This is a genomic window from Kitasatospora sp. NEAU-CNBT7 (genome assembly GCF_057220535.1).
The window spans coordinates 57,672-115,342 of record NZ_JBXQQB010000024.1; the positions used below are offsets into that span (position 1 = coordinate 57,672).

Consider the following 57,671-nt stretch of genomic DNA (forward strand, 5'->3'; position numbering starts at 1 on the left):
CGGCCCCTGCGGCGGACTCGAACTGCGCTGCCGGCACACCGACTCCGGCGTCCAGCACCTGGTACGGACCGACGCCGTGGTGCTCGCCACCGGCTACCGGACCGTCCGCCCGGCACTGCTCGACCCGATCGCCGCCCTGATCGACTGGGACGACCAGGGCCGCTACCGGGTCGACGCCGACCACCGGGTGGCCACCCGCCCGGCCCTCACCGGCGCCCTGTACGTCCAGAACGCCGAGCTGCACACTCATGGGGTCGGCGCCCCGGACCTCGGTCTGGGCGCCCACCGCGCCGCCGTCATCCTCAACGCCGTCGCCGGAAGGCCGGTCCACCAGCTGCCCACCCGCACCGCCTGGACCAGCTTCGCCCCGCCCAGCGCCGCCCTGCTCCCTCGACCCCAGGAGGAGAACCGTGCCGCAGCCATCCGCTGACCAGCCACTGAGGCTGCCCCCGCACCTCACCCAGGAGCACTGGCAGCGGGCCGGGCGGCGGCTGCTCGCCAAACTGCTCGGCGAGTTCGCGTACGAGGAGCTGATCACCCCGGTGCCGGACGGACCCGGGGACGGCGACCGGTACGTCCTCGAACTCCCCGGCGCCGCCTACCGGTTCCGGGCCCGCCGCGGCGCGTACGGCAGCTGGCGGGTCGACCCGGACTCGGTGCACTGCCCGCCGGAGGGGGACGCCGACCCGCTGCGCTTCGTCCAGCGGGCCCGGCACCTGCTCGGGCTGACCGGCGACACCGCCGGCCACCTGGTCCGCGAACTCACCGCCACCCTGATCGCCGACACCCGCCTGCTCGGCACCGAACTCACCGCCGCCGAACTCGCCGGCCTCGGCCACGTCGAACTGGAGGGCCGGCAGAGCGGCCACCCCTGGATCGTGCCCAACAAGGGCCGGATCGGCTTCTCCGCGCAGGACGCCGCCCGCTGGGCGCCCGAGGCCCGCACCCCCGCCGAACTGCCCTGGATCGCCGTGCACCGCAGCCTCGCCGAGTTCCGCGGCGCCGCCGACCTCTACGAGCGCGAGCTCGACGCCCCGGACCGGCTGCGCGCCCCGCTCGGCGACCGGGCCGACGAGTACCTGCTGCTGCCGGTCCACCCCTGGCAGTGGGACGAGGTGGTGGTGCCGCTGTTCGCGCCCTGGATCGCCGACGGCCGGATCGTCCCGCTGGGCGGCGACGGCGACCTGCGGCTGCCGCAGCAGTCCATCCGCAGCTTCTTCAACCTCACCCGGCCCGAGCGCTGCACCGTCAAGCTGCCGCTGTCCGTCCTCAACACCCTGGTCTGGCGCGGCCTGCCGACCGAGCGCACGCTGGCCGCGCCCGCCGTCACGGCCTGGGTGCACGGCATCCGGGACCGCGACCCGTTCCTGCGCGAGGAGTGCCGGGTGGTCCTGCTCGGCGAGATCGCCTCCGTCACCGTCGACCACCCGCTCTACCGCGAGCTCCCCGAGGCGCCCTACCAGTACAAGGAGCTGCTCGGGGCGATCTGGCGGGAGTCCCTGGACGGCCAGCTGGACCCCGGCGAGCGCGGCCGCACCCTGGCCGCGCTGCTGCAGACCGGCTCCGACGGCCGCGCCCTCGCCGCCGAACTGGTCGCCCGCTCCGGCCTCACCGCCACCGACTGGCTGCAGCGGCTCTTCAGGGTGATGCTGCCGCCGCTGCTGCACTTCCTGTACCGCTACGGCACGGTGTTCTCCCCGCACGGCGAGAACGCGATCCTGCTCTTCGACGAGCACGACGTCCCGGTCCGGCTCGCGGTCAAGGACTTCGTCGACGACATCAACCTCACCGACCAGGACCTGCCCGAGCTGGAGCGGCTGCCGCCCGAGGTGGCCGGCGTGCTGCTGCGCCAGCGCCCCGACCAGCTGTGCCAGTTCCTGCACGCCGGACTGTTCATCGGGGTGTACCGCTACCTCGCGGCGCTGTTCGAGCAGCAGCTGGGGGTGCCCGAGCCGCAGTTCTGGGCGCTGCTGCGCGAGGAGGTGCTGGCCCACCAACGGCGCTTCCCGGAGCTCGCCGAGCGGTTCGCGCTCTTCGACCTGCTCACCCCGCGGATCGACCGGCTCTGCCTCAACCGCAACCGGCTGCTGCTCGACGGCTACCGCGACCGGCCCGAGCGCCCGCACGCCGCCGTCCACGGCCAGGTCGACAACGCCCTCCACCCCGCGGCCCCGCTCGGGCTGCCCGGCCAACGGGCCCGGATTGTCACTCCCGCCCCGTAGGCTGGGCCCGTCATGACGAACGACTCCGCATCCCTCACCGGGCCGGGCGACGACGCACCGGCCGACGAAGCCCCGGACGACCTGCCGGGCGCCGTCCCCGCCTCCCGGCTCCCGGAGCTGCTGCACGCCGCCGTCACCGCCGTCGGCGGCGTCGAGCGGCCCGGCCAGGTCAGGATGGCCGAGGCGGTCTCCGCCGCGGTCGACACCGGCGAGCACCTGCTCGTCCAGGCCGGCACCGGCACCGGGAAGTCCCTCGCCTACCTGGTGCCCGCGCTCGCCCACGGCGACCGCGTCGTGGTCGCCACCGCCACCCTGGCGCTGCAACGCCAGCTGGTGGAGCGGGACTTGCCCCGGACGGTGGACGCGCTCCACCCGGTGCTGCGCCGCCGCCCGCTGTTCGCGATGCTCAAGGGCCGCTCCAACTACCTCTGCCTGCACCGGGCCAACGAGGGCACCCCCGCGGACGAGGGCGAGGGCCTGTTCGACCCGGTCGAGGCGCTCGGCGGGCCGTCCGGCAAGCTCGGCCAGGACGTGCTGCGGCTGCGCGAGTGGGCCGGCGAGACCGACACCGGCGACCGGGACGACCTCACCCCGGGCGTCTCCGACAAGGCCTGGGCCCAGCTCTCGGTCACCTCCAAGGAGTGCCTGGGCGCCACCCGCTGCCCGTACGGCGGCGAGTGCTTCGCCGAGGCCGCCCGCGAGCGCGCCAAGCTCGCCGACGTGGTGGTCACCAACCACGCCATGCTGGCGATCGACGCCATCGAGGGCGCCCCGGTGCTGCCCGAGCACGGCCTGCTGATCATCGACGAGGCGCACGAGCTGGTGAACCGGGTGACCGGCGCCGCCACCGCCGAGCTGTCGGTGCACGCCGTCAACCGGGCCGTGCGGCGGGCGGCCAAGCTCGCCAACGAGAAGGCCGTGGACGCCCTCCAGGCCTCCGCCGAGAACTACCACGGCCTGATGGAGACCGTCCAGCCCGGCCGGGTCGAGGAACTCCCCGAGTACCTCGCCTACGCGGTCGCCGGGATCCGGGACGCCTGCCGCCAGGTGATCACCTCGCTCGGCGAGACCAGGGACCGCTCGCTCAGCGACGAGGACGCCGTCCGCAAGCAGGCGATGGCCTCCGCCGAGACCCTGCACGAGACCGCCGACCGGCTGCTCCAGGACTCCGAGTACGACGTGGTGTGGATCGAGCGGGCCGACCGCTACGGCATCGGCGCGGCCTCGCTGCGGGTCGCCCCGCTGAGCGTGTCCGGGCTGCTGCGGGAGAACCTCTACAAGGACCGCTCGGTCGTCCTGACCTCCGCCACCCTCAAGCTCGGCGGCGACTTCAACGGTGTGGCCGGCTCGCTCGGCCTGCCCGCCGAGAGCCGCCTGCCGGACCAGCGCTCGGCCGCCGAACCCGAGCCCGAGCAGGGCGAGGACGCCCCGCCGTACTGGCGCGGCATCGACGTCGGCTCCCCGTTCAGCTACCCCAAGCAGGGCATCCTGTACGTCGCCAAGCACCTGCCCGCGCCCGGGCGGGAGCCCGACCGGCCGGAGATGCTGGACGAGCTCACCGAGCTGATCGGCGCGGCCGGCGGCCGCACCCTCGGCCTGTTCTCCTCGATGCGGGCCGCCCAGGCCGCCGCCGAGGCGCTGCGCGGGCGGCTCGACAACCGGATCCTGCTGCAGGGCGAGGACACCCTCGGCGAGCTGATCCGCGAGTTCGCCTCGGACGCCACCACGTGCCTGTTCGGCACGCTCTCGCTGTGGCAGGGCGTGGACGTGCCGGGCTCCGCCTGCCAGCTGGTGGTGATGGACCGGATCCCGTTCCCGCGGCCCGACGACCCGCTGATGAGCGCCCGGCAGAAGGACGTCGAACAGCGCGGCGGCAACGGCTTCATGGCGGTGGCGGCCAACCACGCCGCGCTGCTGATGGCGCAGGGCGCCGGCCGGCTGGTCCGCGCGGCCGACGACAAGGGCATCGTCGCGGTCCTCGACCCTCGGCTCGCCACCGCCCGCTACGGCGGCTACTTCCGCTCCTCCATGCCGGACTTCTGGTACACCACCGACCGCAACCAGGTCCGCCGCTCGCTCGCCGCGATCGACGCCGCCGCCCCGCCGGTCCGCCCGGTCACCAAGCGGGCCACGGCCACCGGCGCCTGACCGGCGGCGCCCCGGGCATGCCGCGGGGGCCCCGGCCGCGGTGGGTGCGGCCCGGAGCCCCCGGGGGTGGTGCGCGGGTCCGTCAGAGGCGGCGCAGGACCGCCACGACCTTGCCCAGGATGGTCGCGTTGTCGCCCGGGATCGGCTCGTACGCGGGGTTGTGCGGCATCAGCCAGATCTTGCCGTCCTCGCGCTTGAGGCGCTTGACGGTGGCCTCGCCGTCGATCATCGCGGCGACGATGTCGCCGTTCTCGGCGACCGGCTGGCGGCGGACGGTGACCCAGTCGCCGTCGCAGATGGCGGCCTCGATCATCGAGTCGCCGCGGACGGTGAGCGCGAACAGCTCGCCCTCGCCGACCAGCTGACGGGGGAGCGGGAAGACGTCCTCGACCGTCTGCTCGGCGAGGATCGGGCCGCCGGCCGCGATCCGGCCGACCAGCGGCACGTACGAGGTGGAGGGCCGGCCGGCGGTCTCCGCGGTGTTCGGCCGGGCGACCTCGACACCGCGGACCTCGTAGGCGCGCGGGCGGTGCGGGTCGCGGCGCAGGAAGCCCTTGCGCTCCAGCGCCATCAGCTGGTGCGCGACCGAGGAGGTGCTGGACAGGCCGACGGCCTGGCCGATCTCGCGCATGCTCGGCGGGTACCCCCGGCGCTGGACGGAGTCCCGGATCACCTCGATGACCCGGCGCTGGCGCTCGGTCAGTCCGGCCTCGTCGGTGCGGATGCCCGGGGGGCGGCCGGGCATCGCGCGGGGCGGGGCGGTCGGGACGAGCACGGCGTCCTGCGCCGAGGCGTGCTCGATCGGCTGGCTCTGGCTCATGCTGTGGTCCATGCTCTGGTCCGCGGTGCGCGCAGAGCGCTCCTGCACCGGAATGGCGGTCCTTGCTTCTACCGTGTTCATGGCGGCCCTCATTCGACAGGCGTACTCCCTTGTGCAGCTCAACTGGTGCACCTATCGAAAGGTTGCGCCAAACACACGTTCGAGTGAATTATCAAGGAGTTAGCTGACTCGATCAAGGCTTTGGGTGTACATCGATTAAATGTTCGACCCGAACAGTGTATTCCGCTCCGCGCGCGGATCTCGACCCGTTCCGGCGCGTCGCCCCTCGACTCCCAGATCTAGTGGCTAGTCTCCTCGCTCGTACCCACAGGTTGTGGTCCGGTAGAGTGTCGGAGTCCGATGTCTTGCCGCCAGGGAGGAAGTCCTCAGGTGCACTGCCCCTTCTGCCGGCACCCGGACAGTCGCGTGGTGGACAGCCGCGCCAGCGATGACGGAAGTTCGATCCGCCGTCGCCGTCAGTGCCCGGACTGCAGCCGCCGTTTCACCACCGTGGAGACGGCCACTCTGATGGTCATCAAGCGCAGTGGTGTCACCGAGCCGTTCTCCCGGGAGAAGGTGATCTCGGGCGTCCGCAAGGCCTGCCAGGGCCGGCCGGTCACCGAGGACGCACTGGCGCAGCTCGGCCAGCGGGTCGAGGAGTGCGTGCGGGCCAGCGGCAGCGCCGAGCTCTCCACCCACGACGTGGGTCTGGCCATACTCGGGCCGCTGAAGCAGCTCGACGTGGTCGCCTACCTGCGGTTCGCGAGCGTCTACAAGGCCTTCGACGGTCTGGAGGACTTCGAGGCCGCCATCGCGGAGCTGCGCGTCGAGCAGCCCCGCGACGCGGAGGACTGCGCACCCGTGCCGGTCACCGCCGCCGCCCCCTAGCGGGACGGCCGTACCCTTGCGGCCCTCCGGGGCCCCCGCGCGCCCGAAGAACGCGCACAAACCGTAGTAAAAGGTGCAGGGCGGCCGGCCGGCCGGCTGCCCCGTACACCAGGAGAAGCGAACCAGTGGTGCCCGGAAGGTTCGGGGCGCCCAGGGCGTTTGCCCAGGAGGAGGACCAGAAGTGACAGACACGACGAGCGGTTCCGCGCGCGGGTCGAAGTCCGGCAAGGCGACGAGGGCGGCCGGCAAGGCCCCCGAGGGCGGCCTGCGGATCGGGCGCATCCACACCACCCCTGGCGTGCACCCCTACGACGAGGTCAGCTGGGAGCGGCGCGACGTCGTCATGACCAACTGGCGGGACGGCTCGGTCAACTTCGAGCAGCGCGGCGTCGAGTTCCCCGACTTCTGGTCGGTCAACGCGGTCAACATCGTCACCTCCAAGTACTTCCGCGGCGCCGTCGGCAGCCCGCAGCGCGAGTGGAGCCTGAAGCAGATCATCGACCGGGTGGTGCTGACCTACCGCGCCGCCGGCGAGAAGAACGGCTACTTCGCCTCCCCGCAGGACGCCGAGATCTTCGAGCACGAGCTGACCCACGCCCTCCTCCACCAGGTGTTCAGCTTCAACTCGCCGGTCTGGTTCAACGTCGGCACCAAGCAGCCCCAGCAGGTCTCGGCCTGCTTCATCCTGGCCGTCGACGACTCCATGGAGTCGATCCTCGACTGGTACAAGGAAGAGGGCATGATCTTCAAGGGCGGCTCGGGCGCCGGCCTGAACCTCTCCCGGATCCGCTCCTCCAAGGAACTGCTCTCCTCCGGCGGCAACGCCTCCGGCCCGGTCTCCTTCATGCGCGGCGCCGACGCCTCGGCCGGCACCATCAAGTCCGGCGGCGCGACCCGCCGGGCGGCCAAGATGGTCGTCCTGGACGTGGACCACCCGGACGTCGAGGCCTTCATCGAGACCAAGGTGAAGGAGGAGGAGAAGATCCGCGCGCTGCGCGACGCGGGCTTCGACATGGACCTCGGCGGGGACGACATCACCTCCGTCCAGTACCAGAACGCCAACAACTCGGTCCGGGTGTCGGACGAGTTCATGACCGCGGTCGAGAACGGCACCGAGTTCGGCCTGCGGGCCCGGATGACCGGCGAGGTCATCGAGACCGTCGACGCCAAGAAGCTGTTCCGCAAGATGGCCGAGGCCGCCTGGGCCTGCGCCGACCCGGGCATCCAGTACGACTCGACCATCAACCACTGGCACACCTGCCCGGAGTCGGGCCGGATCAACGCGTCCAACCCCTGCTCCGAGTACATGCACCTGGACAACTCCAGCTGCAACCTCGCCTCGCTCAACCTGATGAAGTTCCTGAACGACGACGACACGTTCGACGCCGGGCGCTTCGCCAAGGTGGTCGAGCTGGTCATCACCGCGATGGACATCTCCATCTGCTTCGCCGACTTCCCGACCGAGAAGATCGGCGAGACCACCCGCGCCTACCGCCAGCTGGGCATCGGCTACGCCAACCTCGGCGCCCTGCTGATGGCCACCGGCCACGCCTACGACTCCGAGGGCGGCCGCGCCCTGGCCGGCGCGATCACCTCCCTGATGACCGGCACCGCCTACCGCCGCGGCGCCGAGCTGGCCGGCGTGGTCGGCCCGTACGAGGGCTACGCCCGCAACGCGGCCCCGCACCAGCGGGTGATGAAGCAGCACGCGGACGCCAACGCGGCGGCCGTCGCGGTCGACGACCTGGACGCCCCGGTCTGGGCCGCCGCCACCGAGACCTGGGCCGAGGTGCTCCGCCTCGGCGCGCGCAACGGCTTCCGCAACGCGCAGGCCTCGGTGCTCGCCCCGACCGGCACGATCGGCCTGATGATGGACTGCGACACCACCGGTGTCGAGCCCGACCTCGCCCTGGTCAAGTTCAAGAAGCTGGTCGGCGGCGGCTCGATGCAGATCGTCAACGGCACGGTGCCGCGGGCGCTGAAGCGCCTGGGCTACCAGGACGAGCAGATCGAGGCGGTGGTCGCCCACATCTCCGAGCACGGCAACGTGGTCGACGCCCCCGGCCTGAAGCCCGCGCACTACGAGGTCTTCGACTGCGCGATGGGTGAGCGGGTCATCTCCGCCATGGGCCACGTGCGGATGATGGCGGCGATCCAGCCGTGGATCTCCGGCGCGATCTCCAAGACGGTCAACATGCCCGAGGTGGCCACCGTCGAGGAGATCGAGGAGATCTACTTCGAGGCGTGGAAGCTCGGCGTCAAGGCGCTGGCCATCTACCGCGACAACTGCAAGGTCGGCCAGCCGCTCTCGGCGAAGACCAAGACCCCGGCGGCCGCGGTGGCCGAGGCCGCCCCGGCGGCCGAGAAGACCGTCGAGAAGGTCATCGAGTACCGCCCGGTCCGCCGCCGCCTGCCGAAGGGCCGGCCCGGCATCACCACCTCCTTCACGGTCGGTGGCGCCGAGGGCTACATGACCGCCAACTCCTACCCGGACGACGGCCTCGGCGAGGTCTTCCTGAAGATGTCCAAGCAGGGCTCGACCCTCGCGGGCATGATGGACGCCTTCTCCATCGCCGTCTCGGTGGGCCTGCAGTACGGCGTCCCGCTGGAGACCTACATCTCGAAGTTCACCAACATGCGCTTCGAGCCGGCCGGTCTGACCGACGACCCGGACGTGCGGATGGCCCAGTCGATCGTCGACTACATCTTCCGCCGCCTGGCGCTGGACTTCCTGCCGTTCGAGACCCGTTCCGCGCTCGGCATCCACTCCGTCGAGGAGCGCCAGCGCCACCTGGACACCGGCTCCTACGAGCCCGTCGAGGAGGACCTGGACGTCGAGGGCCTGGCCCAGTCGGCGCCGCTGGCCGCCGCGCCCGAGCCGGCCGCCGCGCAGCCGAAGGCGGTCACCCCGGCGACCGCGAAGGCGCACAACTCCATCGAACTGGCGGAGATCCAGCTGGGCCTGAGCGCCGATGCGCCGCTGTGCTTCTCCTGCGGGACGAAGATGCGGCGGGCCGGCAGCTGCTACCTCTGCGAGGGCTGCGGCTCGACCAGCGGCTGCAGCTGACACCGGCTGCCGCCGACATCGGCTGCCGCTGACAGGTCGGACCGTCCGGGCCGGACCGCCCGGTCCGCCCGGACGGGCTCCCGCGGGTGAGTGACCCGCAGCGTACGGGAGGGATCGGCTTCGGCCGGTCCCTCCCGTTCTGCTGTCCGGTGTCGCCGGCCCTGCCCGGCCGGCCCGTTCCGGCGGTCGCCGTGGTGGGGTGGGTGCATGATCGTGGAGACGCTCTGGGAGCGGGTACTTCATCAGTCGGGGGCGCACTCGGCGGTGGCGACGGGCGAGGGCCTGGTGGTGGTGCACGAGCGCCGGACCCGGCTGGCCGGTCTGGACGCAGGTGACGGATCCCTGCGCTGGGACGTCCCCGGGGGACCTGGCCGCGCGCGGTGGTGGTCGCGGACGGGCGGTGCCTGGTGCTGCCGCAGGCGCCGGACACCCTGGACTGCCGCGACCTGGCCGACGGAACGCTGGTGTGGAGCGCCGGGCCGCCCCGGCACACCGGTCACCTGGTGGTGGCGGACGGTGTGGTGGTGGTCGGCGGGTGGCGCGGCAGCACCCCGCTCGCCGCGTTCGACCTGGCGGACGGGCGGCCGCTGTGGCGCGGGGCGGAGCCCGTACGGACGGGGCACCCGCTGGCCTGGGGCGGCGGGGTGCTCTGCGGCTCGGGCCTCGAGGCGTGGCTGATCGACCCGCGCTCCGGCGCGGAGCTCGTCCGGTGGCGCCTGCCCGGCGCGGTGGACGGCGCGGCGGCCCACGGCGGGGCCGTGGTGGACGCGGAGTTGCAGCCGGTGTTCACGGTGCTCGACCCGGACCGCTGCGTGGTGCGGTGCGGTCCGCGGTCACTGGTACTGCTGCGGCGTTCGGCGGCGACGGCCGAGGCCTGGTTCTCGCACGACGCGGACCTGACGGCCCGGGCACCCGAGCTGCGCGGCCCGGTGCTGTGGCTCCGGGCGCGGCGGGCCGGGTGGGTGGCGGTGGATCCGGCCGACGGGCGGCGGCTGTGGACGGTGGACGGCGGCAGTCCCTCGGCGTGGGGTGTCGCCGAGGTCGGCGGAGGTTTCGTGGTGGCCGACGAGGGCGGGTCGCTGCTGAGGCTGGACGCCGGCGGCCGGCTGGTCGGGCGGCAGCCGGTGGACCGGAGGATCGCCGCGCTGCACGGCCTGGGCGGGGGCCGGGTGGCCGTCTCGGGAAAGGGGACGCTGAAGGGGCTGGCGCTCCGGTGAGCCACGGATACGGCCGGAATGTCAACGAGGGTTGACACGTCCGGGTTGTCAACCTACGTTGACATCATGAGCGAAACGAAGCAACTCGCGGAGGCCGCGGGCGGCAGCGACCCGGCCGTCGGGCTGCGGGCGGTGCGGGCCCTGCGGGAGCTGGCGGACCGGCTGGAAGAGCTCCAGGTGGGCAACGCCCGCGGCCGGGGCTGGTCCTGGCACGAGATCGCGGTCTGCCTGGGGGTCACCCGGCAGGCCGTGCACAAGAAGTACGCGCGCAAGCTGTCGGGAATCGGAGAGGACTGACCATGTTCGAGCGATTTTCGGAGGGCGCCCGCCAGGTCGTGACCCTGGCCCGGCTGGAGGCCGAGCGGATGGGACACCCGTACGTCGGGACCGAGCACCTGCTGCTCGGCGTGCTCGGCCGCCGGCCGGACCCGGCGGCGGCGGTCCTGGTCGACGCCGGGCTGGACCAGGAGACCGCCCGGCGGGCGGTGCTGCGGATGCTCGGCGGTTCCGGCGGCGAGGTCGACGGGCAGGCGCTGGCGGCGATCGGCATCGACCTCGCGGCGGTCCGGGAGGCGGTCGAGGCGAACTTCGGGGCGGGGGCGCTCGATCCGGCGCCCGGATCGTCCGCGAACCGGCGCCGGGGTGCGATCCGGTTCACGGACCGCGCGAAGAAGGCCCTCGCGCTGGCCCTGCAGGCGGCCGTCGGCCGGGGGAGCCGCCGGCTGGAGGCCGGTGACCTGCTGCTCGGCCTGTTGCGTGAAGGCGGTGGGCCGGCCGTGCGGGTGGTGCGTGACGCGGGTCTCGATCCGGCGGAGGTCGAGCGGGCGGTGGAGGTCGCTCTGGGGTGAATGGCTACTGTTCATGTGCAGTTGTACGGATGCGGAGGGTTCGGTTCGCACAACGGAACGTCAACTGGTCGGTTGAGTCCGTGTGCTGAATCGATATGATCTGATGACCGCGTGTACTGATCAACCGCCCGGGGCGTGCCCCTGCAGCGCACCCCGGGCGGTCGCGCGATGTCGATCGCCTGCCGCTGCCGCCTGCACCGAGGACCGGATAGATGAGAGATCGCACGCGCCCCGCCCGCGCGGCGTACCAAGGCCGGGACCTCGGCACCGCAGTCCGGGCGGGTCTCGCGATCCTGCTCGGCTCGGCCGCCGCGGCCGTCGCGATCGTCACCGCCCCGGCCGGGCACCGGGCGGCGGTCGCCGGCACCGCGGGCGGCGCCGTCCTCGCCTGGTGCGTACTGGTGGCGATCGCCGCCAGGCTCGCCGACCGCGCCCGCCGGGCCGAGGCCGAGCTCACCCTGGCCCGCCGGGAGCTGGCCGCGACCCAGGCCGAGGGCGCCCAGCTGCACACCGACGTCACCGCCGCCCACAACGTGGCGGCCGCCCTGCGCGCCGCGCTCGCCGAGGCCCAGGCCGGGACCGAGCACGACCGCGTCGAGCTGCACACCCTGCGCACCGCGCTCGCCGAGGCCGACGCCGAGGCCGGGACGCTGCGCGCCGCGGTCCGCACCGCCGAGCAGGAACGGGCCGATCTGCAGCACCTGGCCGACGAGACCCTGCCCGAGGTGATCGGCCGGCTGCGAGCCGGCGCCGCCGTCAACACCGTGCTGGCCGGCCGCCCGGCCACCGCGCACGACACCCTGCTGCGCACGGTCGCCGAGGAGATCGGCCGGGGCGAGCGCCAGCGCGCCGCCGCGCTCGCCGTCTGCGCCACCGCCGCCGGCCGGGTCCAGGCGCTCGCCACCTCGATGCACGCCGAGCTGCGCGAGATGCAGCACCGGCACGGCGACGACGTGCTCGGCGACCTGCTCGGGCTGGACCACTCGACCGCCCAGGTGGGCCGGATGGCCGACAGCATCGCGGTGCTCACCGGCGCCCGCTCGGGCCGCCGGTGGACCAAGCCGATCGCCGTGGAGTCGATCCTGCGCGGCGCGCTCGGCCGGATCGGCGCCTACCAGCGGGTCCGGCTGCACTCGGCCTCCACGGCCGCGGTGGCCGGGTTCGCGGCCGAGGGCGTGATGCACACGCTGGCCGAACTGCTCGACAACGCCGCCAACTTCTCGGCGCCCCCGGCCGAGGTGCACGTGTACGTCGAGGAGGTCCACTCGGGCCTGGTGATCACCGTCGAGGACGGCGGCCTCGGCCTCGGCGGCACCTGGCTGCGCCGGGCCGAACAGGCAGTCTCCGCCGAACCGCTGGACCTCACCGCGCTGTCCGCCGGGACCAGGCTGGGCCTGGCGGTGGTGGGCTCGCTGGCGCGCAAGCACGGCCTGTCGATCTCCTTCCGCCCGTCCGCCCGCGGCGGCACCGGCGTCGTGGTGCTGATCCCCGAACAGCTGGTCACCCACCCGAACCCGGCACTGGCCCAGGCGCTGGCGGCCGGCACCTCCCCGGACCGGCGCGCGGCCGACCGGCGCACCGCCCCGGAGCCGCACCGCCCGGAGCCCCGCCGCGCCGAACCCCTGCGTACCGAACCTCTGCGCGCCGAACCCGTGGGCGCCGAACCCGTGCGCGCCGGGACGCCGCTCCCCGACGGCGCCGAGGCCGGTACCCCGGCCGACGGCGCTCCGGGCGACGGCGGTCCGGCCGGACCCGGCGGCCTGCCCCAGCGCCGCCGCGGTTCGACCCTGACCGGCGCCACCACCGCCTCCCGCACCATCGCGCCGGCTCCGTCGGCGCAGCCCGTACGCCCCGGCGGCGCGGCCCTGTCCGCGGCCCGCTTCGGCGCCTTCCGGAAGGCCCTGCAGCAGGGGCCGGAAACCACCGACGCTCTCCCGAAGGACGATTCCTGATGAGCAGCACCGACCGTGATCTCGACTGGCTGTTGGAGAACCTGGTGAGCGGCACTCCGGGGGCGCGGCACGCCCTGGTGCTGTCGGCGGACGGCCTGAAGCTCTGTCACACCCTCGGACTGGGCACCGACCAGGCGGACCAGCTCGCCGCCATCGCCTCCGGGATGCAGAGCCTCGCGCACGGTGCCTCGATCGAGTTCGGCGACGGGTCGGGCGGGGTGCGGCAGTCGATGACCGAGTTCCACGGCGGCATCCTGTGCATCGTGGCGGCCGGCGAGGGCGCGCACCTCGCGGTGGTCACCGACGACGACGCCGACGTGGGCGTGGTCGGGCACAACATGCACGGGCTGATCGAGCAGATCGGGGCGTACCTGAGCGCCCCGCCGCGCGAGATCGAGGCCGGGGTGTGAACGCCCCCCGGAACCTGCCGGGCCGGGACGAGGACCCCGACCGGCTCTACACCGTGACCAAAGGGCGCAGCCGCCCGCCGGAGCACGCCTTCGACCTGGTCACGCTCATCGTCACGGAGCGGGAGGCGGCGCCGGGCATGCAGTCCGAGCACGCCAGGATCCTGCGGCTGTGCGCGACCCCGACCGCCGTGGTCGAGGTCGCGGCCGAGCTCGACCTGCCGGTCAGCGTGGTGAAGATCCTGCTCGGCGACCTGCTGGAGGCCGGCACCATCACGGCCCGCCACCCCAGGTTCGCGCCGAACAAGGCCCGCCTGCCCGATCTCGACATGCTGAAGCAGGTGCTCCATGGTCTCCAACAGCTCTGACACCGCGGTGCTCGCCGACCGGGTGCCGCTGCGCAGCACCGCGGAGAACGCGCTCAAGATCGTGGTGGTCGGGGGTTTCGGGGTCGGCAAGACCACCTTGGTGGGTGCGGTGAGCGAGATCCGCCCGCTGAACACCGAGGAGACCATGACCCGGGCGGGCGAGGGCATCGACGACCTGTCGGCGGTCCGCGACAAGCGGTCCACCACGGTCGCCTTCGACTTCGGCCGGATCACCCTCAACGACCAGCACGTGCTGTACCTGTTCGGCGCGCCGGGCCAGGAGCGGTTCTGGTTCCTGTGGGACCGGCTGTTCTCCGGGGCGCTGGGCGCGGTGGTGCTGGTCGACACCCGCCGGCTGGAGGAGTCCTGGTACGCCATCGACCGGCTGGAGCAGCACGGGACGCCGTTCGTGGTGGCCCGGAACAACTTCGACGGCCCGGCGCACACCCTGGCCGAGGTCCGGGCGGCGCTGGACCTGCCGGACCACGTCCCGCTGGTGGACTGCGACGCCCGTGACCGGGAGTCGAGCAAGCAGGTGCTGATCGAGTTGCTGCAGCACCTGCACCGGCTGGCCGAAGCCCAGAGAGCTGTTGTGGAGGAGACGCTGTGACCGAGCCCGCGACCACCCCGCCGCCCGGCTGCCCGGCCCACGCCGGCGCCGCCCCGCTGTACGGGCCGCGGTTCCAGACCGACCCTTCGCAGGTCTACCAGGAACTCCGCTCGACGCACGGTCCGGTGGCCCCGGTGGAGCTGGCCGGCGGCGTGCCGGCCTGGCTGGTGATCGGGTACCGCGAACTGCAGCTGGTGACCAGCCAGTCGAAGGTGTTCGGCCGGGACTCCGACCGCTGGCACCTGTGGCCGGAGATCCCCGCGGACTGGCCGCTGCGGCCGATGATGACCTCCGCCCCCTCGGTGATGTACGCGGAGGGTGCCGAGCACCAGCGCCGCCGGGCCGCGGTGGACGAGGCACTGGCGTCGGTGGACCCGTACGAGCTGAAGAAGTACTGCGAGGAGATCGCCGACCGGCTGATCGACGAGTTCGCCGGGCGCGGTGAGGCGGACCTGGTGGCCGAGTACGCGCACCAGGTGCCGCTGCTGGCGCTGTGCCGGATGTTCGGGCTCGGCGACGACCAGACGCCGCGGCTGATCCGGGCGCTGGTGGCGATGGTGGACGGCGGGCCCGGCGCCCAGGCCGGCGCGGTCGACCTGCTGGCGGTGATGCTGGAGCTGGTGCAGGAGCGGCGGGTGAACCCGGCCGCCGACATGACCTCGGTGCTGGTGGCGCACGAGTCCGGGCTGACCGACGACGAGATCATGCGGGACCTGCGGGTGCTGCTGATCGCGGGCCACCAGACCACGGCGTACTGGATCTCCAACGCGCTGCGGCTGATGCTCACCGACGACCGGTTCGCGGCCTCGCTGTCGGGCGGCCGGCGCTCGATCGGGCAGGCGCTCGGCGAGGCGCTCTGGGAGGACACCCCGACGCAGATCTTCGCGGGCCGCTGGGCGACCCGGGACACCCAGCTCGGCGGCCAGAAGATCGGCAAGGGCGACATGGTGCTGCTCGGGTTCGCGGGCGCCAACGCGGACCCGGCGGTGCGGCCCGACGGCGGCCGTCCGGCCGAGGGGAACCGGGCCTACCTGAGCTTCTCCTACGGCGACCACGGCTGCCCGCACGCGGCGGCCGAGGCGGCCGAGGTGATCGCGACCACGGCCATCGAGGTGCTCCTGGACCGGCTGCCGGACCTGCGGCTGGCGGTCGCGGAGAGCGCGCTGGTGTGGCGGCCGTCGGCCTGGGTGCGGGCGCTGGTCGCGCTGCCGGTGGCGTTCACGCCGGGCTACGTGGCGGACTGAACCGGCCCGCGTCCGAACCTGACCGGCCCCCGGCCGCGTTCGCCCCTGTGTCCGGCGCATGGTCCGCCCCATGCTCCGGTGCACGCGCGCCGTGGGTGCGCCCCGGCCGTCCGGTGCGGGCGCACCCGCAGGGCTGCCCTGCCCGAGGCCGACCGACCCGACCCGTGAGTGATGGAGAGTGAGCGGATGACCGCCCCGATCGTGATGGACCCGATCGTGATGGACCCGATGGCGAGCGACAACGTGGCGGAGGGCGCCCGGCTGCGCGCGGCCGGCGCGGTGGTGCCGGTCGAACTGCTCGGCGGGGTGCGCGGCTGGGCGGTCACCCGGCACGCGGAGGCCCGGGAGCTGCTGACCGACCACCGGCTGGTGAAGGACGCCGCGCACTGGGCGGCGTACCAGCGCGGCGAGGTGCCGAAGACCTGGCCGCTGATCGGCCTGGCGGTGCCCGGGCCGTCGATGGTCACCACGGACGGGGCCGCGCACCGGCGGCTGCGGGCGATCGTGGCGCAGGCCTTCACCCCGCGCCGGGTCGAGCTGATGCGGCCGAAGATCGAGGAGATCACCGCGAAGCTGCTGGACGACCTGGCGGCGGCCGGACCGGTGGTGGACCTGAAGACGGTCTTCGCCTTCCCGCTGCCGATGTCGGTGATCGGCTGGCTGCTCGGGGTGCCGGAGCGCGACCACGCCTACATTCGGGAGTTGTACGAGCGCTTCTTCAGCAGCACCACCAAGCCGGCGGACGTCCCGGCGACCATCGCCGCCCTGAACGCCTTCGTCGCCGACCTGGTGGCGGCCCGCCGGGCCGACCCGGGTGACGATCTGACCAGCGCCCTGCTGGTGGCCGACGTCGAGGGCGGCGCGCTGAGCGACGCGGAGGCCGCGGCCACCCTGCGGGTGATCATCGCGGCGGGCCACGAGACCACCGTCAACCTGATCAGCAACGCGGTCCGGGCCCTGCTCACCCACCCCGACCAGCTGGCCCTGGTGCGCTCGGGGCAGGTCGGGTGGGCGGCGGCGGTCGAGGAGTCGCTCCGCTGGACCCCGCCGACCAGCAACTTCCTGTTCCGCTTCGCCAGCGAGGACATCAAGGTGGCGGACACCGTGATCCCACAGGGCGAGCCGGTGCTGATCTCGTACAACGCGATCGGGCGGGACCCGGCGCAGCACGGGATCACGGCGGAGGTGTTCGACCTCACCCGCGACCCGATCCGGCACCTGTCCTTCGGCCACGGCCCGCACGTCTGCCCGGGCTCGCCGCTGGCCCGGCTGGAGGCCGGGATCGCGCTGCCGGCGCTGTTCGAGCGCTTCCCCGACCTCGCGCTCGCGGTCGGCGACGAGGAGCTGCGGCCGAGCCCGTCGATGGTGGTCAACAGCCTGCGGGAGCTGCCGGTCCGGCTCTGAGCCCGGCTCCGGGGCCGGTGGGGTCCGTTGTGAGTGCGGCCGGGTCCGGATCCCGGTCCGGTCGGCTCCGGCTGCGGTTTCGGTACGTGTACCGAGGGCCGGGCGCCTGCCCGGCCCCCGGTCCGCCGTGGTGCCGCAGCACAGCCGTGTTACGACTGAGGCACCGGCCGGTGAAGGTCGAACGCATGCCTTGGCCACGAATGACAGGTGGGTTAACGTCTAAAAGCCAGCGATCGCTGGGTAGACAATCTCCGGTTCAGCGCAGTGTTGTTCTGTCGTACTGCTGGCATGCCCATGCCCTGGCGAGGAGGACTCATTGACCGCCACTTCGACCGCGACCGAGGGATGCCGATGAACGGGACGCATCGGCGCCGCCTGCTTGCCGTACCGGCCGTGCTCGGCTTGGTACTTGCCGCAGCCTGCTCGAACAGCTCGGGCGGGTCCGCCAAGGGCGACGGGGCGGACGCCGCCCCGCTGACCGGCGACTGCGCGAAGTACCAGGCCTACGCCGGCCACTCCGGCACCAAGGTGACGATGTTCGCCTCGATCCGCAGCCCGGAGTCGGACTCGCTGGAGAAGTCCTGGTCCGAGTTCAGTTCCTGTACGGGCATCAAGATCGTCTATGAGGGCTCCCCGGACTTCGAGTCCCAGCTCCCGGTGCGGGTGGCCGGCGGGAACGCCCCGGACTTCGCCATCGTGCCGCAGCCCGGACTGCTCGCCCAGATGGTGAAGACCGGCAAGGTCGTGAAGCCACCGGCCCAGACCGTGGCCAACGAGGACAAGTGGAGCCCGGTCTGGAAGACCTACGGCTCGGTCAACGGCACCTTCTACGCCGCGCCGATGAGCGCCAACATGAAGTCGCTGGTCTGGTACTCGCCGAAGGCGTTCAAGCAGGCCGGCTACGAGGTCCCGAAGACCTGGGCCGACCTGATGTCGCTCAGCGACAAGATCGCCAAGGCCGGCGGGGGCAAGCCCTGGTGCGGCGGGATCGGTTCCGGCACCGCCACCGGCTGGCCCGCCACCGACTGGCTGGAGGAGGTCGTGCTCGGCACCCACGGCGGTGACGTCTACGACCAGTGGGTCAGCCACAAGGTCAAGTTCAGCGACCCGAAGATCACCGAGGCGATGCAGACGGTGGCCGGCTGGATGCAGAACCCGGCCTGGGTCAACGGCGGCATCGGCGACGTGAAGTCGATCGCCACGACCACCTTCCAGGACGCCGGGACCCCCATCCTGAGCAGCAAGTGCTGGATGCTCCAGCAGGCGTCGTTCTACCGCGCCCAGTGGCCGCAGGGCACCAGCATCGGGCCGGACGGCGACATCTTCGCCTTCCACCTCCCGGCCGTGAACCCGTCGGTCACCAACCCGGTCGAGGGCGGCGGCGAGTTCGTCACCGCCTTCTCCGACCGGCCCGAGGTGCAGGCGGTGCAGAACTACCTCTCCAGCGCCGACTGGGCGAGCAGCCGGGTCAAGGTCTCGCAGGGCTGGGTCTCCGCCAACCAGGGCGTGGACAAGAGCCTCTACACCGACCCGATCGACCGGCTCTCGGCCGACGCGCTGACCGACCCGGCGGCGACGTTCCGCTTCGACGGCTCCGACCTGATGCCCGCCGCCGTCGGTGCGGGGCAGGAGTGGAAGTCGCTCACCGCCTGGTTCGCCGAGGGACAGGCCATCCCGAAGGTGGCGGCCGACATCGACGCGGCCTGGCCGCAGTAGCCGGCCCCACCGGGCAGCGCGGGTCCACCCACCCGCGCTGCCCCCGCCCGGCTGTCCCCGCCGGGGTGTCCCACCCGCCCCGCCGCCCTCCCGCCCGGCGTCGTCCGTCGTCCGTCATTCGTCGTTCGTCGTCCCCGACCGTCCCGGTCTACCCGACCGCCCTGATCGTCCCGGTTGACCCCGACCTCATCCGGCCCGCCCGCCCGTGCGGGCCGTCACCCGTGGAAGGACCTCCGTATGCCGACGGCCTCGCTCGCCACCGCCCGGCTGGCCGAATCGGCATGGGCGGACGCGTCGGTCAAACTCCTCAACAGCACCGTCGCCATGGCCGGGTTCGTGGTCGCGCTGCTGGTGGTGTTCGGCCTGACGAGTCTGGTCCGCGGGCGGCTGTCCCGGCCGCTGACCATCCTGGTCCTGCTCGGGCCGGCCCTGCTGCTGCTCTTCGTCGGCCTGGTCGTGCCCCTGCTGCGGACCGTCTTCCTGAGCCTGCGCAACGACGACTCCACCCGCTTCCTCGGCGCCAAGAACTACGTCTGGGCGCTGACCACCGAGTCCGTCCAGCAGGTGCTGCAGAACACCCTGCTGTGGCTGGTGGTCGCACCGCTCGCGGCCACCGGGCTCGGCCTGCTGCTCGCGCTGCTGGTCGACCGGATGAAGGGCCAGGCGGTCTACAAGTCGCTGATCTTCATGCCGATGGCGGTCTCGCTGGTGGGCGCCGGGATCATCTGGAAGTTCGTCTACGAGGCCCGGGACGCCGCGCAGCCGCAGGTCGGGCTGCTCAGCCAGCTGGCGGTGAGCCTCGGCTGGGAACACCCGCCGAACTGGATCCTGTCGCAGCCGCTCAACAACTTCCTGCTGATGGTGGTGATGGTCTGGGTCCAGACCGGCTTCGCCATGGTGGTGCTCTCCGCGGCGATCAAGGCCATCCCGGACGAGATCACCGAGGCGGCTCGGCTGGACGGCGCCGGGGGAGTGCGGCTGTTCTGGTTCGTCACCGTCCCGATGATCCGCACCACGCTGGTGGTGGTGCTGACCACCGTCATGATCACCACACTGAAGGCCTTCGACATCGTCCGCACCATGACCGGCGGCAACTTCGGCACCCAGGTGCTGGCCAACGAGATGTACGAGCAGTCGTTCGTGCAGTACAACGTCGGCCGCGGCAGCGCGCTCGCGGTGATCCTCTTCGTGGCGGTGCTGCCGCTGGTGGCGTACAACATCGTCCAACTGCGCAAGGAGCGTGCGACCCGATGAGCGAGACCGCAGTTGGCCGCACCGCCCGCGCCCGGGGGGCGGGGGCGGCCGGGGTCCGGACCGCCCGCAAGTCGCTCGGCAGCCCGCTCGGCTCGCTGGTGGTGATCGTGGTGACGGTGCTGTGGACGATCCCCACCTTCGGCCTGCTGGCCACCTCGCTGCGGCCCAAGCAGGACGTGGCGAGCAGCGGCTGGTGGGAGGTGTTCGTCCATCCCGACCTGACCCTGTCCAACTACCACACGGTGCTCTTCGAGGGCGGCTTCAGCGTCAGCGGCGGCCTGATGCCGTACCTGGTGAACTCGCTGGCGATCAGCCTGCCGGCCACGCTCTTCCCGCTGGTGCTGGCGGCGATGGCGGCGTACGTGCTGGCCTGGGTGCGGTTCAAGGGGAGCGACACCGTCTTCTTCGTGATCTTCGCGCTGCAGGTGGTGCCGCTGCAGATGGCGCTGATCCCGCTGCTGCGGCTGTTCTCCGGAGGTGCTCACCTCGGCTCGCTCACCATCGTCCCGGCGGTGGACCTGAGCGGAACGTACGTGCCGGTCTGGCTCGCGCACACGATGTTCGCGCTGCCGCTCGCCACCTTCCTGCTGCACAACTTCATCTCCCAACTGCCGCGGGACCTGATGGAGGCGGCGGTGGTGGACGGCGCCTCGCACTTCAGGATCTTCACCTCGATCGTGCTGCCGCTGTGCACGCCAGCGCTCGCCTCCTTCGCGATCTTCCAGTTCCTGTGGGTCTGGAACGACCTGCTGGTGGCGCTCACCTTTGCCGGCGGCTCGGCGGACGTGGCGCCGATGACCGCCCGGCTGGCCCAGCTCTCGGGGTCGTTCGGCGGGCGCTGGGAGCTGCTGACCGCCGGGGCCTTCCTCTCGCTGATCGTCCCGCTGGCCGTCTTCTTCGCTCTGCAACGCTTCTTCGTGCGTGGTCTGTTGGCCGGTTCCGTCAAGGGCTGACCGGATTTCGGGTTGACCTGTCCCAGGAATGTGGTGATTCCAAGGACATGACCGCCTTCCAGCCGGTACACCGGTAGCGGCGATTCCGCCGCTGGTGTGGTAATCCGATCTGGGGGCTCGTGTGAGGTTCAGGAAACGTGTGTCGGGCCTGGTGGTGGCCCTGATGGCAGCTGCGGCACTGGTCGCGGCCCCGGCCCAGGCGGCTGGCACGGCAACGCTCGGCACCACCACGGTCGGCGGCTCGACCGACTCCGGTGACTCCAACCACATGAACACCTCGCGCTACGTCACGGGCTCCAACGGTGGTGCGGTCAGCAGTGTCAGCGTCTACGTCGGCGCGGTCGACGCCGCGCCCAACAACCAGTACCAGGTGGGGATCTACACCGACGCGTCCGGCAAGCCCGGCTCGCTGCTCGCCAGCAGCACCTCCGGCACGCTCAGCGCCAACAGCTGGAACACCCTCGCGCTGACGGCCACCCTGGCCCCCAACACCCCGTACTGGCTGGCCTACAACAGCAACGGCAGCTCGGCGGCGGTCAACAACCTGAAGTACGCGGGCGGCGGCACCAGCGGGTACAGCGTCGGCGGCACCGCCTTCGGGACCTGGCCGGCCGCGTTCGGCACCGCCGCGACCGAGAGCGTCAGCTTCTCGATGTACGCGACGTACACGCCGGACGCCGGCACCGCGACCCCGCCCGGCGCGGGCCCCGGCAACGAGGGTCCGATCCTGCTGATCAGCAACCCGGCCAACCCCTACACCCGGTACTACACCGAGATCCTCAAGGCCGAGGGCCTGAACTACTACAAGGTCAGCGACCTCTCCGGGGTCTCGGCCACCACCCTCGCCTCCTATGACGTGGTGCTGCTGGGCGAGTCGTCGCTCACCCCGGCCCAGGTGAGCATGTTCACCACCTGGACCAACGGCGGCGGCCGGCTGATCGCGATGCGGCCCGACAAGCAGCTCGCACCGCTGCTGGGCCTGACCGCGACGCCCGACACGATCGGCGACTCGTACCTGAAGATCGACACCTCGGCCGCCCCCGGCGCCGGACTGACCTCCGACACCATGGGCTTCCACGGCACCGCCGACCGGTACACCCTGAACGGCGCCACCGCCGTCGCCACGCTCTACAGCGACGCCAACACGGCCACCGCCAACCCTGCCGTCACGCTGCGCACCGCGGGCACCGGCCGAGCGGCGGCGTTCACCTTCGACCTGGCCAAGTCCGTGGTCCAGACCCGGCAGGGCAACATCGCCTGGGCCGGGCAGCAGCGCGACTCCACCGACGGCTACGAGGCCAGCGAGATGTTCTACGGCACCGGCGGCCAGCCGGACTGGAACAACCTCGACAAGGCGCTGATCCCGATCGCCGACGAGCAGCAGCGCCTGCTCGCCAACCTGATCACCACCATGGACCTGGCCAAGAAGCCGCTGCCGCGGTTCTGGTACTTCCCGCGGGACGTCAAGGCCGTCGTGGTGATGAGCGGTGACGACCACGGCATCGGCGGCACCGTCGGCCGCTGGGACGGCTACATCGCACAGAGCCCGCCCGGCTGCAACGTGGCCAACTGGGAGTGCGTGCGCGGCTCCTCGTACATCTACACCGACGACCCGATGACCCCGGCGCAGGCCCAGGCCTACACCGACGAGGGCTTCGAGGTCGGCGTGCACGTGACCACCGGCTGCAAGCCGTGGGGGACCGCCGCCAACCTGCAGTCCGTCTACGCCGCCCAGCTGGGCGAGTGGAAGTCCAAGTACTCCACCCTGCCGACGCCCGCCAGCAGCCGCACCCACTGCGTCGAGTGGGACGACTGGGCGACCCAGGCCAAGACCAAGCTGGCCAACGGGATCCGGCTGGACGAGGACTACTACTTCTACCCGGCCTCCTTCACCAAGGACCGGGCCGGCTACTTCAACGGCACCGGCCAGATCATGAAGTTCGCCGACACCGACGGCAGTGTGATCGACGAGTACCAGGCGACCACCCAGCTGACCGACGAGTCCGGCCAGTCGTACCCCTCGACGGTCAACACCCTGCTGGACGCCGCCTACGGCAGCCAGGGCTACTACGCGGCCCTCACCGCCAACATCCACACCGACTACGCCGCCTCCACCGCCTCCGACGCGATCATCTCGGCCGCCAAGGCCAAGGGCGCCCCGGTGGTGTCGGGCCGTCAGATGCTCACCTGGCTGGACGGGCGCAACGGCTCGGCCTTCAGCAAGATGGCGTGGAACGCCAACAAGCTCACCTTCGACATCACCGGCGGCACCAACGGCCTGCGCGCGATGGTCCCCGTGACCTCCGCGGCGGGCACCCTCACCGGCATCAGCCGGCAGGGCCAGGCGCTCACCTACCGGATCGAGACCATCAAGGGCGTCGCCTACGCGTTCTTCGACGGCACGGTCGGCTCGTACAGCGTCACCTACGGGCAGGACACCACGGCACCGACCGTCACCGGGACCTCCCCGGCGGCCGGCGCCACCGGTGTGGCCCCGTCCTCGGCGGTCCGCTTCAACTTCAGCGAGCCGCTCAACCCGGCGACCGTGTCCGGCTCGACCGTCACCCTGAAGACCACCTCCGGCTCCACGCCGGTGGCGGGCACCGTGACGTACGACTCGGCGACCAACGGCGCGGTCTTCACGCCGTCGGCGGCGCTCGCGCTGACCACCGGCTTCACCGCCACCGTGCAGGGGGTGAAGGACACCGCCGGCAACACCCTGGCCGCCCCCTACAACCTGGCCTTCACCACGGGCGGCGCGCCGCCCAAGACCATCGGCAACACGGCGGTCGGGACCCTGATCGACGACACCGACTCCAACCACATGAACGGCAGCAAGATCACCACCGGCGCCTCGCCCGTGCCGCTGACCTCGCTCAGCGTCCACGTCGGCTCGGTCAGTGCGGCTCCCAACAACCAGTACCAACTCGCCGTCTACACGGACAACGCGGGCTCGCCCGGCACCCTCGTGGTCTCCACCGCGAGCGGCACGCTCTCGGTCAACGACTGGAACACGGTGCCGGTCAGCGTCACGCTGGCCGCCAACACCACCTACTGGCTGGTCTACAACAGCAACGGGACCACCTCCTCGGTCAACAACATGAACTACAGCGGCGGCACCGCGGGACAGGGTGCCTACAGCAGCGGCGGGGTCCCGTTCGGCACTTGGCCGTCCGACTTCGGCCCGGCGGTCAAGGACTCGCTGGCCTACTCGCTGTACGGGTCCTACTGATCGGACCCGCTGCCGGCCCCGGAGGGGCGTCTGTGTCACAACTCTGCGACACAGGCGCCCCTCCGGGGTTTTGAACCTGTTCAGAACGATCGGTTCGGGCCTAGAGTCGCCAGGGTTCGCACGTACCGGGCCTCCGCCCGGGCCTCCGGCGAGGCTCTGACGTGCCCGGTCGTCCTGAGGGGGAGTCATTTCCACGTCGTCGTCCAATCCGCCTACTCCGCCGGAGCCCGGGGGCGAGGTGTCCGAGCCGGGTGTCGGGGCACCTGAGCCGGGTGTTGGGGTTTCTGGGGCCGGGGCCGGTGCTGGGGCCGAGTCTGCGTCCGTGGCAGGGCCTGTTTCCGGGACGGGGTCCGCGTCGGCGTCCGGGGCCGCGTCCGTGGGTGGGTCTGTGGGGGTGCCCGCGCCGAAGCCGTTCGGGGCTACGGGGGCCGGGCCTGCTGGGGCCGCAGCTTCTGCCGGCGCCGCTGCGCCGCGAGCCGCTGCGCCGCGGGCCGCTGGGCCGCAGGCCGGGCGGCCTCCGGTCCCGCCGCAGATGAACCCGTACCGCTCGCCGTACCCCCAGACACCACCGCCGGCCTGGGTCAAAGCGACCGAGCCGCAGAAGCCCGCCTCTCCCGGCCCCTGGGTTGCCCTGGCGGGGATCGGCGCAGGAGTGGTCACGGCTGTGCTGCTCGGTGACGGACTGGGCGTCAACTTGCTGATCTGCGCCATCGCCGCGGCCGGAGTGGCTGCGCTGACGGCGCGGTCCGCCCAGCGGCGGGCCCGGCCCTGGACGCTGGTCTGGGCGGTCTCCGCGCTGGGTCTGCTGATCGTTCCGGCGGTCAGTGCCGCGGCCTGGCCGATAGCGGTGGCCGTCCTCGTGGCCGCCGGGGTGGGGTCGCTGGCCCTGCACGGCGGCACCCGGTGGGCGGGTGTCCTGCTCGGAGCGGTGGGTTTCTGGGGTCACTTGATGACCTCCGTGCCGTGGGCCGCAGCCGGGTTGCGGACGGACAACCTTCCCTCCCGCAACCGGGTGGTGCCGGTCCTGAAGGCGGTGGCCGTCTCGGTGGGCCTGCTGGTCGTCTTCGGTGCACTGTTCGCCAGCGCCGACGAGACGGTGGCGAACCTGCTGGGCGACCTGACGCCCAGCATCGACGTCGACGACCTGCCCTTGCGGGTCCTGCTCTTCGTGCTGGGCCTGCTGGTGGCGCTGGGGGCGGCACACACCGTCGCGTCCCCGCGTCGGTGGGACCGGCTGCCGATCTCCCCGGGCAAGCCCCGCAGCCTGGTGGAGTGGGTGCTGCCCATGACGGCGCTCAGCCTGCTGTTCGGCGTCTTCGTGACCGTCCAGGCGGTTGCGGTCTTCGGGGGTGGCCTGGACGCGGTCAGGACCAAGCCCGGTGTGATTCCCGCGGAGTTCGCGAGGGAGGGATTCTGGCAACTGCTCTGGGTCATCGTGCTCACCCTTGCCGTGGTGGTCCTCGCCGCGCGGTGGGCGCCGCGTGCGACGGCGACGGACCGGTTGATGGTGCGGGTGCTCCTGAGCGTCCTCTGTGCGCTCACGGTCGCCGTGGTGGCCTCGGCCATGTACCGCATGCATCTGTACGTCGATGCCTTCGGGCTGACCCGGTTGCGGGTCTCGGTCGCCGCGGTCGAGCTCTGGCTCGGGGTGGTGTTCGTCCTGATCGTGGTGGCGGTCCTGCTCGGCTCCCAGCGCTGGCTGCCCAGGGCCGTTGTGCTCAGCGCCGTGGTAGGCGCTGCGGTGCTCGGCCTGATCACACCCGACTCGCTGATCGCCGAGCAGAACGTCGCCCGGTACGAGCGGACCGGCAAGGTCGACGTGGACTACCTGCGGAGCCTGTCCGCCGACGCCGTCCCGGCGCTCGACCGGCTCACCGGTGACCGGCGGGCGTGTGCCCTGGAACTGATCAGTGGGGACCTGGCCGACGACGCACCCTGGTACGCGACGAGTCTCTCCGAGGTTCGGGCCCGAGCGATCCTGCGGGACCGCCCGGTCTCGCAGGACGCGTCCAAGGCCTGCCGGCGGCTGGGTATTCGGACGGGCGACGAGTACCCGTAAGCGGCGGGGCCCGTGGGGGTGTTGCGGGACCGGCGGGGTGGCGCCATTGGGCCGGAGTCTTGGGGCTGGGGGCGGGGCAGGGGTCTTGGCGTCGGGGTCTTGGGGGCCGAGGGTTGTGGGCTGGAAGCTGGGGGCCTGAGCCACCGTGGTCCGGGCCGACGGCGGGCGTGCCGGGGGGCACGTCCGCCGTCGGTGTGCGACAGGGGCCGTGTGCGAGCCCCTCGTTCGCCGACGGCGGACCGTCAGATGGCTATCCCGGCGGCCCCGTCGGAGGGCAGGTCGCTCGCCTTGGCCTTGACCACGAACAGCGCCGTCAGCAGGGCGACCACGGCGAGCGCGGCGCCGACGATGAAGGCCTGGCCGATGCCGTGGGCCAGCACCGCGCTGTACCACTGGCTGCCGACCGGGAAGCCGGCGCTCTTGGCGGCGGCCGCCTGCTCCGGCGTGGCGTGGGCCATGAAGTCCGGGAACTGGGCCTTCGACTCGTCCTTGGCCGCGGAGCTGAACACCGTGGTCAGGATGGACAGGCCGAGCGCACCACCGATCTGCTGGGTGGAGTTGAGCAGACCCGACGCCGCGCCGGTTTCGTGGCCGGCCACGCCGGCGACCGCGAGCAGCATGACCGGGACGAAGATCAGGCCCATGCCGAAGCCGAACACGACCGTCGGGCCGAGGACCCCGGTGACGTACCCGCTGTCGGCCTTGAGCTGGGTCAGCCAGGTGAGGCCGACCGTCACCAGGAGCGCGCCGCTCGCCATGAACAGCTTCGGCCCGTACTTGGCCTGGAAGGCCGAGGCGATCTGCGCGGCGATGATGATGGCCACGCTGATCGGGAGGAAGGCCACGCCTGCCTTGAGCGGGCTGTATCCGATCACCGTCTGCACGAAGATCGTGATGTAGAAGAAGATGCCGAACATGGCCGCGGCCAGGCAGAGCATCATGATCAGGCCGCCGGTGCGGTTGCGGTTGCGGAACAGGTGCAGCGGGGTGATCGGCTGGTCCGTGCGCCGCTCGATCACCACGAAGGCGAGGATCAGGACGATGCCGGCCGCGAAGGAGACGAGCGCCAGACCGTCGCTCCATCCGTCGGAGGCGGCCCGGATGAAGCCGTAGACCAGCCCGACCAGGCCGAGGGTCGAGGCCAGCGCACCCGGCACGTCGAAGCGGCCGTCCTGGCGCTCGGACTCGCTGATGAAGCGCGGTGCCGCGACGGCGATCAGGATCGCGATCGGCACGTTGACGAAGAACACCCAGCGCCAGTCGAGGTACTCGGTGAGCGCTCCGCCGGCCAGCAGGCCGATCGCCGCGCCGGAGCCGGCCACCGCGGAGAACACCCCGAAGGCGCGGTTCCGCTCGGGGCCCTCCTCGAAGTTGGTCGCGATCAGGGCGAATGCGGTGGGTGAACAGATGGCTCCGCCGATGCCCTGGAGGGCCCGCGCCGCCAGCAGCATGCCGGCGTCCTGTGCGATGCCGCCGATCAGCGAGGCGAGGCCGAACAGCAGCACGCCGACGATGAAGACCCGGCGGCGCCCGAGGATGTCGCCGATCCGGCCGCCGAGCAGCAGCAGGCCGCCGAAGGCCAGGGTGTACGCGTTGATCACCCAGGACAGGCTGGTGTCGGAGAAGCCGAGGGCGAGCTTGATGTGCGGCAGTGCGATGTTCACGATGGTGGCGTCGAGGACGACCATCAGCTGCGTGGCGGCGATGACGGTGAGGGCGAGACCCTTGTTCTGCCGCTTCGCGGCGCCGGGTGGAGCGGACTTGCTGAGCGTTTCCGATACAGCCATTGCTGGTCCCCCTGTAGCTGGCTACTGCTGTTCGATTGGTGCTCGACTGGGTGGTGCTGCGCTGGGTCGTCCCGGACCGGCTCGTGGTCTGCCGACCCTCCGACCTCCGGGGCTGCGGGCCCGTGGGTCGGCGCGGTGGGCAGGGAGCAGCCCGGAGCCGTGCATCCCCGTGCGAGTGAACGGGTGCGTTCACTATGCAGGACGATAGTGGATCGACTATTGTGAACGCAAGCGTTCTCTAGGATTGGTGATGATGAATCAGGCGGTTGGGCGGGACACCACCGGTCCGGCGGGCTCGGGGGCTCCGGCCGACGCGGGCCCCGCGGCCGGAGCCGGGCGCAGGCGCGGCCGGGCCCTGGAGGTGGCGATCTTCGAGGCGGCGCTCGACCAGCTCACCTCCGGAGGGTTCGCGCGGATGACGATGGAGGGGGTGGCCGGGGCCGCGCAGACCGGGAAGGCCGCGCTGTACCGGCGTTGGACCTCCAAGGCCGATCTGGTCGTGGACGCCCTCGGCTCAACTCTCCCACCCCCTACGGACATCCCCGACCTCGGGTCCGTCCGGGCGGAGTTGGTGCAGCTCATGGCCCATCTCGGCGAGGTGATGAACTCCCGGGCCGGGACCGCGATGCGGGCACTGATGGCCGAGCTCGACCACGAACAGGCCCTGCCGTTCAAGGGCTTCGTGCTGGACCGGGTGATCGGGCCGGTCACCGGTGCGATCCTCGCCATCCTCCGCCGTGGCGAGGAGCGCGGTGACGTCCGGCGCGGGGCGGCCACGTCGCTGGTCGCCGATGTCGCGCCGGCCATGATGCTGTACCGGGCGAAGGTCTGCGAGGGCCCGCTGGACGCCGGGTTCTGCACGGAGCTGGCAGAGCAGGTGCTGCTCCCGATGATCAGGCCTTGACCCCCGGTGGCCGTTGACAGCTGCTGCCCGGCGGGCGGCCGGCCGCCGCGGTTGCCGGCCGTCCGGGCGCGCCGCGGCGAGGCCGTAGGCTGGGATCTGCCAGACCGAAGCGAACGGACCGAACCATGCCCTATGACCCCCCGACCCACTCCGTCGAGCGCTCGCTGCGACGGGCCGGCGCCCGCGTGGTGGTCGGTCTGGACGAGGTCGGGCGAGGAGCGTGGGCCGGTCCGGTCACGGTGGGTGCCGCGGTGACCGGACTGCGCCGCCCGCCCGAGGGTCTCACCGATTCCAAGCTGCTCACCGAGAAGCGCCGCACCGCGCTTGCTCCGGTGCTCTCCGACTGGGTGGTGGCCTCCGCCATCGGCCAGGCCTCCCCGCTCGAGTGCGACGAGCTCGGCATGACCGCCGCCCTGCGGCTCGCGGCCAACCGCGCGCTCGCGGCGCTCCCGGTCCGGCCGGACGCGGTCATCCTGGACGGCAAGCACGACTACCTGGGCGGCCCCTGGCAGGTCCGTACGGTGATCAAGGGTGACCAGTCGTGCGTCTGCGTCTCCGCGGCCTCCGTGCTGGCCAAGGTGCAGCGGGACGCGCTGATGGCCGAGCTCGGCTCGGATCTCCCCGCCTACGCCTTCGAGGACAACGCCGGCTACCCGTCCCCGGTGCACCGCGCCGCACTGGAGGAGTACGGGCCCACCGGGCACCACCGGCTGTCCTGGGCCTACCTCGACGCGCTGCCCCGCTGGCGCCACCTCAAGCGGGTCCGCGCGGTCGAGGCGGCCGAGTCGGCGGACGAGGCGCGGGGCGAACAACTCGCGCTGGGTTTCTGACGGCTGACGTTCACTTCGGCGACGCCCTGTCAGCGCCCGAGGGCCGTGGACGGGAGCCGCCGGCCCGGATTCACGTGTCCAAACCGTGGGGCGCCTGTGCGCATCCGACCGGCGTTTGATAGATATCCGGGTATGCCAGTCTTCCCCGAGGATCCGGAGATCCACGACAGTCTCCCGGGCCCCGGCGTTCCCTCCCCCCGCAAGCCGGACGTATCCGCCTCTCGCACGCCTGCCGCTGTGCCCGCGGGTCAGTCGTCCACGGCGCGCCCCGGGCCCCCGCGCCCGGCGCCGCCGCGTCCCGGCCCGCCGGTCCGAAACGCCCGGATCCCCAAGCCCGGCCCCGCCGCCCGGCCCGCCGCACCCGCCCCGACTGCTTCGGCCACCGCGCCCGCCGGGCCGGCCGTCCAGCTGGTCCCGACGGCCCCCGCCCAGGCGCTGGAGCGCGCCGACGACGTGGTGGACGGGCTGCTGGAGGCCGGCCGGAGCCCCGGCGACATCCTGGTCCTGACGGTGGGCGGGGCCCACCCCTGGCAGCGGCACGAGCTGTCGTTCGGCGAGAGCGCCTACTGGGCCCAGCTGGCGGAGGGCGGTGACGTCTTCTACGCGGACGCCGACACCGACCGCCCGTTGCGGCGTGAGGTCGTGGTGCTCGTCGTCAACGACGCCCGCCCCGCCCGGATCGAGCAGGCGGCCCGCAAGGCACTCGGCCACGCGGCGGCCCTCTTGGTGGTCTGCGGCGACACCGCCGCTGCGACTCCCGCCCTGCCGGAGCCCTCCGACCGCCCCGTTCCCGCCTGATCCGACGATGACGCCCTGAACAGGTGCCTGACGGCGTGGCCCCCGGACCCAGGTCCGGGGGACCAGGCTTTTCGTCCCTTTTCAGGTCTCCATCAGTGTGAGATGCGGCGGCGCCGGTCAGCGGGCGGCGGAGCGACGGACGACGGCGTCAAGCGGTGCCACCGGGCCGGACGACGAGAGCTGGCCCAGCGACCGGGCCGGGCCGAGCCGGCTCGCCGGGGCCGGTCGGCCGGTCCGGCCCGGGGTGCCGGCTGACAGTGGCCACCGGGCGGCCTCCGCGTCCCGCGCGACCCACGTGGGCAACTCCGTCACGGTGCGCATCGGACCGTCCACCCAGGACCCGGAGTGCGGCTCGGCGCCGCTGCGGCCGTCCCCGAGCGAGTGCCACCCGGCGGGCGTCAGGGTGAGGTAGGCGCCGCAGCGCAGCCCGTGCAGGGCCGAGGCGTCGCGCAGGGCCCACATCCAGGCGCCGTCCTGCTCGGTCCACTCCGGCCCGCCCTCGCGGCAGCGCAGCAGCACCGCCGTCCGGACGGGGGTGGCCAGCCGCAGGTCGTGCGGGGTGATCCGGCGCAGCTGGCCGAGGATCGCGTTGCGGTGGTGCCAGCCGTCGGTGGCGTGCGGTCTACCGGTGAACGAGGCCGACGCGACCACCCGGTCCACCGGGTCGAGCACGGCGAGCACGCTCGTGCCCGGCTGGGGGAGGTGCCGTTGGTGCAGTTCGGCGACGAACTCGCCCGGTGCTCCCGGCAGTGTCACGCCGGACCCGGTCCAGGTCTCCAGGTCGATCGTCCGCGCGCCGTCGCAGGGGGTCTGACCTCGGTCCATACCGTTGATCACGATCCTCCTTCCCGGGCCCGCAGGCGCGCAGGTGCGGGCGTACGCCGAGGGCCTGGTCCGCGGACCGGGCTGTGGATACCGTCCAATTCTCGGGTCAGACCGGGTCGAGCGGCAACGATGAAATGACGGACGCCGCCCGAAAGCCGGTGTTCTGCCGGATATATTCCACCGTGCCGGTGGCGCCATTCGATGACGGAGGGATCAGTTCGGGCGGCCGCCCCGACGGGCCGCCTTCGAGTGGACGGTCAAGTGGCCCGCTTCGCCGGTGCCGGTCTCCCGGGCACCGGCTTCTGCAGTGGTCGCCGGGGGACGGCCACCGACGCCGCGCTCCGGCTCGGGTGCTCAGGCCTGCACGGCGAGGACGAGGGGCAGTACCGCGTCGGCCCCGGCCTGGCGCAGCAGCCGTGCTGCGACGGTGACCGTCCAGCCGGAGTCCACCGAATCGTCGACCAGCAGCACCGGACCGGGCGTGGCCGCCAGCGCGGACCGCAGGTCGGGCGGTACCACCAGGGTCCCGGAGAGCGAGTGCAGACGCTGTGCGCTGTTGCTGCGGGGGCCGTGCGGCGGCTGTCCTTGGGCGTACTCGAGCCTGCCCAGTAGGGGCAGACGCCCGACCGAGGCCAGTCGTTCGCCGAGAGTCCCGATCAGGGTCGGCCGGGTGGCCGAGGGCATCGTCACCACCCCGACCGGGCGGGCCGGACGGGTTCCGTCGTCCGAAGCCGGACCGGCCCAGCCGCCGGGCCCGCGGGCCCAGTCCGCCAGCACGCTGACCATCGCGTCCAACACGTCGGCGGGCACCGGCCCGTCCGGGGTCTGGTCGCCGAGCAGCGCCCGCAACCGGTTGCCCCAGCCGATGTCGGAGAGCCGGCCGAGGGCCCGGCCGGTCTCGGCCTGCTCGCCCGCCGGGATCCGGCCCTTCAGGGACACCCCGATGGCCTCCATACCGGTCGGCCACAGCCGCCGGGGTTCGAACAGGACCCCGGGACGGCCGAGCGCGGCCCGGGCGGCTGCCAGCGACTCCTCGGACACCTCGGGGCCGTACCGCAGGCCCGCGCAGTTGTCGCAACGGCCGCACGGCGCGGCCTCGGGGTCGTCCAGCTGGCGCCGCAGGAACTCCATCCGGCAGCCGGAGGTCGTCGCGTACTCGCGCATCGCGCCCTGCTCGGCCGTGCGGGACTCGGCCACCTTGGCGTAGCGCGCGGCGTCGTACGCCCACGGCTGCCCGGTCGAGGTCCAGCCGCCGCGCACCCGGCGCACCGCACCGTCCACGTCCAGCACCTTGAGCATGGTCTCCAGCCGGGCCCGGCGAAGATCCACCCGCGGTTCGAGGGCGGCCGTGGAGAGCGGTCGGCCCGCCTCGGCGAGCGCGTCGAGGGTGCGCCGGACCTGCTCCTCGGGCGGGAAGCCGAGCGAGGCGAAGTAGCGCCAGATCGCCTCGTCCTCGCGGCCCGGGAGCAGAAGCACCTCGGCCCGGTCGACTCCGCGGCCGGCCCGGCCGACCTGCTGGTAGTAGGCGATGGGGGAGCCCGGCGAGCCGAGGTGCACCACGAAGCCGAGGTCGGGCTTGTCGAAGCCCATCCCGAGCGCGGAGGTGGCGACCAGGGCCTTGACCCGGTTCGCCAGCAGGTCGGCCTCGGCGCTGCGGCGGTCGGCGTCCTCGGTGCGGCCGGAGTACGACGCCACCGGGTAGCCGCGCTCGGTGAGGAAGGCGGTGACCTCCTCGGCGGCGGCCACCGTGAGGGTGTAGATGATGCCGGAGCCGGGCAGCTCCGCCAGGTGCTCGGCGAGCCAGGCCAGCCGGTGCGCGGGGTCGGGCAGGGTGAGGACGGCGAGACTCAGGCTCTCCCGGTCGAGCGGGCCGCGCAGCACCAGGGCGCGCTCGTCGGAGCCGCCGGTGCCGAGCTGCTCGGCGACGTCGGCGGTGACCCGGGCGTTCGCGGTGGCGGTGGTGGCGAGAACCGGGACGCCCGGCGGCAGCTCCGCCAGCATCGTCCGCAGGCGCCGGTAGTCGGGGCGGAAGTCATGGCCCCAGTCGGAGATGCAGTGCGCCTCGTCGACCACCAGCAGACCGGTGGACGCGGCGAGCTTCGGCAGCACCTGGTCCCGGAAGTCGGGGTTGTTCAGCCGCTCGGGGCTGACCAGCAGGACGTCGACGGCGCCCGCCGACACCTCGGCCTGGATGCCGTCCCACTCCTCGGGGTTGGCCGAGTTGATGGTGCGGGCGTGGATGCCGGCCCGGGCCGCGGACTCCACCTGGTTGCGCATCAGGGCGAGCAGCGGGGAGACGATCACGGTGGGGCCGGACCCGCGCCCCCGGAGCAGGGCGGTCGCGATGAAGTACACCGCGGACTTGCCCCAGCCCGTGCGCTGGACCACCAGCGCCCGCCGGCCGTCGACCACCAGTGCCTCGATGGCGGCCCACTGGTCCTCACGGAGGGTGGCCGAGGGACCCGCCAGTTCGCGCAGGACCGCCTCGGCCCGGGTCCGGACGGCGGCACGGTCGACGGGCTCGGCGGGGTGGTGCGATGTGGGCTGGTCCATGACTCCATCAATACCGCGTGTCGCGGACAAACAGTTAACGGTGCCGGGCTGGCGGGCCCTGCCATCAGATCACCGGATCATCGGCCGATCCGCTGATCGATCCACTGGTCAGCCGGCGGTGGTGCGGTTCGGGGTGGGAAGGGCTGCTCCGAACGAGTGAGCAAATGCTGGACCCCCCGAGTTGTCCACAGGAAAAACCGAACTTCGGGCAACCCATCGGGACTGCGCCACGCTTCTCACCATGAACGACGAACGCACCTCCACGCCCCCCGGTCCGCTGCCCGACCCCGTCCCGGGGCCGCTCCCGGGCCTCCGCGCCGACCCGCTGGCGGGCCAGCTCCCCGTCCGGATGAGGGGTCCGGCCGACATGGCCGAGATGCTTCCCTACCTGCTCGGGTTCTTCCCCGACGACAGCATCGTCGTCGTCGGCCTGCAAGGGCCCGAGCTGCAGCAGGGCGGGGTCATCCGGGTCGACATCCCCGACGAACCGGCCGCCTGGCCGCGAGTGGCCGGCGATACCGCCCGGCTGCTCGTCGAACTCTCCGAGCGCCGCGACGAGCGGCCCGCGCAAGTGCTGGTCTACCTCTGCCGCGATCCGGACGCCGAGGTCGGCCCGGGGCGCGGGGTCCTCGCGGGCCTCGCACCGCTCGCGGCCGCGCTGTCCGAGGCCTTCGAGCGGGAGGGAGTCGGCGTGAAGGAGTCGCTCTGCGTGTCCGCCGGGCGCTGGTGGTCCTTCCTGTGCACTGGGTCCGGCTGCTGCGACCCGGGAGGCACACCCATCCGTTCCAACCTCGGCCCCGGTCCGCTGGCCGCTGCGGCCACGTTCGCGGGGCTCGCACCACGCGGCAGCCGGAAGGCGATCGTGGCGGGCCTCGCCCCGGTCGGCGACCCGGAGGCGGACGCGTTGCGTGAGGCGATCGAGCAGGCGGGTGCTCCCTTCATCCGCGAGCTCGCCGCGCCCGGCGGGCGGACGGAGGCGGTGGCGCGGACGGCCGAACTGCTGGCCGGAGCCGTCGCCGAATTCCGGGCCGGAGCCCGGTCGATCGACGCCACGCGGGTCGCCCGGCTGCTGGTCGGCCTCCAGGACAAACTCGGGCGCGACCGCGCGGCCGAGTACACCGAGCCGGACGAACTCGTCGCAGCCCAGCGGCTGTGGCGCTTCCTCAGCCGACGGTGCGTGCCCCCGTTCGAGCACCTCGCCCCGCCGCCGATGACGCTGCTGGCCTGGACCGCCTGGCTCGCGGGCGACACGGCCACCGCCCGGATTGTGCTCTCCCGGGCTCTCGACATCGACCCGAAGTACACGCTCGCCCAGCTGCTGCACGAATCGATCAACGGCGGACTGCTGCCCGACAGACTCCTGGAGAGCGTCCGCCAGGAGCGGGCCGGCCGGGCCGTCCTGCCGGACCAACCCGGCGCGCTCGGCCCGCCTCCGCGAAACCGCCGCGCCGCGCCGCACGACGGCCGGGTCGAGCCGCCCGACGGCCGCGCCGCGCCGCCCGCCGATGGGGCCGAACCGCCTGGCTGCCGGGCTGAACCACCCGGCGACTGCGGCGAACCGCCCCGCCGTCCCGCCGAACCGGGCGGTGGCCGACCGGCCGGAGCCGTCTCTCCCTCACGCCGTGAGACGCGCGTCCACACGACATCCGCCGGGCGCAAGGTCACCCGGGGCCGCAGCGATGAGGCATCCAGCGATGAAGCGTCCGAGGGGCTGCCCTCGGCACCCGCCCCGCCCTCGGCCCACACTGCGGAAACGGCCGACGGCCGGACCGCTGAGCGAGGCGCAGACTTCACCGGCGACGACTGGGCCGGAGACAGCCGGGCCGCCGCCACCGGAGCCGTTCCGCGCAGACGCCCGTCTCGTCGCCGCAGGCTGCGCCTTCCCACGCAGCGCCGCCCGCAGGACCGCACGGCGGGTGCCTGAGATGGCCGCCCTGCGTCGCGGACCGCGCGGTGAGGCGTCGGTCCGATCGGTGCCGGCCCGATGCCTGCTGGCCCGGTTCCTGCCCGCCCGGGCGGCTCCGCTAGAGCTCCCCGCGTGCCATCCGGATCAGCCGGTCGAGCACGGCGCCGCCGCTGACCCGCAGCCCGTCGTGCTCCCACTCGTTGGTCACCCAGGTACGGACGTTGCGCACGGCGCGCGCCGTCGCCAGCGAGTCTGCCGCGTCGACGTACATGTCGTCCTGGTAGACAGCCGCGTACACCGGCACGTCGTTGGCGGCCAACCGGTCCAGGTCGTACAGGTCGGGCCAGTCGGCCCGATCGGCCAGCAGCTGCGCGGTCTCCCGAAGCGGGCGCAGGGCGGGGTCGGTCTCGAACAGCCAGGGGTAGATCATCTCCCCGGTGAACAGCACCGGCTGCTCGGAGGCCAGCGCCTGCTCCGCGTCGAACTCGGGGAACTCCTTACGTACTCGCTCCGCCGCCCACCCGGTGCAGCCGCCGTCCACCGACCGCTGACCGTAGATGGATTCGTGCATCACGGCGTACAGCGGCCCGGAGGCGAAGGACAGCTGAGCCTGCACCCCGGCCAGGAAGGTGTCGGACAGTTCCGGTCCTTCCATGCCCTCCGCCCAGGCCTCCTCCAGCAGGTAGTGCAGCGTCCCCGAGCCGGACCCACCGCCGAACAGCATGCCCAGCCCCTGGAACGCCTGGACGGTGAGCACTCCGCCGTCCGGCAGGGCAGCGGGCCGCCCCGCGAGGTGGGCGGCGATCCGCCGGACCGCTTCGACATCTCCCGGGTAACGGCGGTAGTGCGCCGCGTTCTTGTCCGCCACCCGCGGGTACGCCGCGCGGTACACATCATCGGCGGAGCTGCGCAGGCCGGCCAGACCACCGGTCACGAACGCCTCGCGCACGCCTTCCGGCGCCTGCGACAGGTAGGTGAGGGTGCAGAAGCCGCCGTAACTCTGCCCGAGCAGGCTCCACTTGGCGTCCTCGCCCAGCAGCAGGCGCCGGATCCGCTCGGCGTCGCGGACGATCGAGTCGGCACGGAAGTGCGCGAGGTACTCCGCCTGCTGCTGCGCGTCGCCGCGGCGGGCCAGCGTCTGGCGGTTGGCCGGGGTCGACCGGCCGGTGCCCCGCTGGTCGAGCAGCAGCACGCGGTAGCCGTCCAGGGCCCGGCTCAGCCAGCCGTCCCGGCCGAGCGGTCGTCCGGCCTTCCCGCCGGGCCCGCCCTGGAGGAAGAGCAGCCAGGGCAGGTCCTCGTCCTCGCGTCCGGCGGCCACCACCTCGCGGGCGTACACCTCGATCCGCTCGCCTTCGGGGCGCCGGTGGTCGAGCGGCACACGGAACACGTGGTCGGTGGTGACGATTCCGGGCAGCCGGCTGGTGGTGGACATGCAACTCCTCGGTCCGTGCTGGTCACAGGCGTGGTACGGCAGCTCCGGCCGGGGTCTCCGCTGCGGGCGCCGCTGCTCCCGCACCGTATCCTGACGACGCACACGGACTGTCGTTGCAGGGCCATCGCCCGAAGCCGACCGGCATCGCCGGGTGACCATCCACGGCGGTACCGGCGACCCGGCGGCGCCCGGGGCGGGACGAGTGCACGGCCAAGGGGGCGCCGGAGCGGCGTGACCTGGGGCAGGTGCGGTGCGTTCACCCTGCGGGACGCAGCGGGGGCCGACGGAACGGTCCCGGACCGGCGCTACGACGGTTCGACGGCGGCCACCTCGGGGCGGGTACGGAGGGGCTCGCTCGAGATTCCACCGCACGGACCGTACCGCGGGTTGTACTCTCCGGGACGGCCCCGGCCCAGTTGGGCCGGGAAGGCGCCGGGCCGTCCGGCAGGACGGCAGGGCAGGACCGACCGTGGGCATACCGCTCCCGGTCGACAGACAGCGGGAACCGACAGATCGGTCGAGCAAGGGGAGGAGAGCCCGGTGACCACCGTGAGGCCAGCACAGACGGGGCCGCAGGCCGGGCCGGGCACCGGAGAACCGGCCGCGCCGGTCGCGACGGCGCTGCCCGCGCAGTCGAGCCCGCCATCCTCGACGCCGTCGGGCCCGTCACCCGCGATGCCGATCCCACCCGCCCCGATAGAGACCGAGCTGCCGCACCCGTACCCCCCGGCGCCGATGCGGCCGCCGACGGCACCGCCACCGCAGACACCGGCACCGGTACCGGCACCGATGGCAGCACCGACGGCACCACCGATCGCGCCGCCGCCCTTCGGCCCGCCGATGCGCGCTCCGCAGCCCGGAACTGCGCTACCGGGTGCTGCTCCGGGAGGTCCCGCCGCTCCGCTGGGAGGTCCGCCCCCCGGGTCGGTCCGGGCCGGGCTCGGAGCCCCCGCTGCGGGTGCCGCCCCGCGCCAGCCGGCACCGCCGCCCCGGCCGCAGCAGGTGACCGCCCACGACTCGGTGCTGTGCGTCAACGCGCCGGCCATGGCCGCGTCACACCCGGACGGGCAGCTCCGTGGCCACGGCCTGCACGGGTTCTTCCGGGCCGGGGTGCGCACACTTGCCCGGATGGAGGTCAGGCTCGGCGGTATCGAGCCGATGCCGCTGCAGGGCGCCCTCACTTCGGTGGCGGTGGCGCGCTTCGTCGGGGCCGTCCGCCTTCCCGGTGACCCCGATCCGGATCCGGGGCTGACCGTCGAGCGGCTGCGCCACGCGGACGGGGTGGAGACCATAACGGTCCGCAACACGGGGGCCCGGCCCGCCCGGCTTCCGTTGGAGATCGCACTCGGGACCGACCTCGGCCTGCTCACCGACATCGCGGCGGGTCGGCGCTCCGCCGACCTCCCCGGGCAGGTGCAGTCCGCCGGGCTGCGCTGGACCGGCCACGGCCGGAGCGCGACGGTCTCCGCCCAGCCTTCCCCGCACGCCGTACTCGCGGGAGCGGGGGTACTGCGCTGGGATCTCGAAGTGCAGGCCGGTGCCCGCTGGTCGGTCGAGCTGCGGGCCGAACTGGAGTCCGCCCCGGCAGCGGTACGGCCGCCGACCGGTCGCGGCGCCGGGGTCGCCCTCCCGTGGGCCGAACCGGAGGTCCGCACCGACGACCCTCGGGCGGCACAGCTCATCAGCCGCTCGCTGGACACCCTCGGCGGACTGCTCATCGCCGACGCGGACCGGCCCACCGACCTCTACGCGGCATCCGGGGCGCCGTGGCGGTTCGGGCTGACCGCCTCCGACGCACTCTGGGCGGCCCGCATGACCCTGCCGCTCGGCACCCGTCTCGCCGCCGGCACCCTCCGTGCCTTGGCACGGCGCCAGCATCTCGCCGCCGGCCCGGGCGCGCCCGTACCCCCTGGCGGGCCATCCGCTTCGGCACCCGCCCCGGCGTCCGCTCCGGTCGGCGCCGGGCCGGGGACGTCCACCACCGGCTCCGACGGCTCGCCACCACCCGCCCCGGCGGAGTCGGGCCCGTCCGGCCGACCGGACGGGCTGATCCCCGGGCCGCTCAGACATGCGGGTCCCGAGCTGCCGCCGTCCTGCACCGCCACCGAGGCCACGCTCCTGTTCGTCACGCTGCTGGCCGAGGCCTGGCGATGGGGGCTGCCGCGCCAGGAGGTGGCCGACCTGCTTCCCGCCGCCGAGCGTGCGCTCGGTGCGCTCCGCGGTTCGCTCGGTGACGGTACCGAGGGGCCCGAGGGCTTCGTCATCGACCTCGGCCGCACCGCGGAGGACCGACTGGCCCGCCCGGCGGCCGCCAGGTGTGAGGTGCAGGCCTTGGCGCACCGGGCAGCTCTGCACGGTGCGGATCTGCTGGCGGCGTTCGGCCGCCCGGGCGCCGACGAATGGCGGGCCTGGGCCGCGCGGCTGCGCGAACGGTTCCGGGACCAGTTCTGGATCGACGACCTGTCGGGTGGCCGCCCCGCCGCGGCCCTGCTGCCCGGAGGGCGTGCCGTGTCCGCCGTCGCGGCGTCCTTCGTCCACCTGCTCGACCTCGGCCTGGCCGGCGAGGGCGAGCTCCACGAAGGACTGCTCGACCGGGAGCAGACCCGGATCCTGGCCCAACGGCTGGCCGCCCCGGAGCTGGACGCCGGCTGGGGTCTGCGGACGCTCAGCGCCAAGTCACCGCGGTTCAATCCCTTGGGCCACCGCAGCGGGGCGGTCCGCGTCCACGAGACCGCGCTGGCCGTCTCAGGGCTGTCCGAAGCGGGCTTCGAGCGGGAGGCCGGGCAGTTGCTGGAAGGCCTGCTGGACGCGGCCCGGTACTTCGAGGGGCGGCTGCCCGAGATGTACGCGGGCGAGCAGCGGGTCGCCGACTGCCCGCCGGTCCCGCACCCGGCGGCCTGCCGCCCGGCCGCGCTGTCGGCGGCGGCCGCCGTACACCTGGTGCTCGCGCTGGCGGGGGTCCGGCCGGACGTCCCGGCGGGACGGGTGAAGGTCCGCCCGGCCAGTACTGCTCCGCTGGGGGAGCTCCAGCTCACCGGCCTGCGGGTGGCGGGCGAACCGTTCTCGGTCCGGGTCAGCCGGATCGGGGTGGCCGTGGTCGAGGAGGCGCCGGCCGAGCTCCAGCTCGGGGCAGGCTGACGCAGGCACAGGCACAGGCACAGGCACAGACACAGGCCCCTTCACGGCACCTACGGCCATGCACCGGATCCACCCCGGCCCGAGCGCTGGGATCCCGGTTCCCGAGGGGTCGGACGGACCGGACGGACACCTGTGCCGCACGGGCTCTGTGTTTATCGTCAAAGAGACGACTATCATCATCGCCATGTCGCGTTATGACCCGTCGGCCTTCCCCCCGTTCGCAGTCACGGTCGACCTGGTGGTGCTGACGGTTCGCGAGCACGCGCTCTGCGCGCTGCTGGTGAAACGAGGTGAGGCACCCTTCCAGGGCTACTGGGCGTTGCCGGGCGGCTTCGTGCGCCCCGACGAGGGGCTGGCCGAGGCGGCCTCCCGTGAACTGGCCGAGGAGACCGGCCTCCGCGCGTCCTCCGCTCCCGGCCAGGCGGCCGCCGGTGCGCACCTGGAGCAGCTCGCGACCTACGGGCACCCGCAGCGCGACCCGCGGATGCGCGTGGTCAGCGTCGCCCATCTGGTGCTCGCCCCGGACCTGCCGACGCCGCGCCCCGGCGGCGACGCCAGCGGCGCGCGCTGGGCGCCGGTGGTCGAGCTCCTCGGCCAGACCCCGTCCGACGGCGTACCGCTGGCCTTCGACCACGGCCAGATCCTGGCCGACGGTGTCGAGCGGGCCCGCTCGAAGATCGAGTACTCCTCGCTGGCCACCGCGTTCTGCCCGCCGGAGTTCACCGTCGGCGAGCTCCGCAGGGTCTACGAGGCGGTGTGGGGCGTCACTCTCGACCCGCGGAACTTCCACCGGAAGGTCACCGGCACCCCCGGCTTCCTGCTGCCGTCTGGCGGCACCACGACCCGTCAGGGCGGCCGCCCCGCGCAGCTGTTCACGGCGGGCAGTGCCACGGTCCTCAACCCGCCGATGCTGCGTCCGGAAGGCTGACCTCCCAGCGGGGGCGAGTACCGTCGGCCGGGCTCACCCCTGGTCCCCTGATCGGGTGAGGTGGACGGCCACGCCGTCCGCGCGCCATCCGTAATGCCCGAATTCGGGTCAATCGCGTCCTAATGTGCTGGCGCAGGCACACAAGGGACACCCCCGTGCCTCGCAGACCCGGTCGGACGAGGACATGGGAGCGCGCATCGATGATCCAGACCACCGGCCTGACCAAGACGTACCGGCGCAGGCGCCCACCCGCGGTACTCGACCTGACCTTCGACGCGCGGCCCGGCGTCGTCACCGCCCTGCTCGGCGCCGAGGGCGCGGGCAAGACCACCGCCCTCCGGCTGATGGTGGAGCTGGAGCGTGGGCTCGGGATCACCCTCTTCGGCGGCCGCACCTACCGTTCGCTGCGCCGGCCCGAGCGCGAGGTCGGCGTGCTGCTCCCGACCGGAACCGCTGCCATGGGCCACCCGGGACAGCGGGCGTACTGCCACCTCCGGATGCTGGCCGCCTCGATCGGTGTCCCGGCACGGCGGGCGGACGAACTGCTGGAACAGACCAGACTGGCCGGCGTCGCGGACCACCGGCTCCGGTCGTTCTCGCCCGGGATGAGCCGCCGGCTCGGGCTGGCCGCCGCACTGCTCGGCAGCCCCGGCACGCTGCTGCTGGACACCCCGACGGACGGCCTGTCCCCGCGCAGTTCGGAGTGGTTCCACTCCTTCGTCCGCTCCTTCGCGGTGGCCGGCGGGACGGTGCTGCTCACCACCCGGACGCCGGAGGAGGCCGCCGCAGTGGCCGACCGGGTGATCACGCTCGACCAGGGCCGGCTGGCATCCGACCAGCCCGCCGGCGAGTTCCGCCGGGCCAGGCTGCACCAGGAGGTCTCCGTGCGGGGCCCGCAGATGGCCCGCCTGGCCGATCTGCTGACCGGCCAGGGCGGGGAGGTCCGTCCGGACGGCACCACGGGGATCGCGGTGACCGGAATCGGCCGGACCGAGATCGGCGAGCTCGCCTACCGGCACGGCATCCTGTTGCACGAGCTCGCGGACCGCATCGTCGATCGGCCGGCCCAGCACCTCGCCCTGCCCACCACGTCGGGCCGGTCGGGCCACGTCCAGCTCCAGGCCCAGCCGCAGACACCCCACCAGGGGTCGCACCAGGGAGCCCACCCGAGCTCGCACCACACCTCGCCCCACACCCCGGCCCAGACCTCGCTCCACACCCCGCACCAGGCGACGCACCAGGCCCATCACCCGGACTCACCCCCGGCTCAGAGCGAGCCGCAGGCCCAGCCGCAGCTGCAGTCCCAGAGCCGAGGTTCCGACCAGCAGCGCGGACGTCGGCATGCCCGGATCTCCGCCGTCGACGTCGACCAGCTGTCCACCGAGCACCTCATGGCGGACTGGCCGCAGACTCCCGAGCAGCGGGTCCCGGACGAGCAGTGGGGCTCGGCGGGGGAGCCGGCCCACACGGACCTGTTCCACGAACATGCCGTCAGCGCGGCGCATCCCGTCAGCGCGGCTCACCCTGTCGGTGCCACCAACCCCGTCGGTGCCACCCACCAGATCGGCAGCGATCACCACCCTGAGCACCCCGCGGCCCATCCCGCGGCCCACTCCGCGGCCGGCTCCGAGGTTCACCCCGCCACCCACCCCGCCGCCGGCCCCGACCACCTGAGCGAGTGACCGTGCGCGTACTGGCCTACGAGCTGCGCCGCCTGCGCAGCCTCCGCTCGACCTGGTTGATCGTGTCCGCCGTGGTGTGCTGCGACGTGGCCGCGGCGGTCGTCCTCACCCGGCAGTTGCCCGCCGGGCCGCTGTCGACGACCGAGGCGGCCCGGGCGGTCACCGCGCTGGTGCCGCTGCTCCCGCTGCCGTTCGCGGCGCTCGGGGCCGGCGCGCTCGGCGCGCTCTCGTACCGGCACGAGGTCCGGTACCCGGGGCTGGCGGCATCCCGGGTGACGCTGCTGCGGCGGCTGTGGCTGCTGGCGGGCAAGCTCGTGGTGCTCGCCCCGGTGGCGCTCGCGCTGGCGGTGCTGACCCTGACGCTGGACGCGCTGGCGGTCCGCCTGGCGCTGCCGGCGGGAGTGACGCTCGGGGTGTTCGACGACCCGGTGCTGCGGCCGGAGCTGTTCGTCGACGGGGCGCCGGTCGGCCCCGCCCGGTCGCTGGCTGCCTTCGTCCTGCTGGTCCTGGTGAGCGGTTGGGCCGGACTGCTGTTCACCGCCGTGGTGCGCAGCGCGGTGGTGGGTCTGCTTGCGCTGCTGGCGGCGCCTGTGCTTCTGGAGCCCGCCGCGGCCATGGCGCTGGGCCGGCTCGGTGACCGCTGGCCGCTCTGGGCGCAGGAAGTGATGCCGTTCCGGTTCAGCCTGGGCCGCTTCGGGCTCGGTTCGGGGCTGGGTTCCAGGCTGGGGCTCGTCTCCTCGGCCCGCCCCGGTCCGGTGGCCGGGCTGGCTCCGGCCGGGGTGGCCGAGCTGCTGGTGACCCTGGCCGTGCCGGGCGTGGTGCTGCTGTTGGGCTGTCTGCTCGCGCAGTTGCGGCGGCGCGCGCTCTGAGCTGGTGCCGCCGGCGGGCCGCGGTCGGCCCGCGGTCGGGTCGGTGCCGCTGGCGGCCAGTGCGGGCGGACCGGGCCGGAGCCCGGCAGGTGCGGGCAGGTTCTGGACGTGGGTGCTTCGGAATCACCGTTCATGCTGGTGACGGGCTGTCAGTAGCGAGGTCGGCTTCGCGTCGGAAATGAGAGGTTCTGCCTGATAAGAAGTCAATTATCCGGTCACGGGCGATCACCCTTTCGTGTGCTTTTCACGAGAATCCTCAAGGCGGACCCGCCGATCGCCGACAAAAGACGTGTGAGTACCCTTGCGCACCCCACCATGACCGCAGCCCGCCCGGCCGACGCGATCGGCACCGGCGAGTTGGACCGCTTCCCGTACGCAGACCGCCCCACCCCGCCCGCCCCGCGCTGGGAGGGGGCCGAGTCCGACCTCTCGCGGGTCGGCCGCAAGACCACCAGCAGCCGCGGCCGCGGTCTGCACGGCCAGCTGGTCCAGCAGCTCGGCCAGATGATCGTCTCCGGTGACCTCGGTGCCGACCGGCCGCTGGTGCCGGAGGAGATCGGCCAGCGTTTCGAGGTCTCCCGCACCGTGGTGCGCGAGTCACTGCGGGTGCTGGAGGCGAAGGGCCTGGTCAGTGCCCGGCCCAACGTCGGCACCCGGGTCCGCCCGGTCGGCGACTGGAACCTGCTCGACCCCGACATCATCGAGTGGCGCGCCTTCGGTCCGCAGCGCGACGAGCAGCGCCGCGAGCTTTTCGAGCTGCGCTGGGCGATCGAGCCGCTGGCGGCCCGGCTCGCCGCCGGTCACGGCCGGGAGGACGTCCAGCACCGGCTGGCCGAGCTGACCGAGATCATGAGCCACGCGGGCGCCCAGGGCGACGTGGTCAGCTACGCCCGGGCCGATGCCGAGCTGCACGGCCTGATCCTGCAGATGGCCGGGAACCGGATGCTGGAGCACCTGTCCGGCATCGTGGGCTGCGCCCTCCAGGTCTCCGGCGGTCCGGCCACCACCTGTGACCGGCCCTCGGACCCGTCGCTCAGCCTGCACGTCCGCCTGGTCGACGCCCTCGGCGCCGGGGACGGCACGGCGGCCGAGGCGGCGATCCGTGCGCTGCTCACCGTGCACCCGGCGGAGGTCGAGCCCTCCGTCCCGGCGCCCCGCGAGCACTGACCGGGGGGTGGAACCCGACCGGAGGCGGCTCCAGGCCCTTCAGCAGCCCGCCCAGGGCGGCCGGGGGGCCATCGCCGCAGTTCCAGGGTTCGGCGGTGGCCCTCCGGCCGGCCCTCGGGCCCCGGTCCCGGGCAACACCCCGCTCTCGGCCGTCCGCCCTGCGCCGAACGGCCCCGTGTCGCCGCACCGGCACCCTGCACCCGCCCGGTTCGGCGCCCGCCCACTCGAACGGCACCCCGGACGGCACCCCGAACCGCGCCCGAACGGCACTTCGAACCGCGCCCCGTCGACCTCCCGAACCGCACCCGGACGGGACCCGGGCGACGCCCGAACAGCGTTCCGAGGGCGGCCGGCATCACGGGTACCTCACGGACAGCACGCGATTCGGACACGGTGCAGGAACGTCACGCCCGGCCGACCCCTCACCCCGCTCCCGCCCGCCGACGCCCGGCCCGCTCCCGGCCCACCTTCGGCCCTGTGCCCGACCCGTGCCCGGCCCGCTCCCGGTCCGTCCCGCGGACCGAGCGGACGGCGCAGGCGCCGCAGGGCCTCCGGCCGCGGTCGGCGCCTCGCGCCCGCGGATCCGGCCGGCGGCCGGACGTAATCCTCCGCAGCCGGTGAGGCTTCCCCGGACGGTCGACCGAACCGCCACCCGAACGGCCACCCGAACAGCCCCCGGAGAGCCGCCGCGCCGCGATGTGACGGGCGCCACGAAGAGCATGCGTAACACTTGAGGGGCGGCAGCGATGTGTACGGAGCGGAAGCAGCTCCGGAACAACACAGGCATGTCAGAATGCTGTGTTGGTCTGCGGCGCTGCTGCCGTCCTAAAGACCCAGTCCACGTCCCCACCCCCGAGTCGGTCCGAACCGTCACCGCGCGCTGTCGTGCGGGGCGGGACCCCGCCGCCCGGGCAGCCGGGCCGGGGTTCGAGTCCACTCATCGTCCGAGAGGTTGTTCGTGTCGGCCAGCACATCCCGTTCGCTCCCCCCCGAGATTGCCGAGTCCGCGGCTCTGCTCGCGCTCATCGAGCGGGGCAAGGCCCAGGGGCAGATCGCCGGTGACGACGTGCGCCATGCGTTCGAGGCGGACCAGATCCCGGTCACCAAGTGGAAGAACGTCATGCGCAGCCTCAACCAGGTGCTGATTGAGGAGGGGGTGGATCTGATGGTCAGCGCCGCCGAGCCGGCCGGCGCCAAGCGCAAGAGCGTTGCGGCCAAGAGCACCACCAAGCGCACCGCCACCAAGGCGGTCACCACGCGCACGCCGTCCGCCCCCACCAAGCCCCCGGTGCGGATCGCCCCCGCGGCGACCCCGTCCGCCTCCGCCGTGGCCGCTGCCGTGGCCGCCGAGGTCACCGTCGTCGAGACGGTCACCGAGATCGGTGCCACCGCGAAGAAGGCCGTGGCCGCGCCCGCCAAGAAGGCCGTGGCGAAGAAGGCCGCCGCGCCCGCCAAGAAGACCGCCGCCAAGAAGACCACCACGGCCAAGGCCGCGGGCAAGGGTGGTGACGAGGAGCTCGCCGGAGACGAGGAGCTGCTGGTCGAGGACGCCGCCCTGCCGGCCGACAAGGCCGAGGCGGAGCCGGAGGAGGAGTCGGAGGGCTTCGTCCTCTCCGACGACGACGAGGACGACGCGCCGGCCCAGCAGGTCGCCGTCGCCGGTGCCACCGCCGACCCGGTCAAGGACTACCTCAAGCAGATCGGCAAGGTCCCGCTGCTCAACGCCGAGCAGGAGGTCGAGCTCGCCAAGCGCATCGAGGCCGGCCTGTTCGCCGAGGACAAGCTCTCCGCCGCCGACAAGCTGGCGCCGAAGCTCAAGCGCGAGCTGGAGATCATCGCCGAGGACGGCCGCCGCGCCAAGAACCACCTGCTGGAGGCCAACCTCCGTCTGGTGGTCTCGCTGGCCAAGCGTTACACCGGTCGCGGCATGCTGTTCCTGGACCTGATCCAGGAGGGCAACCTCGGTCTGATCCGTGCGGTCGAGAAGTTCGACTACACCAAGGGCTACAAGTTCTCGACCTACGCGACCTGGTGGATCCGTCAGGCGATCACCCGCGCCATGGCCGACCAGGCCCGCACCATCCGTATCCCGGTGCACATGGTCGAGGTCATCAACAAGCTCGCCCGCGTGCAGCGCCAGATGCTCCAGGACCTGGGCCGCGAGCCCACCCCGGAGGAGCTGGCCAAGGAACTCGACATGACCCCCGAGAAGGTCATCGAGGTCCAGAAGTACGGCCGAGAGCCGATCTCGCTGCACACCCCGCTCGGCGAGGACGGCGACAGCGAGTTCGGTGACCTGATCGAGGACTCCGAGGCGGTCGTCCCGGCCGACGCGGTCTCCTTCACCCTGCTCCAGGAGCAGCTGCACTCGGTGCTCGACACGCTCAGCGAGCGCGAGGCCGGCGTCGTCTCGATGCGCTTCGGCCTGACGGACGGTCAGCCGAAGACGCTGGACGAGATCGGCAAGGTGTACGGGGTCACCCGTGAGCGCATCCGCCAGATCGAGTCGAAGACCATGTCGAAGCTGCGCCACCCGTCGCGCTCCCAGGTGCTGCGCGACTACCTGGACTGATCGGCGCCGACGGCCAGGGCCCGAGCGGCCCGGTCGCAGGTCCACGTCCACGTCCACGGACGTTCGGCTTCACCCGAGGAGCCCGGCACGTTTCCCCGCGAGGGGCGTGCCGGGCTCCTCGGCGTTTCGCCAGCGGCACCCGTGCGCGGGATCCGGGCGCGGCACGCGTGGGCTGTGCGCCTGTCCCGCGCCCGTGTGCCGCGGTCCGTGATCACTCGTCCGGGTGGCCCGCCGAGAGTCTCGGGCACGCGGCGTATCCGGGCGACTACGCTGTGCCGGTTGGCTGCTGTCGAACCACCTTTGGGAGACCCGGTGTTGCCCAGCTCGGACGCCCGCCCACCCCGACTCTCACCGGTCGCCCCCGGCCGTGCCCGTTCGCGCAGAGCGGTCGCGCTGCTCGCGCTGGCCGCGCTGCCGGCTCCGCTGCTGACCCTCGGGGCGGCCGCGCCCGCCGCTGCCCAGCGCCGGATCGTCGGCGGGTGGAGCACCACGACCAGGGATCACCCGTGGATGGTGGCGCTGTCCAGCCGGGAGCAGTTCGGCAGTGCGCGCTCCGGGCAGTTCTGCGGTGGCGCGCTGGTCTCGCCGACCAAGGTGGTGACGGCGGCGCACTGCTTCTTCAACGAGAGCACCGGCCGCCGGACCGACCGGCCAGGCCTGCGGGTGATCATCGGCCGGGACGACCTGAACAGCCGGGACGGCCGCGAGGTCGCCGTCCGGGAGGTGTGGGTGGACCAGGGCTACAGCTTCGCCACCAACGAGCGGGACATCGCGGTGATCACGCTCGCCGAGCCGCAGAGCGGCCGCGAGTCGCTGCAGGTCGTCGGCCAGGGCGAGAGCGAGCCGTACCGTGCCGGCACCGCGGCGCAGGTCTACGGCTGGGGTGACACCACCGGCGGCGGCCGGTACTCCCCGACGCTGCGCGAGGTCGAGGTGCCGCTGATCGCGGACACGGACTGCTCCCACGCGTACCCGCCGGGTGGCGACAGTGCTTTCGACGCCCGGACGATGGTGTGTGCGGCCGCCCCGAAGGGGGGCCGGGACGCCTGCCAGGGCGACAGCGGCGGCCCCCTGCTGGTGGCGGGCCGACTGGTCGGACTGGTCTCCTGGGGCACGGGCTGCGCGGAGGCCGCCCATCCAGGGGTCTACACCCGGATCGCGGCCGTGGCCGACGACATGCGCACCGTGCTCGACCGGTGACGGGGTGCCACGGCGCGGGCCGCCCGGCCGTCGCCGACCGGGCCCCGCGCCGAACTGCCCGGCGCCGGACGCCCTGTGTCGCAGATCATGGGGCGAGGGGCGTCCGACGCGGTGTCAGCGCGTGAGCGGCCCGTCACCCGTGGTGCCCGGAGAAACGCCGGAGCCGGTGGCCAGGCTCTTCAGCCTGTCCACCGGCTCATCGACCTGGTCGGTCGAATCAGCTCGCCGGGGCGAGCGCCCGGGTCAGCGCTCGTCGTTCTCCGCCGTGGCAGGCGTCGCGGTCAGCCGGCCGCTCTCGTCCTGTATCTCCACGGCAATCTTCTTGAGCTCAGGCTCGAACTTCCGCCCGTGGTGGGCGCAGAAGAGCAGCTCTCCGCCGCTCGCGAGGACAACGCGCAGGTAGGCCTGGGCGCCGCAGCGGTCACAGCGGTCAGCCGCGGTGAGCGGGCTCGCAGGGGTCAGAACAGTAGTCACGTCGCCTCTTCTCTAGCTCGACGAGCTGTCGTACCAGGGTCAACATCCAACCAGGTCGATTTCGTTCCCGCTCGTGGCTTTTCTCGGTTCGAGGATTCTGCAGTTGTTGTTGATGAGGACGTGCCCCGGGCTTCGGTGGTTCATGCGTACCGAATCCGGCGACCCGTCGGCGGCCTCGAACGTCCTAGCGAAGCGATGTCCGGGTTCCGCGTAGCATAATCCTCTGCTGGGTTGGAGCATAAGCCCCGTCCCAGGCCCCGATAGCCTGCATCCCAGCAGCTCCGACGCCTGCTCCCGGTCCCACGCCCCGCCAGGAACCGTGGTGTCAGGTGGAGATGGCACCCTGGAGCCCACGACTCCGACGAAGGTCTTGTTCGCGCAGCGCGTACAAGCCGGACGGAGCCGGGAGGCCGGTGTCTCAGTTGCTGAGAGAGCGGGGCGTCCCCCAGGGCGGCCGCCCCGCCCGGCCAGCCGAGTCAGAACGTCATTGAGGAGTGCAGCGAGTGAGTGCTGAAACGTCCGTGCCGTCCGCTCTGGTCGCCGGGGAGGACGGCTCCAACTACACCGCTCGGCACCTGCTCGTCCTGGAGGGCCTGGAGGCCGTCCGCAAGCGGCCCGGCATGTACATCGGTTCGACCGACAGCCGCGGTCTGATGCACTGCCTCTGGGAGATCATCGACAACTCCGTCGACGAGGCCCTCGGCGGCTACTGCGACAAGATCGAGGTGCTGCTCCACGGTGACGGCTCGGTCGAGGTGCGTGACAACGGCCGTGGCATCCCGGTCGACGTCGAGCCCAAGACCGGACTGTCCGGGGTCGAGGTCGTGATGACCAAGCTGCACGCCGGCGGCAAGTTCGGCGGTGGCTCCTACGCCGCCTCCGGCGGACTGCACGGCGTCGGCGCCTCCGTGGTCAACGCGCTGTCCGCCCGGCTCGACGTGGAGGTGGACCGCAGCGGCCACACCCACGCGATCAGCTTCCGCCGCGGCACCCCCGGCCTGTTCACCGAACTCAGCCCGGACGCCCCCTTCGAGGCGCGCAACGGCCTCACCAAGAAGGGCAAGGCCCCGCGCGGCCGGACCGGCACCCGGATCCGCTACTGGGCCGACCGGCAGATCTTCCTGCGCGACGCCAAGCTCTCGCTGGAGAGCCTGCACAGCCGCGCCCGGCAGACCGCTTTCCTGGTGCCCGGCCTCACCATCATCGTCCGTGACGAGCGGCTGACGGAGAGCGAGAAGGTCGAGGAGGCGACCTTCCGCTTCGACGGCGGCATCGGCGAGTTCTGCGAGTTCCTCGCCCCCGACAAGCCGGTCTGCGACGTTCTGCGGCTCCAGGGCGAGGGCACCTTCAAGGAGACCGTCCCGGTCCTGGACGAGCTCGGCCACATGACCCCGACCGAGGTCACCCGCACCCTGGGGGTCGACATCGCGCTGCGCTGGGGCGCCGGCTACGACACCACCCTGCGCTCCTTCGTCAACATCATCGCCACCCCCAAGGGCGGCACCCACGTCACCGGCTTCGAGCGCTCGCTCGCCAAGACCGTCAACGAGGTGCTGCGCAGCGCCAAGCTGCTGCGGGTCGCCGAGGACGACATCACCAAGGACGATGCACTCGAGGGGCTCACCGCGGTCGTCACCGTGCGCCTCGCGGAGCCGCAGTTCGAGGGGCAGACCAAGGAGGTGCTCGGCACCTCGGCGGCCAACCGGATCGTGGCCGCGGTCATCGCCAAGGAGCTCAAGTCCTTCCTCGCCTCCAGCAAGAAGGACGAGAAGGTCCAGGCCCGCGCCGTGATGGAGAAGATCGTCGCGGCCGCCCGCACCCGGGTCGCAGCCCGTCAGCACAAGGAGGCGCAGCGTCGCAAGACCGCGCTGGAGACCAGCTCGCTGCCGGCCAAGCTGGCCGACTGCCGCAGCGACGACGTCGACCGCAGCGAACTGTTCATCGTCGAGGGTGACTCCGCGCTCGGCACCGCCAAGCTGGCCCGCAACTCCGAGTTCCAGGCGCTGCTGCCGATCCGCGGCAAGATCCTCAACGTGCAGAAGGCCTCGGTGGCCGACATGCTCAAGAACGCCGAGTGCGCCTCGATCATCCAGGTGATAGGAGCCGGCTCCGGCCGGTCCTTCGACATCGACCAGGCCCGCTACGGCAAGGTCATCTTCATGGCCGACGCCGACGTCGACGGCTCGCACATCCGCTGCCTGCTGCTGACGCTGTTCCAGCGCTACATGCGCCCGATGGTGGAGAAGGGCCGGGTGTTCGCCGCGGTCCCGCCGCTGCACCGGATCGAGCTCACCAACCCCAAGCGCGGCCAGGAGAAGTACCACTACACCTACTCCGACTCCGAGCTGCGCCGCACGCTGCTGGAGTTCCAGGGCAAGGGGCTGCGCTGGAAGGACCCGATCCAGCGCTACAAGGGCCTCGGCGAGATGGACGCCGACCAGCTGGCCGAGACCACCGTGGACCCGCGCCACCGCATCCTGCGCCGGATCAACCTCGGTGACCTGGAGGCCGCGGAGAAGGCCTTCGACCTGCTGATGGGCAACGACGTGGCGCCCCGCCGGGACTTCATCGTGAACTCGGCCGCCACCTTGGACCGCTCCCGCATCGACGCCTGACCGAGCCTGACCGGTCCGGCCGGCCGGTCCGGCCGGTCAGGCCCCGCCGTACGGTGCAGGGGCTCTCCACCCGCGGGTGGAGAGCCCCTGCACCGTTGTGTTCCACCCGTGCTCCGAGGACCGGGGCGACGCGGATCCGTAGCGTCGAGGACGTAGCGCAGACCCCCGTCCGAACGGAGAATCCGCCATGAGCGGCCTCGTCAACGTCCTCGTCGTCCTCGCGGTGATCGCCCTGGTGGTGACCAGGCAGGTGCGTGCGCGCAAGGTCGACACCGAACGGCGCCTGTGGGTGCTCCCGGTGGTGCTGGCGGTGCTCGCGGTGCGGGACCCGCAGCTGGTCGACCCGGCCCACCGGGTGGCCGCGGCCGCCCTGCTGGCCGCCTCCGTGGCGACGGTCCTGGCGATGGGATGCGTCTGGGGCTGGACCGTCCGGCTGTGGCGCGAGGCCGACGGCTCGGTCTGGGCCAAGGGCACCAGGGCGACCGTCGCCGCCTGGATCGGCATGATTGTGCTGAGGATCGGCTGGTACGGGCTGGGCGTCGCCCTGCACGTCCACCAGAGCAGCAGCGCACTGCTGCTCTCGCTGGCCGGACTGCTGCTGGTGCGCGGCCTGGTGGTGAACCGGCGGGTGCAGCGGCTCGAGCACAGGTACGACGTCGCGGCCTGACCCCCGCAGCACCGTCCCGGAGGGACCCGAGGTGGACCACGAGATCTGGACCGGCTGGCCGGCCGCCGACGCCCCCGGCGGGGACCGGCCGACCCGGCCGCGGCAGGCGCTGGGCCTGGTCGGCCGGCTGGTCCTGCTCGCGGCGACGCTCACCAGCACCTTCGCCGACGACCGGTTCACCGGGTGGGCGGCGGTGGTCGCGGCCGGCTGGATCGTCTCGGCCGTCGTCCTGTTCGCGCTGTTCTTCCGGGCCGCCCGGGGCCGGCGGATCTGGGGCGCGCTGCTCGCCGCCGCGGCGCTGCTCGCGATCGCCGCGCTGGCGAAGGAGGGCGGCGCGGACGTCCTGGCCGGGGTGCTGTGGTGCGGGCTCGGGATCACCGCGCTGATCCGGTTGCCGCGGGCCGCCGGGCTGCCCACCGCACTCGCCGCGCTCGGCAGTTACGCGGCGCTGGGCGACGAACCGCTGCTCGCCGGGCTGGCCACGGCGGGCGGGCTGGGTCTGCTCGGCTGGCTGCTGCGGCTGGACGCGGAGGCCCGGGGCACCCAGCGCAGGCTGCTCCAGCAGGAGCGGGCCGCCCGGGTCGCGGAGGCCGAGTCGGCGGCGCTCGCCGAACGGGCCAGGATCGCGCGGGAGATCCACGACGTCCTGGCGCACAGCCTCTCCGCGCAGCTGGTCCACCTGGAGGCGGCCCGGCTGATGCTGGACCGCGGCGCCGAACGGGAGCAGGTGCGCGAACGGGTGGTCGCCGCCCGGCGGATGGCCCAGGAGGGGCTGGCGGAGACCCGGCAGGCGCTGTCGGCCCTGCGCGGCGAACTGACCCCGGTCGGCGAGTTCCTGGCGGAGCTGGCCGGGCGCGAGCAGGCCGCGCTCTCGGTCGAGGGCACGCCCAGGCCGCTGGCCGCCGAGGCCGGGCTGGCGGTGCGGCGGACCGCGCAGGAGGCGATCACCAACGTCCGCAAGCACGCCCCGGGCGGGCGGGTCGACATCCGGGTCGCCTACCTGGCCGACGTGGTGGAGCTGGAGGTGCGCAACAGCCGTCCGCCGCGCGGCGCCCCGGCCGGCCCGCTGGCCGCCAGCGGCAGCGGGTACGGTCTGCTGGGGATGCGCGAGCGGGCCGAACTGCTCGGCGGAGAACTGCAGGCGGGCGAGGTGGACGGCGGATGGCGGGTGCTGCTGAGGGTGCCGGCGTGAGCGGCGAGCGGCCCATCAGGGTGCTGGTCGCGGACGACCAGACGGTGGTGCGCGAGGGCATCGTGATGCTGCTGGGACTGCTGCCCGGCATCGAGGTGGTCGGGGCGGCGGGGGACGGTGAGGAGGCCGTCCGGATGGTCGCGGAGCTCGACCCCGACGTGGTCCTGATGGACCTTCGGATGCCGCGCTGCGACGGCGTCGAGGCCACCCGCCGGATCCGGGCCGCCCATCCGGCCACCGAGGTGGTGGTCCTCACCACCTACGCCGACGACGACTCGCTCTTCCCCGCGCTGCAGGCCGGTGCCCGCGGCTACCTCACCAAGGACGCCGGGGCCGAGGAGATCGCCCGGGCGGTCGCCGACGTCCGCTCCGGTGCCGGCGCCCTCTCGCCGCAGGTCCAGCGGCGGCTGCTGGACCGTCTCTCCGGGCCGCCCGCGGCATCGGCGCCCCGGGCGCCGTCCGGGCGTCCGGGGGCGTCGCCGCTCCCGGCGCCGCAGTCGCAACCGCAGGCGCAGCCGCCCGCTGCACTGCCGGACGGGCTCACCGTCCGGGAGGCCGAGGTGCTGGCCCTGATCGCCGACGGGCTGTCCAACGCGGAGATCGCCGGGGAGCTCTTCGTCAGCCAGGCCACGGTGAAGACGCACATCAACAACCTGTTCGCCAAGACGGCGGTACGGGACCGCGCGCAGGCGGTGGCCTACGCCTTCCGGCACGGGATCCGGCGCAGTTCGTGATCTGACGGGCCCTCACCTGATTGGGTGAACGTATCTGCAACCCGGCCCGACGGGGCCGGGGAGCGCGGATCCTGGTGCCGTCAGCGCACGACCGGAAGCACCCCCTCCGGGCGGCGAACCCGACGCCCGCCCCGCACGGAGCGTCCCGGCCGTGGAGTACCAGTGGCACAGCAGGAGAGGTTCGACTGGTGGGCCGCCGGGCCCGCGCGGCGCCCGGGACCGCGGAGACGCCTCCCGGCCGCCCGGCCCGGGTCCGGGCCCGGCAAGTTCGCGTCCGCCCGGTCCGCCGCGGCGCCGGCCGCACCCCCCACGCCGGCCGCACCCGCGACGCCGGCCACGGGACAGTCGGCCACCGGACCGTCGGCCACGGGACAGTCGGCCACGGGACAGTCCGCCGCCGTCCCCGCAGCACGGCCGGTGGTACCGCCTCCGGCGCCGGACCCCGCCGGGTCGAAGCCCGTGCCGCCGAGGCCTGGGCCGCCGAAGCCCGTGCAGCCGGAGCCCGTGCCGCCGAGGCCCGTTCCCGCTGCCGTGCCGCCGCCGGTCGCGGCCCCTGCGGCCCCCGCAGCCGTCGAGCCCGGCCAGGTCTACCGCGCGGTCCAGCAGAGCCCGGCCTTCCAGCAGATCCGCCGCGGCTACCGGGGATTCGCCTTCCCCGCCACCGGGCTCTTCCTCGGCTGGTACCTGCTCTACGTCTGCGCCCAGGCGGCCGCGCCCGGTCTGATGCGCCGCCAGGTGGCCGGCCCGGTGAACGTGGCCTGGGTGCTCGGCCTGCTCCAGTTCGCCTCCACCTTCCTGCTGACCTGGCTGTACGCCCGCAACGCCCGCACCGAGCGGGACCGCGCCGCCCTCGGGCTGCGCTGGGACACCCAGGACCAGCTGCGGTGAGCGGCTCCCTCGTCCCGACCGCCGCGGCGCCCGAGGCGGCGGCGGTCGCGGCCACGGCGGACCCCGGTGGGCACCACGGGCTGGCGGTGGCGCTGTTCGCGGTGGTCGTGCTGGTCACCCTGGTGATCACGCTCTGGGCCGGCCGCCGCGGCCAGGCCGCCGAGGACTTCTACGCGGGCGGCCGCGGCTTCGGCCCGCTGCAGAACGGGCTGGCGCTCTGCGGGGACTACCTCTCCGCCGCCTCCTTCCTGGGCGTCACCGGTCTGATCGCGCTCTACGGCTACGACGGGGTGCTCTACAGCATCGGTTTCCTGGTCGCCTGGCTGCTGGTGCTGATGCTGGTCGCCGAACTGGTCCGCAACACCGGCCGCTACACCCTGGCCGACGTGCTGGCGGTCCGGATGCGGCGCCGGCAGGTCAGGGCCGCCACCGGCGCCGCCAGTGTGGTGGTCAGCCTGCTGTACCTGATCGCCCAGATGGTGGGGGCCGGCAGTCTGGTGGCGCTGCTGCTGGGCACCGGCGCAGGGGCGGCCAAGGCCTGGACGATCGTGGGCGTCGGCACCCTGATGATCGTGTACGTCACGGTCGGCGGGATGCGCGCCACCACCTGGATCCAGATCGTCAAGGCGCTCCTGCTGTTGGCAGGTTCGGTGCTGCTGACGGTGCTGGTGCTGGCCCGCTTCCACGGTGACGTGGCCGAGCTGATGCGGTCCGCGGCGCACCACAGCGGCGCGGGGGCGGCCTACCTCGAACCGGGACTGAAGTACGGCGGCGGGCCGACCAGCCGGATCGACTTCGTCAGTCTCGGGCTGGCGCTGGTCCTGGGCACGGCAGGGCTGCCGCACATCCTGAGCCGCTTCTACACGGTGCCCACCGCGCGGGCCGCCCGTCGGTCGACGGTCTGGGTGATCGCCCTGGTGGGCGGGTTCTACCTGATGGCGGTGGTGCTCGGACTCGGCGCGGGCGCGCTGGTCGGCGCACCCGCCATCCGGGCGGCCAATCCGGCCGGGAACACGGCCGTCCCGCTGCTCGCGCTGGATCTGGGCGGGGGCGCCGGCTCGACCGCGGGCGTGGTGCTGTTCGCCCTGATCTCGGCCATCGCGTTCGCCACCATCCTCGCCGTGGTGGCCGGGCTGACCCTGGCCTCCTCGGCCGCGTTCGCGCACGACCTGTACGCCAGGGCCTGGCGGCGCCCCGACGAGCGGGAGGTGACGGAGCGTCAGGAGCTGGTGGCGGCGCGGACGGCCGCGGTGGTGATCGGCGCCGCCGCGATCGTGCTCAGCCTGTTCGCCCAGCGGCTGAACGTGGCCTTCCTGGTCGGCCTCGCGTTCGCCGTGGCGGCCTCGGCCAATCTGCCCACCCTGCTGTTCAACCTGTTCTGGCGGCGCTTCACCAGCCGGGGCGCGGTCTGGTCGGTGTACGGCGGGCTGGTGCCGGCGGTGGTCCTGGTGGCCTTCTCCCCGGTGGTCTCCGGTGCTCCGGGCTCGGTCCTCCCGGGGGTGGACTTCCACTGGTTCCCGCTGGAGAACCCCGGGCTGGTCTCGATCCCGCTGGGCTTCCTGGCCGGCTGGGTCGGGACGCTCACCTCGCGGGAGGAGGCGGACCCGGAGGCGTACGCCGAGCTGGAGGTCAGGTCGCTGACCGGGGCCGGCGCGGTGTGACGCCGGGCCGGCCCCGGCGGGCGCGCGGACCCGCGGACCCGCAGGCTCAGGAGCTCGAGAGGCCAGCAGCTCACGAGGTCAGGAGCTCACGAGGTCAGGGGCTCACGAGGTCAGGATGGTGAGGATCTCGGCGGTGATCTCGTTCTCGTTGCGTTCGAACTCGGGGCCGGTGAGCCGGTCGCGGTCGGCCGGCAGGCCGGTCAGGACCGGGGTGTGCAGATGGCCGCCGGGCAGGGCCGGGGCGAGTTCCAGCCTGAGCCGGTTGCTGCGGTAGGCGACCTCGTTGGAGAGGTAGCCGCCGCCTCCGCCGGCCACCGCCCGGGAGCCCGGCGTCGGGCCGTCGGCGCGGTCCACCGGCTCGCTGCCGCCCGCCGGTATCTCGGTGACCTCGGTGTTCAGCAGGACGGGGTAGGGCGACTGGGTGGCGCGGGTCATCGCGT

General features: G+C 73.1%; 43 protein-coding genes (2 of these 43 cut by a window edge). 36 read left to right on the forward strand and 7 right to left on the reverse strand.

Annotated elements, in window-relative coordinates; all coding sequences use genetic code 11:
• The 3 genes in view from AC2TEW_RS26785 to AC2TEW_RS26795 are tightly spaced (at most 12 nt apart) and all read left to right on the forward strand, a layout consistent with a single transcriptional unit that may run on beyond the window.
• Positions 1 to 430: the 3' portion of a lysine N(6)-hydroxylase/L-ornithine N(5)-oxygenase family protein gene (locus AC2TEW_RS26785; RefSeq protein WP_484625923.1), read on the forward strand. 926 nt of this gene lie to the left of the window's left edge; the window shows 430 of its 1,356 coding nt (coding positions 927-1,356); the start codon falls outside the window, past its left edge; its stop codon occupies positions 428 to 430.
• Positions 411 to 2,222, forward strand: a complete 1,812-nt coding sequence (locus AC2TEW_RS26790; protein WP_484625924.1) for an IucA/IucC family protein — start codon at positions 411 to 413, stop codon at positions 2,220 to 2,222. Before AC2TEW_RS26785 ends, AC2TEW_RS26790 begins: the two co-directional genes overlap by 20 nt.
• A 12-nt stretch (positions 2,223 to 2,234) precedes the next feature.
• On the forward strand, positions 2,235 to 4,370 hold the full coding sequence (locus AC2TEW_RS26795) for an ATP-dependent DNA helicase (RefSeq protein ID WP_484625925.1): 2,136 nt from the start codon (positions 2,235 to 2,237) through the stop codon (positions 4,368 to 4,370).
• Between the two features lie 82 nt (positions 4,371 to 4,452).
• Here AC2TEW_RS26795 and lexA read toward each other — a convergent pair whose 3' ends face one another.
• On the reverse strand, positions 4,453 to 5,271 hold the full coding sequence (lexA, locus tag AC2TEW_RS26800; protein WP_051811977.1) for a transcriptional repressor LexA: 819 nt from the start codon (positions 5,269 to 5,271) through the stop codon (positions 4,453 to 4,455).
• 309 nt (positions 5,272 to 5,580) lie between these two features.
• Between lexA and nrdR the strand changes: the two genes are divergently transcribed.
• From nrdR to AC2TEW_RS26880, 16 genes are all read left to right on the forward strand, one after another.
• Complete coding sequence (gene nrdR / locus AC2TEW_RS26805) at positions 5,581 to 6,078, forward strand: transcriptional regulator NrdR (protein WP_484625926.1); 498 nt, start codon at positions 5,581 to 5,583, stop codon at positions 6,076 to 6,078.
• Positions 6,079 to 6,259: 181 nt separating this feature from the next.
• Positions 6,260 to 9,145: a vitamin B12-dependent ribonucleotide reductase gene (locus AC2TEW_RS26810; protein ID WP_484625927.1), complete on the forward strand. Its 2,886-nt coding sequence runs from the start codon at positions 6,260 to 6,262 to the stop codon at positions 9,143 to 9,145.
• Between the two features lie 380 nt (positions 9,146 to 9,525).
• Positions 9,526 to 10,362 (forward strand): outer membrane protein assembly factor BamB family protein, encoded by an 837-nt coding sequence (locus tag AC2TEW_RS26815; RefSeq protein WP_484625928.1) that lies wholly within the window; start codon positions 9,526 to 9,528, stop codon positions 10,360 to 10,362.
• Positions 10,363 to 10,428: 66 nt separating this feature from the next.
• The gene (locus AC2TEW_RS26820) at positions 10,429 to 10,659 is read left to right on the forward strand and encodes an RNA polymerase subunit sigma-70 (RefSeq protein WP_484625929.1); all 231 of its coding nucleotides are present in this window, start codon (positions 10,429 to 10,431) and stop codon (positions 10,657 to 10,659) included.
• A 2-nt stretch (positions 10,660 to 10,661) separates the two neighbouring features.
• Positions 10,662 to 11,210 carry a Clp protease N-terminal domain-containing protein gene (locus AC2TEW_RS26825; RefSeq protein WP_484625930.1) on the forward strand — a complete coding sequence of 183 codons (549 nt, stop codon included), beginning with the start codon at positions 10,662 to 10,664 and terminating at the stop codon, positions 11,208 to 11,210.
• Positions 11,211 to 11,422: 212 nt separating this feature from the next.
• The gene (locus AC2TEW_RS26830; protein ID WP_484625931.1) at positions 11,423 to 13,162 is read left to right on the forward strand and encodes an ATP-binding protein; all 1,740 of its coding nucleotides are present in this window, start codon (positions 11,423 to 11,425) and stop codon (positions 13,160 to 13,162) included.
• A complete protein-coding gene (locus AC2TEW_RS26835) occupies positions 13,162 to 13,572 on the forward strand; it encodes a roadblock/LC7 domain-containing protein (protein ID WP_033818680.1) in 411 nt (136 codons plus the stop codon). Before AC2TEW_RS26830 ends, AC2TEW_RS26835 begins: the two co-directional genes overlap by 1 nt.
• On the forward strand, positions 13,569 to 13,937 hold the full coding sequence (locus AC2TEW_RS26840; protein ID WP_484625932.1) for a DUF742 domain-containing protein: 369 nt from the start codon (positions 13,569 to 13,571) through the stop codon (positions 13,935 to 13,937). Before AC2TEW_RS26835 ends, AC2TEW_RS26840 begins: the two co-directional genes overlap by 4 nt.
• Positions 13,918 to 14,547 carry a GTP-binding protein gene (locus AC2TEW_RS26845; RefSeq protein ID WP_484625933.1) on the forward strand — a complete coding sequence of 210 codons (630 nt, stop codon included), beginning with the start codon at positions 13,918 to 13,920 and terminating at the stop codon, positions 14,545 to 14,547. Before AC2TEW_RS26840 ends, AC2TEW_RS26845 begins: the two co-directional genes overlap by 20 nt.
• Entirely contained in the window at positions 14,544 to 15,791 is a 1,248-nt protein-coding gene (locus AC2TEW_RS26850; RefSeq protein WP_484625934.1) for a cytochrome P450, read from the forward strand. Before AC2TEW_RS26845 ends, AC2TEW_RS26850 begins: the two co-directional genes overlap by 4 nt.
• A gap of 186 nt (positions 15,792 to 15,977) precedes the next feature.
• Positions 15,978 to 17,195: a cytochrome P450 family protein gene (locus tag AC2TEW_RS26855; RefSeq protein WP_484625935.1), complete on the forward strand. Its 1,218-nt coding sequence runs from the start codon at positions 15,978 to 15,980 to the stop codon at positions 17,193 to 17,195.
• 351 nt (positions 17,196 to 17,546) lie between these two features.
• Positions 17,547 to 18,911, forward strand: a complete 1,365-nt coding sequence (locus tag AC2TEW_RS26860; RefSeq protein ID WP_484625936.1) for an ABC transporter substrate-binding protein — start codon at positions 17,547 to 17,549, stop codon at positions 18,909 to 18,911.
• Between the two features lie 237 nt (positions 18,912 to 19,148).
• Positions 19,149 to 20,165 (forward strand): carbohydrate ABC transporter permease, encoded by a 1,017-nt coding sequence (locus AC2TEW_RS26865; RefSeq protein WP_484625937.1) that lies wholly within the window; start codon positions 19,149 to 19,151, stop codon positions 20,163 to 20,165.
• The gene (locus AC2TEW_RS26870; RefSeq protein ID WP_484625938.1) at positions 20,162 to 21,118 is read left to right on the forward strand and encodes a carbohydrate ABC transporter permease; all 957 of its coding nucleotides are present in this window, start codon (positions 20,162 to 20,164) and stop codon (positions 21,116 to 21,118) included. Before AC2TEW_RS26865 ends, AC2TEW_RS26870 begins: the two co-directional genes overlap by 4 nt.
• A gap of 163 nt (positions 21,119 to 21,281) precedes the next feature.
• Positions 21,282 to 24,350 carry an Ig-like domain-containing protein gene (locus AC2TEW_RS26875; protein WP_484625939.1) on the forward strand — a complete coding sequence of 1,023 codons (3,069 nt, stop codon included), beginning with the start codon at positions 21,282 to 21,284 and terminating at the stop codon, positions 24,348 to 24,350.
• Between the two features lie 664 nt (positions 24,351 to 25,014).
• The gene (locus tag AC2TEW_RS26880; RefSeq protein WP_484625940.1) at positions 25,015 to 26,409 is read left to right on the forward strand and encodes a DUF4153 domain-containing protein; all 1,395 of its coding nucleotides are present in this window, start codon (positions 25,015 to 25,017) and stop codon (positions 26,407 to 26,409) included.
• Positions 26,410 to 26,651: 242 nt separating this feature from the next.
• On the opposite strand, the gene AC2TEW_RS26885 is transcribed toward AC2TEW_RS26880, so the two are convergent.
• Positions 26,652 to 28,196, reverse strand: coding sequence for an MFS transporter (locus AC2TEW_RS26885; protein ID WP_484625941.1), 1,545 nt, complete (start codon positions 28,194 to 28,196; stop codon positions 26,652 to 26,654).
• Positions 28,197 to 28,449: 253 nt separating this feature from the next.
• Here AC2TEW_RS26885 and AC2TEW_RS26890 point away from each other — a divergent pair, with 253 nt between their 5' ends.
• The 3 genes from AC2TEW_RS26890 to AC2TEW_RS26900 all read left to right on the forward strand — a co-directional run bounded on the left by AC2TEW_RS26890 (position 28,450) and on the right by AC2TEW_RS26900 (position 30,728).
• A complete protein-coding gene (locus tag AC2TEW_RS26890) occupies positions 28,450 to 29,100 on the forward strand; it encodes a TetR/AcrR family transcriptional regulator (RefSeq protein WP_484625942.1) in 651 nt (216 codons plus the stop codon).
• A 125-nt stretch (positions 29,101 to 29,225) separates the two neighbouring features.
• Entirely contained in the window at positions 29,226 to 29,930 is a 705-nt protein-coding gene (rnhB, locus tag AC2TEW_RS26895) for a ribonuclease HII (protein WP_484625943.1), read from the forward strand.
• A 237-nt stretch (positions 29,931 to 30,167) separates the two neighbouring features.
• Positions 30,168 to 30,728 (forward strand): hypothetical protein, encoded by a 561-nt coding sequence (locus AC2TEW_RS26900; RefSeq protein ID WP_484625944.1) that lies wholly within the window; start codon positions 30,168 to 30,170, stop codon positions 30,726 to 30,728.
• Positions 30,729 to 30,845: 117 nt separating this feature from the next.
• Here the strand turns inward: AC2TEW_RS26900 and AC2TEW_RS26905 are convergent, their stop codons facing one another.
• On the reverse strand, positions 30,846 to 31,553 hold the full coding sequence (locus AC2TEW_RS26905; protein ID WP_484625945.1) for a hypothetical protein: 708 nt from the start codon (positions 31,551 to 31,553) through the stop codon (positions 30,846 to 30,848).
• 354 nt (positions 31,554 to 31,907) lie between these two features.
• The gene (locus AC2TEW_RS26910) at positions 31,908 to 34,106 is read right to left on the reverse strand and encodes a RecQ family ATP-dependent DNA helicase (protein ID WP_484625946.1); all 2,199 of its coding nucleotides are present in this window, start codon (positions 34,104 to 34,106) and stop codon (positions 31,908 to 31,910) included.
• A gap of 241 nt (positions 34,107 to 34,347) precedes the next feature.
• Between AC2TEW_RS26910 and AC2TEW_RS26915 the strand changes: the two genes are divergently transcribed.
• Positions 34,348 to 36,030: a DUF4192 domain-containing protein gene (locus AC2TEW_RS26915; protein ID WP_484625947.1), complete on the forward strand. Its 1,683-nt coding sequence runs from the start codon at positions 34,348 to 34,350 to the stop codon at positions 36,028 to 36,030.
• A 100-nt stretch (positions 36,031 to 36,130) separates the two neighbouring features.
• Here AC2TEW_RS26915 and AC2TEW_RS26920 read toward each other — a convergent pair whose 3' ends face one another.
• Positions 36,131 to 37,444: an alpha/beta fold hydrolase gene (locus AC2TEW_RS26920; protein ID WP_484625948.1), complete on the reverse strand. Its 1,314-nt coding sequence runs from the start codon at positions 37,442 to 37,444 to the stop codon at positions 36,131 to 36,133.
• A gap of 1,002 nt (positions 37,445 to 38,446) precedes the next feature.
• Between AC2TEW_RS26920 and AC2TEW_RS26925 the strand changes: the two genes are divergently transcribed.
• From AC2TEW_RS26925 to AC2TEW_RS26955, 7 genes are all read left to right on the forward strand, one after another.
• Positions 38,447 to 40,582, forward strand: a complete 2,136-nt coding sequence (locus AC2TEW_RS26925; protein WP_484625949.1) for a glycogen debranching N-terminal domain-containing protein — start codon at positions 38,447 to 38,449, stop codon at positions 40,580 to 40,582.
• Positions 40,583 to 40,766: 184 nt separating this feature from the next.
• The gene (locus AC2TEW_RS26930; protein ID WP_484625950.1) at positions 40,767 to 41,510 is read left to right on the forward strand and encodes an NUDIX hydrolase; all 744 of its coding nucleotides are present in this window, start codon (positions 40,767 to 40,769) and stop codon (positions 41,508 to 41,510) included.
• 200 nt (positions 41,511 to 41,710) lie between these two features.
• The gene (locus tag AC2TEW_RS26935) at positions 41,711 to 43,192 is read left to right on the forward strand and encodes a DUF8746 domain-containing protein (RefSeq protein WP_484625951.1); all 1,482 of its coding nucleotides are present in this window, start codon (positions 41,711 to 41,713) and stop codon (positions 43,190 to 43,192) included.
• A complete protein-coding gene (locus AC2TEW_RS26940) occupies positions 43,189 to 44,061 on the forward strand; it encodes a hypothetical protein (protein WP_484625952.1) in 873 nt (290 codons plus the stop codon). The genes AC2TEW_RS26935 and AC2TEW_RS26940 overlap by 4 nt, the downstream gene beginning before the upstream one ends.
• A gap of 291 nt (positions 44,062 to 44,352) precedes the next feature.
• Positions 44,353 to 45,228: a FadR/GntR family transcriptional regulator gene (locus AC2TEW_RS26945; RefSeq protein ID WP_484625953.1), complete on the forward strand. Its 876-nt coding sequence runs from the start codon at positions 44,353 to 44,355 to the stop codon at positions 45,226 to 45,228.
• A gap of 952 nt (positions 45,229 to 46,180) precedes the next feature.
• Positions 46,181 to 47,800 carry an RNA polymerase sigma factor gene (locus tag AC2TEW_RS26950; RefSeq protein ID WP_484625954.1) on the forward strand — a complete coding sequence of 540 codons (1,620 nt, stop codon included), beginning with the start codon at positions 46,181 to 46,183 and terminating at the stop codon, positions 47,798 to 47,800.
• 315 nt (positions 47,801 to 48,115) lie between these two features.
• Positions 48,116 to 49,000: a S1 family peptidase gene (locus AC2TEW_RS26955; RefSeq protein WP_484625955.1), complete on the forward strand. Its 885-nt coding sequence runs from the start codon at positions 48,116 to 48,118 to the stop codon at positions 48,998 to 49,000.
• Positions 49,001 to 49,243: 243 nt separating this feature from the next.
• Here the strand turns inward: AC2TEW_RS26955 and AC2TEW_RS26960 are convergent, their stop codons facing one another.
• Positions 49,244 to 49,474 carry a DUF7455 domain-containing protein gene (locus tag AC2TEW_RS26960; protein WP_484625956.1) on the reverse strand — a complete coding sequence of 77 codons (231 nt, stop codon included), beginning with the start codon at positions 49,472 to 49,474 and terminating at the stop codon, positions 49,244 to 49,246.
• 503 nt (positions 49,475 to 49,977) lie between these two features.
• On the opposite strand from AC2TEW_RS26960, the gene AC2TEW_RS26965 reads away from it, so the two are divergent.
• The 6 genes from AC2TEW_RS26965 (at position 49,978) to AC2TEW_RS26990 (ending at position 57,231) form a co-directional block, all read left to right on the forward strand.
• Positions 49,978 to 52,089 carry a DNA gyrase/topoisomerase IV subunit B gene (locus tag AC2TEW_RS26965; RefSeq protein WP_484625957.1) on the forward strand — a complete coding sequence of 704 codons (2,112 nt, stop codon included), beginning with the start codon at positions 49,978 to 49,980 and terminating at the stop codon, positions 52,087 to 52,089.
• A gap of 187 nt (positions 52,090 to 52,276) precedes the next feature.
• Positions 52,277 to 52,756: a DUF1453 domain-containing protein gene (locus tag AC2TEW_RS26970; RefSeq protein WP_484625958.1), complete on the forward strand. Its 480-nt coding sequence runs from the start codon at positions 52,277 to 52,279 to the stop codon at positions 52,754 to 52,756.
• Positions 52,757 to 52,787: 31 nt separating this feature from the next.
• Positions 52,788 to 53,948, forward strand: a complete 1,161-nt coding sequence (locus AC2TEW_RS26975) for a sensor histidine kinase (RefSeq protein ID WP_484625959.1) — start codon at positions 52,788 to 52,790, stop codon at positions 53,946 to 53,948.
• Positions 53,918 to 54,682, forward strand: a complete 765-nt coding sequence (locus tag AC2TEW_RS26980; protein WP_484625960.1) for a response regulator — start codon at positions 53,918 to 53,920, stop codon at positions 54,680 to 54,682. Before AC2TEW_RS26975 ends, AC2TEW_RS26980 begins: the two co-directional genes overlap by 31 nt.
• A gap of 504 nt (positions 54,683 to 55,186) precedes the next feature.
• The gene (locus AC2TEW_RS26985; protein WP_484625961.1) at positions 55,187 to 55,570 is read left to right on the forward strand and encodes a DUF485 domain-containing protein; all 384 of its coding nucleotides are present in this window, start codon (positions 55,187 to 55,189) and stop codon (positions 55,568 to 55,570) included.
• 80 nt (positions 55,571 to 55,650) lie between these two features.
• Entirely contained in the window at positions 55,651 to 57,231 is a 1,581-nt protein-coding gene (locus AC2TEW_RS26990; RefSeq protein WP_498041434.1) for a monocarboxylic acid transporter, read from the forward strand.
• A 102-nt stretch (positions 57,232 to 57,333) separates the two neighbouring features.
• Here AC2TEW_RS26990 and AC2TEW_RS26995 read toward each other — a convergent pair whose 3' ends face one another.
• Positions 57,334 to 57,671, reverse strand: the end of a protein-coding gene (locus AC2TEW_RS26995; RefSeq protein WP_484625962.1) for a PA0049 C-terminal domain-containing protein. 934 nt of this gene lie beyond the right edge of the window; the window shows 338 of its 1,272 coding nt (coding positions 935-1,272); its start codon lies off the right edge, out of view; it ends in the stop codon at positions 57,334 to 57,336.

What these genes read in the sequence shown, in the direction of transcription:
- AC2TEW_RS26795 (WP_484625925.1), top strand. Translation starts at nt 2,235, where the DNA reads ATGACGAACGACTCCGCATCCCTCACCGGGCCGGGCGACGACGCACCG.
- lexA (WP_051811977.1), bottom strand. Translation starts at nt 5,271, where the DNA reads ATGAACACGGTAGAAGCAAGGACCGCCATTCCGGTGCAGGAGCGCTCT.
- AC2TEW_RS26820 (WP_484625929.1), top strand. Translation starts at nt 10,429, where the DNA reads ATGAGCGAAACGAAGCAACTCGCGGAGGCCGCGGGCGGCAGCGACCCG.
- AC2TEW_RS26825 (WP_484625930.1), top strand. Translation starts at nt 10,662, where the DNA reads ATGTTCGAGCGATTTTCGGAGGGCGCCCGCCAGGTCGTGACCCTGGCC.
- AC2TEW_RS26830 (WP_484625931.1), top strand. Translation starts at nt 11,423, where the DNA reads ATGAGAGATCGCACGCGCCCCGCCCGCGCGGCGTACCAAGGCCGGGAC.
- AC2TEW_RS26835 (WP_033818680.1), top strand. Translation starts at nt 13,162, where the DNA reads ATGAGCAGCACCGACCGTGATCTCGACTGGCTGTTGGAGAACCTGGTG.
- AC2TEW_RS26845 (WP_484625933.1), top strand. Translation starts at nt 13,918, where the DNA reads ATGGTCTCCAACAGCTCTGACACCGCGGTGCTCGCCGACCGGGTGCCG.
- AC2TEW_RS26855 (WP_484625935.1), top strand. Translation starts at nt 15,978, where the DNA reads ATGACCGCCCCGATCGTGATGGACCCGATCGTGATGGACCCGATGGCG.
- AC2TEW_RS26860 (WP_484625936.1), top strand. Translation starts at nt 17,547, where the DNA reads ATGAACGGGACGCATCGGCGCCGCCTGCTTGCCGTACCGGCCGTGCTC.
- AC2TEW_RS26865 (WP_484625937.1), top strand. Translation starts at nt 19,149, where the DNA reads ATGCCGACGGCCTCGCTCGCCACCGCCCGGCTGGCCGAATCGGCATGG.
- AC2TEW_RS26870 (WP_484625938.1), top strand. Translation starts at nt 20,162, where the DNA reads ATGAGCGAGACCGCAGTTGGCCGCACCGCCCGCGCCCGGGGGGCGGGG.
- AC2TEW_RS26875 (WP_484625939.1), top strand. Translation starts at nt 21,282, where the DNA reads ATGGCAGCTGCGGCACTGGTCGCGGCCCCGGCCCAGGCGGCTGGCACG.
- AC2TEW_RS26885 (WP_484625941.1), bottom strand. Translation starts at nt 28,196, where the DNA reads ATGGCTGTATCGGAAACGCTCAGCAAGTCCGCTCCACCCGGCGCCGCG.
- AC2TEW_RS26890 (WP_484625942.1), top strand. Translation starts at nt 28,450, where the DNA reads ATGAATCAGGCGGTTGGGCGGGACACCACCGGTCCGGCGGGCTCGGGG.
- rnhB (WP_484625943.1), top strand. Translation starts at nt 29,226, where the DNA reads ATGCCCTATGACCCCCCGACCCACTCCGTCGAGCGCTCGCTGCGACGG.
- AC2TEW_RS26905 (WP_484625945.1), bottom strand. Translation starts at nt 31,553, where the DNA reads ATGGACCGAGGTCAGACCCCCTGCGACGGCGCGCGGACGATCGACCTG.
- AC2TEW_RS26910 (WP_484625946.1), bottom strand. Translation starts at nt 34,106, where the DNA reads ATGGACCAGCCCACATCGCACCACCCCGCCGAGCCCGTCGACCGTGCC.
- AC2TEW_RS26915 (WP_484625947.1), top strand. Translation starts at nt 34,348, where the DNA reads ATGAACGACGAACGCACCTCCACGCCCCCCGGTCCGCTGCCCGACCCC.
- AC2TEW_RS26920 (WP_484625948.1), bottom strand. Translation starts at nt 37,444, where the DNA reads ATGTCCACCACCAGCCGGCTGCCCGGAATCGTCACCACCGACCACGTG.
- AC2TEW_RS26930 (WP_484625950.1), top strand. Translation starts at nt 40,767, where the DNA reads ATGTCGCGTTATGACCCGTCGGCCTTCCCCCCGTTCGCAGTCACGGTC.
- AC2TEW_RS26935 (WP_484625951.1), top strand. Translation starts at nt 41,711, where the DNA reads ATGATCCAGACCACCGGCCTGACCAAGACGTACCGGCGCAGGCGCCCA.
- AC2TEW_RS26970 (WP_484625958.1), top strand. Translation starts at nt 52,277, where the DNA reads ATGAGCGGCCTCGTCAACGTCCTCGTCGTCCTCGCGGTGATCGCCCTG.
- AC2TEW_RS26980 (WP_484625960.1), top strand. Translation starts at nt 53,918, where the DNA reads ATGGCGGGTGCTGCTGAGGGTGCCGGCGTGAGCGGCGAGCGGCCCATC.